This window comes from Aeromonas sobria, assembly GCF_000820145.1.
In the GTDB taxonomy this organism is placed as follows: Bacteria; Pseudomonadota; Gammaproteobacteria; order Enterobacterales; family Aeromonadaceae; genus Aeromonas; species Aeromonas sobria.
The window spans coordinates 1-56901 of record NZ_CDBW01000004.1; the positions used below are offsets into that span (position 1 = coordinate 1).

Consider the following 56901-nt stretch of genomic DNA (forward strand, 5'->3'; position numbering starts at 1 on the left):
GGTGCCGGATTTTTTAATGCCGATGGTGCCCGCCTGAAACGACACTATGAGCGCCACTGGTGCTCGATATGAGCCCCCTGCCACCTCGTTACCCCTGAATACCCTTCTCACCAAGTCATGAGGCTGACAAATCACCCGCCAGTTAACCAACGGCCCATAAAAAATGCCAGTCAGCGTTAACTGACTGGCATCAAGGCCGAAGCCTGTTTGAGGTGCGATACCTGATGGGTGCTTACAGCGCCTTGAGGATCGCCTCGACGCTGGCCTTGGCATCGCCAAACAGCATCTGGGTATTCTCTTTGAAGAACAGCGGGTTCTGGACACCGGCATAGCCAGTGTTCATGGAGCGCTTGAAGCCGATAACGTTCTGCGCTTTCCACACTTCCAGTACCGGCATACCGGCGATCGGGCTGCCCGGATCTTCCATCGCGGCCGGGTTAACGGTGTCGTTGGCACCGATCACCAGCACGGTATCGGTATCGGTGAAGTCGTCGTTGATCTCGTCCATTTCCAGCACGATGTCATACGGGACTTTCGCTTCCGCCAGCAGCACGTTCATGTGGCCTGGCAGACGACCGGCAACCGGATGGATACCGAAACGCACCTTGATGCCGCGATCACGCAGCTTCTGGGTGATTTCAGCCACCGGATACTGGGCCTGCGCCACCGCCATGCCGTAGCCCGGGGTGATGATGACAGAGCTGGAGTTCTTCAGCAGGTCAGCCACTTCCTCGGCGCTGGTTTCGCGGTATTCACCCATCTCCTGATCAGCCGTGGAGGCCACGCCATCGGAGCCGAAGCCACCGGCGATGACGGAGATAAAGGAGCGGTTCATCGCCTTACACATGATGTAAGAGAGGATCGCACCGGAAGAACCTACCAGCGCACCCACCACGATCAGCAGGTCGTTGGAGAGCATGAAGCCCGCCGCCGCCGCCGCCCAACCGGAGTAGGAGTTGAGCATGGAGACCACTACCGGCATGTCGGCACCACCGATGGAGGCAACCAGATGCCAGCCGAAGGCGAAGGCGATCAGGGTCATCACCAGCAGAGCGAAGGTAGAACCGCCCGCGTTGACGAAGTAGACCATCAGCGCCAGAGAGGCGACTACCGCCAGCAGGTTCAGCTTGTGGCGGTGCGGCAGCATCAGCGGCTTGGAGGAGATCAGACCGCGCAGTTTGCCGAAGGCAACCACTGAACCGGTGAAGGTCACGGCACCGATGAAGACGCCCAGGAAGATCTCGACCAGGTGGATGTTCAGCATGGCGCCGGTGAGGTGCTCGACCTGGGCGACGCTGGCCGCCTGTTCGAACGCCGCACGGGCGGCTGCCAGTGTCGCATCCAGATTGGAACCGACGGAAACCACCACTTCAGCAGGGGCAGAGGGGTGCAGATCGATGAAGCTGTTGACGCCCACCAGCACCGCGGCCATACCGACGAAGCTGTGCAGCACGGCCACCAGCTCGGGCATCTCGGTCATCTCGACCTTGAGTGCCAGCCGCACGCCGATGGCACCGCCGATCACCATGGCCAGGATGATCCAGTGCACGCCACTGGTCTCCGGGTTGAATACGGTGGCGAGCAGGGCGATAGCCATACCCGCGATACCGAACAAGTTGCCATGCTTGGCCGTTTCTTGCTTCGACAGTCCCGCGAGACTGAGGATGAAGAGCACGGCGGCAACGATATAGGATGCTGTTACCAGTCCTTGAGACACGTTAAACCCCCTTAATCCTTACGGAACATCTTCAGCATGCGCTGGGTGACGGTGAAGCCACCAAAGATGTTGATACTGGCAATCAGCACAGCGACAAACGAGAGCGCAGTGACGAGCGTAGAACCCTGACCAATTTGCAACAGGGCACCGACCACGATAATGCCGGAGATGGCATTGGTGACCGACATCAGCGGCGTATGCAGGGAGTGGGAGACGTTCCACACCACGTAGTAACCGACCACACAGGCCAGAATAAATACGGTGAAGTGAGAGAGGAACGCGGCAGGTGCCACCGAGGCGATCCAGCCAAAGGCCGCGATGCCGAGGGCGCCAAACACAAACTTCTTGTTGGAAGGTTGCTTTGCTTCGGCCTTCTTGATCGGGGCTGCCACAGGTTTCTGCGGTGCGGCAGAGACAGCGATGGCGGGCGGCGGGAAGGTCACTTCACCGGCCTGGATCACCGTCATGTTGCGCTGAACCACGTCTTCGAAGTTGATGGCTACGTTGCCGTCCTTCTCCTTGCACATCAGCTTCATCAGGTTGACCAGGTTGGTACCGTAGAGCTGGGAGGATTGGGCAGGCAGACGACCCGGCAGATCGGTGTAACCGATCACCTTGACGCCGTTGGGGGTGACGAACAGCTCGGTCGGCTTGGTGTATTCACAGTTGCCGCCGGTTGCTGCAGCCAGATCCACGATGACGGAACCCGGCTTCATGCTGTCGACCATCTCCTTGGTGATCAGCTTGGGAGCCGGACGACCAGGGATCAGGGCGGTGGTGATGATGATGTCCACCTCTTTGGCCTGCTGGGCAAACAGCGCCATCTCGGCGGCGATGAACTCATCGGACATGACCTTGGCATAACCATCGCTGGATGCGCCGTCTTCGCCACCGAAGTCCAGCTTGAGGAATTCCCCACCCATGGATTCGATCTGCTCGGCTACTTCCAGACGGGTATCGAACGCACGCACGATGGCACCGAGGGAACCGGCAGTACCGATGGCAGCCAGACCGGCTACGCCGGCACCGATCACCAGCACCTTGGCAGGTGGCACTTTACCGGCTGCGGTGATTTGACCGGTAAAGAAGCGACCGAACTGGTGCGCAGCTTCAACCACGGCGCGATAGCCACCGATGTTGGCCATGGAGGAGAGGGCATCGAGGGACTGGGCACGGGAGATCCGCGGCACCATGTCCATCGCCATCACATTGATGTTGCGCTCGGACAGCTTCTTGACCAGCTCAGGGTTCTGGGCAGGCCAGATGAAGCTCACCAGAGTGGCACCATCTTTAATTTGTGCGATCTCGGCATCGGTCGGTGCATTGACCTTGAAGATAAGGTCGGCTTGCCAGACGCTCGGCACCACGCTGGCACCGGCAGCCTCGAAGGCGGCATCATCGAAGCTGGCCAACTGGCCTGCGCCGGACTCGATGGCGACCTCGAAGCCGAGCTTTTTCAGCTGCTCGACGGTAGCCGGGGTCGCTGCGACCCGGGTCTCACCGGCGAGACTCTCTCTCGGTATTCCAATCTGCATGACTATTCCCTGATGGTTAATAAACAATCGCTGCCCAGTGTCTCACTTCTGATGAAACAAGACATGACCAAAGTGCAGGTCCAGGGCTCTTTGTTATGAAAATCAGTAGGCTTTACCTCAACCTCCTGTCATGGTCAGGCCCCCCGCTTTTCAGGCGCGAAGGTGATTAGTATCAAATTTTGGAGTTTTATTACAACCGCAGTCCCGACGGCACTCGTACAGAATTCAGCCCATCCCAGGCTACGATTAAAAAAAACAAACCAAATTAGAGGCTTATACCAGTAAAAACGGCTGAAAAAAGTGATCCAACCAGTCAAAAAAAATGTTTTACCGGCCCTCTATCTTAGCGTTTTTTGTTCTTACGAAATCCGCTTTCGTCTCACTAATCGTATCGAAATGCCCAGAAGTAACATTTTCTCAACAAAAACGGGGCCACCTCGCCGCCAGATGGCGGGAGACGGCCCCGACAATTCAATCGTTTCACCCCTGTGGCGCCGATTGACGGCCCTTACCAGGCAGCTTGATAAATATGCTGGCTCTGCACCAGATCGATATCTCCGTGCTCGCCCAGACGGGTCATGCCGTGTTCACCCAGCTTGCCGATCAGGGTATCGATACCCAGATCTTTCAGACCATAGTCACGCAGTCGGGTCTTGACCCCCATCCGCTCGAAGAAGTCACGGGTGGCGGCGATGGCATCGTCGATGCGCTCAGCTTCGCTGCCGCTGCGCAGACCCCACACCCGCTCTGCATATTGCAGCAGCTTGGCATGCTTCTGTTTGCGCTTGGCCTGCAACAGAGCGGGCAGTACCGCCGCCAGGGTCTGGGCATGGTCGAGACCATGCAGGGCGGTCAGCTCGTGACCCAGCATGTGGGTGGCCCAATCCTGCGGCACACCGGCACCGATCAGACCGTTCAGCGCCATGGTGGCGCTCCACATGATGTTGGCGCGCACCTCGTAGTTTTGCGGCTCGGCCAGCGCCTTGGGGCCCTCTTCGATCAGGGTCAGCAGCAAGCCTTCGGCGAAGCGATCCTGCACCTTGGCATTGACCGGATAGGTGAGGTACTGCTCCACGGTATGAACGAAGGCATCCACCACCCCATTGGCCACCTGACGCTCGGGCAGGGTGTAAGTGAGCACCGGATCCAGCACGGCGAAGCGCGGCATTACGAACGGCGAGAAGAAATGCACCTTGTCGCCACTGCTGCGACGGGTGATGACGGCGCCCATGTTCATTTCGGAACCGGTCGCCGGCAGGGTCAGCACTGAACCCAGCGCAATGGCGGAGCGCACTTCGCTGCCGACGGTCTCGAGAATGTGCCAGGGCTCTTTGGCCAGATCGTAGTGCGCGGCAGCGGCGATAAACTTGGTGCCATCGAGCACGGAACCGCCGCCAACGGCGAGCAGGAAGTCGACCCGCTCGGCACGGGCAAGCTCAACGGCACCCATCAGGGTCTCGTAGGCCGGGTTGGGTTCGATACCGCCAAATTCAAACAGGGTCATGCCAGCCAGTTCGCTGCGGATCTGCTCCAGCAGGCCGCTGCGCACCACACTGCCACCGCCATAGGTGATCATGACGCGGGCATCGCTGGGGAGCTGCTCGCGCAACTGGGCGATCTGCCCTTGGCCGAACAGGATTTTGGTCGGGGTATGGAGCGTAAAGTTGTTCATCGACATTGCCTTCTTCTGATAGTCAGGGCGGCCAGGCCGCGAAATCGTGATTGCATTTTTCTCCAGAACCACCCTACCATCAAGACAACATCCTGCTTGATTCTTGCCTATTTCTACAAAGCAGCGAAAACCGGAACAGTTGAGTCAAAGAGCGCCCATGCACAACCGTTACAGCGACCTCGCCGCCAGAGTGACCCGCCACGTCACCGCCCCCGGCATCACCCCCTCCCCGGTGGAGCAGGTGAATTTCATCTATACCACCGAGTACCACGGCCGCACCCCGGTGCTCTACCAGCCGCGGATGATCGTGATCCTGCAGGGGCACAAGGTGGGTTATCTGGCGGATCAGGTGTTTCGCTACGACCCCAACCACTACCTGCTGATGACCTTGCCGCTGCCCTGCGAGTGCGAGTGTTTCGCCTCCCCCGAGCAGCCGCTTATCGGTTTTACCATCGAGATCAACATGGTCACCCTGCAAGAACTGCTGCTGGAGCTGGGAGATGCCCTGCCCGCTCCCGCCCCGCAGAAGAGCGGCGTCCTCTCGGTGCCCCTGTCGGAAGCGATGTTCTGCGCCGCCGAGCGGCTGATCGATCTGATGGACAACCCGCTGCACGCCAAGGTGCTGGGACCGCAGACGGTGCGCGAGATGCTGTTTCACGCCCTCATTGAGGGGGGTGGCCCCGCCTTGCAGGCGCTCGCCAATCGCCACAACCATGTGGGCCAGATCGCCCGGGTGCTGCGTATGATAGAGTCCCGTTATGCCGACAACCTCACCATGGAGGAGCTGGCGCGGGAGGTGAATATGAGCGTCTCCGCCTTTCACCACCACTTCAAGGCGGTCACCGCCACCTCGCCGCTGCAGTACATCAAGTCGTTTCGGCTGCACAAGGCGCGCATCATGATGCTGCACGACGGCATCAAGGCGGGCACTGCGGCGGCCAGAGTCGGTTACGAGAGCAACTCCCAGTTCAGCCGGGAGTACAAGCGCTTCTTCGGCAGCACGCCGACAGATCAGGCCTCCCGCTTTCGGGATGGCCAGCTGCGCATCATCGAGGGATAACTAGAGAGGGATTACCTATGCGTTCACTACTTTGCCTGTTCACCGCTTTGCTACTGACGGCCTGTACCGGGATTGCCGACGGCATCCGCCCCGTCACCGGCTTTCAGCTCGATCGCTATCTCGGCACCTGGTACGAAATTGCCCGCCTCGACCACAGCTTCGAGCGGGGGCTGGAGCAGGTGAGCGCCACCTACAGCCTGCGGGATGATGGCGGCGTCAAGGTACTCAACCGCGGCAAACAGAACGATGGCAGCTGGCGCGAAGCCGAGGGCAAGGCCTACTTCGTCGGCGACCCGGACGAGGCGCGGCTCAAGGTGAGCTTCTTCGGCCCCTTCTACGGCGGCTACAACGTCATCGACCTTGACCCCGACTACCAGCTCTCGCTGGTGACCAGCTACAACCACGACTACCTCTGGATCCTCTCCCGCTCCCCCAATCCGCCCAAAGCGAAGGTGGACGCGCTGATCGCCAAAGCCAAGGGGCTGGGCTTTGCCACCGACCAGCTGATTTGGGTCAAGCAGACCCCTTGAGTCCGAACGGGGAGCCCTGCTGGCTCCCCGTTTTTTGCAACCCCCCCCCGCCTTTGCCCCCATCCTTGCTGCAAACCGCTCCGATTCACCCCCTGCCTGACTGCTGCGCACTGCCGGTTTTGGTGCGTTGAATTGCCCTCTTCGGTCAACCCAGATTCATGACGACAGTGCGCACCACCTCATCACCCTATTAACAGCCTGTATATGACAGCACACCAACATATCGTCAGATTATTAACAGATACCTATCGATGAAAATGAAAAGACAACACCAGATATCGGCATAACCACTATTTTCACGGCCAGCCGAAATATATTCCCCCACCGCCAAACGGTGTCGCAGAAAGGGACTGACATGAGCCTTTTATATTCTCCTTACGCTTTAAATCTGCACAACAAACCAGCAAACAGACTTCAGAAAACCCCAAACGACGCCGCTTTAACTGATTAATTGTTGCCATCATTTTTGTTCGGTGATAAACAGCTAATCATTTAAAAATTACTCATAAATATTCAAATAGAGAGAGGTGGTCAATTTGGAATGGATTAAACTGAGCGGCATACTCATTATCTTGCTGGGTTTTTACTTCAGGCTCGATACCCTGGCCGTCGTGCTGGTCGCCGCCGTCACTACCGCCCTGGTCTCCGGTCTCTCCTTTACTGAATGCCTCTCCCTGCTGGGTGAAGCCTTCGTCTCCAACCGCATGGTGACGCTGTTTTTGCTGACCCTGCCGATGATCGGCATCTGCGAACGCTACGGCCTCAAACAGCAGGCGGTCACCCTGATCGAGCGGATCAAAAAGCTCACCCCGGGCAAGTTCATGACCCTCTATATGTTTATCCGCGAGCTGGCCGGTCTCTTCTCGGTGCGGGTACAGGGCCATACCCAATTTATTCGTCCGCTGGTCAACCCGATGACGCAGGCTGCCGCCAGCAAGGTACACGGGAAATTAAGTGAAGAGGACGAGGAATATATCAAAGCGCGGGTGTCAGCCACCGAAAATTACGGCAACTTCTTTGCCCAAAATACCTTCGTCGCCTCCGCCGGGGTATTGCTGATTGTCGGCACTTTCGACTCGCTGGGATATAACGTCTCCGCCGTCGATATTGCCAAGGCATCCATGCCGATTGCCATCATAGCTCTGTTTATGGTCGCCGCCTCCAATATGTGGTACGACCGTCAGATGGCCAAAAAATATGCATCGAGCAATAGCAAGGGAGGTCAACAGTAATGGCTGCACTCATCCCCAATATGCTCGAATTCTTCTATGTGCTGATCGGCGTCATTCTCTTTAGCAGCGCCTGGCGCGTCCTGCGTGATGGCAACCACCCGGCACGAGTCGGCACCGCGCTGTTCTGGACCATCCTCGGGGTGCTGTTCGCCTTCGGCAGCTATATCCCCAGCATGATTAACGGGATACTGATCCTCGCCATGGGGGTCATCACCCTGCTAAAGCAGGTGAAGATCGGCAAGCTGGAGCAGGCGAGCGAAGAGGAGTCCCAGCGCCATGCCAACCGCATCGGCAACCGGATCTTCTTGCCCTGCGTATTGCTGGCCCTGCTGGCGGTGGTAATCGCCCAGTTCACCCCCCTCGGCGGTCAGGTCGGTATCGGTCTGGCGGCGGTGATCGCCTTCGTCATCACTGTGCTGCTGACCCGCGCCACACCTTCCACCGTGGTGGGAGACTCCGACCGGATGATCCAGCAGGTGGGAATCACCGGCATCCTGCCCCAGTTGCTGGCCGCCCTCGGGGTGATCTTCAACAAGTCCGGGGTCGGTGACGTCATCTCGCAGGGGATCTCCACCGTGGTCCCTATGGGCAGCCCCTTCATCGGGGTAGTGGCCTACTGCCTCGGGATGATGGTCTTCACCATGATCATGGGCAACGCCTACGCCGCCTTCACCGTCATCACCGCCGGGATCGGCATTCCCTTCGTGGTCGCGCAAGGAGGTGATCCGGTGATCGCCGGTGCGCTGGCCATGACTGCCGGTTTCTGCGGCACCCTGATGACTCCCATGGCCGCCAACTTCAACGCCCTGCCCGCTGCCTTGCTGGAGATGAAAGATCTCAACAAGGTGATCAAGGTGCAGGTGCCGATGGCACTGACCCTGGTGCTGATCCATATCGCCCTCATGTACTACTGGGCATTTTGAGAATTCGGGAGACGATGATGAAAGTTCTGATTACCGGTTTTGACCCCTTCGGCGGCGAGCCCATCAACCCGGCCTGGGAGGCAGTAAAGCGCCTGCCCGACACCATTCTGGATGCCACCGTGATCAAGGCCCAGATCCCCACCGTATTCGGCAAGTCGGCCACCCTGCTGGCGGAGCTGATGCACCAGCACCAGCCGGATGTGGTGATCAACGTCGGTCAGGCGGGTGGTCGCTTCGCCATTACCCCGGAGCGGGTCGCCATCAACCTCGACGACGCCCGCATCCCCGACAACGAGCAGCAGCAGCCCATCGATGAAGTGATTCAGACCGATGGCGCACCGGCCTACTTCTCCCGCCTGCCCATCAAGGGGATGGTGCAGCGCATCAAGGAGAACGGTATTCCGGCAGCGGTCTCCAACACCGCGGGCACCTTCGTCTGCAACCACATCATGTACCAGCTGCACTACCTGATCGAACAGCAGTTCCCGGCGGTGCGCGGCGGCTTTATCCACGTCCCCTACATCACCGAACAGGTGGCGGACAAGGTGAACCAGCCCTGCCTCGCCATGAGCGACATCACCCGTGCGCTGGCGCTGGCGATCGAGGCAGTGGTGCTGCAGCAGGATGGCGACCTCAAGGTCGTGGGTGGCGAGATTTCATGACGCTTTGCCAGCCACGCCCGCTGTTTGTCTACGGCAGTCTGATGGACGGGCTCTTCAACTACCGGCGCTATCTGGCTGGTCATGTTAGCCAGCCGCCACGGCGCGCCCGGGTGCGCGGCGCCCTCTATCACCTGCAGCACAAGGGCTATCCGGCCCTGTTGCAGGGGGAGGACTGGGTCTATGGCGAGCTGTTTATGCTGGACGACTTCCCCGCCGCCATCGCGGCGCTCGACGAGATGGAGAACTTCCACGGCGAGGATGATCCGCAGAGCGAATATCTGCGCCAGCTGGTCGAGGTAGAGATCTTCGACCCGCAGCAAGGGCGCTATGTCGGTCAGCAGCTGGCCTACCACTACCGCTACGTGGTGCAGCACGACCCCCAGTGGCAGCAGGGCAAACACTATCTGCCCGACGGCAACTGGCGCGCCTTCCATCTGGCGCAGCTGGAGAGCGCCGCCTGACGGCCACCGGCAATAAATAAACAAGGGGCAGCCCGCGGGCTGCCCTTTCTGTTGCTGAAGTGGCGGGATGATCAGAGCCGGAAGCGGCCAATCTCCTGCTCCAGTCGCTCGGTCAGTGACTTGAGTTCGGCTGCCTGCGCCGCCTCGTTGCCCGCCTGCTCGGCCAGCTCTTGCGAGACGTGGCGGATATTCTCGGTATTGCGGCTGATCTCGCCGGTCACCGAGGTCTGCTCCTCGGCCGCCGCCGCGATCTGGGTCGCCATATCGCTGATGGAACCGATCGCCTCGTTGATCCGGCCAAGGCTCTGGTTGGCCGCTTCCGCATCCTCCACGCTGGTGCCCGCCAGCTGGCGGCTGGTCTCCATGCCACCCACGGCGCGACGGGTCGTCTGCTGCAGGGTTTCGATCATCTGCTGGATCTCGTCGGTGGAGTCGTGGGTGCGACGCGACAGCACCCGCACCTCGTCCGCTACCACCGCAAAGCCACGGCCCTGCTCACCGGCCCGGGCCGCTTCGATGGCGGCGTTGAGCGCCAGCAGGTTGGTCTGCTCGGCGATGCCGCTGATGGTGGCCAGAATGCCGCTGATCTTCTGGGCATGGCTGTCGAGCTCGTTGATCACCTGACTGGCATCGGCCACTTCGTCCGCCAGACCGGTAATACTGCGCTGACTCTGACCAACCTGGGATTGGCCGGCGACCGCCAGTGCGACCGCATCGGTGGCGGTGGTGGCAGCAAACTCGGCGTTACCGGCGATCTCCTGGGTAGCGGAAGCCATCTCGGTCACCGCGGTCGCCACCATTACGATCTCGTCCTGCTGCTGGCGCACCCGCTGACTGCGAGCCTGCGCCCCGGCCGCCTGGACACGGGACTGTGCCGCCAGCTCGACGGTCACATCCCGCAGCCGGCTGACGATACCGTGCAGCCGCGCCACAAACTGGTTGAAGTTCTGGGCCAACTGACCCACCTCATCCTTGCTGTGGGTGTTGATGTGAACGGTGAGATCCCCCTCGCCGTGGGCAATGTCGTGCAGGGCGTGCGCGACCCGGCCGAGATCGGCGAACAGGTATTTGAAGGTAGCAGTGAGCAGGGCACTGAACACCAGCATCAGCACCAGCGTCAGCCCCACCAGCTGCCACAGCAGGTTGCTGAGCGGCGCCTCCAGCACATCGCGATACATCACCATGGCCAGCAGCCAGTCGGTGCCCGCTACCGGTTGTACCGCCAGCAGCACATCCCGCCCGTCGAGGGTGGCGGCGTGCAGCTCGCTGTTCTCGCGACCCCACTGCTGGAAGGTGGCGGCAGAGAGTCCCGGCGCCAGCTCGGCGATGGGCTTGAGCGCCAGATCCTTCTGTGGATGGCCGACGATGAGGCCGCTGCTGTCGAGCAGCATGGCGTAGCCCTCACCCTGCACCTTCATCGCCAACACTTCATCGATCAACTTGTCGAGCGCCAGATTGGCCCCCACGGCACCGACCAGCTCGCCCTGATGGCGCACTGGTTCGGAGAGGGTGACCACCAGCTTCTGCATGGTGACGCTGACATAGGGGGCGGTGACGATCAGCTGCCCCGCCTTCACCGCATCCTGATACCAGGGGCGCTCGCGCGGGTCATAGTTGCCGGTGTTGAGGGAGGGGTCCTGCCGGGTCATCACCCCCTGCGCGGAACCGAAATAGGTAAGACCAAAGCTGCCGGAGGTATAGGCCTGCTTCAGGTGTGGCACCAGCTCGGCTTGGGGGTTGTCGCTGATCAGGTTCACCAGCGCATGGACCGTGTTCTTGCGATCCGCCATCCAGTCGCCGATCGCCACCGAGTAAGCGTGACCATAGTTGACCGCCTCGCTCTGAATGGCGCTCATGGTGCGGGATTTGAGGGTGTGAAAGGCAACGATGCCGAGCAGTGATGCCATCAGCAGCACCACGCCAAGACTGGTGGCCAGCAGCTTGCCGCGCAAAGAGAGGGTCATGACGACGAATCCTTGTTGTTGTGTCAGGCAGGGAAAACCCCGTGAGATCTGGGCTATCGGCCGCAATATGAACAGACTTTAGTGAATCTGTATATTTTTACATCTATCAACAACAGGAACCGCTGCAAGCTGTAGGGAGATCACTATTCCATGCTATTCAGTGCCGAATAAGTGCCGAAGTAATTAGATCGAAGGGCAAAGGCCATACCCCGCGAACCACTGGGGCCAGGGAAAATGATGGATAACAAAGAGGGGCAACAGCACAGGAGGGAAATACCAGAAATGCGAAAGGCCAGCTCAATGAGCTGGCCTTTCTGAAAATGGCAGGGGCGGCAGGACTCGAACCCGCAACCATCGGTTTTGGAGACCGCTGTTCTACCAATTGGAACTACGCCCCTGCAACAAACGAGGCGAATTATACAAAGTGAGGGTCAAAGGTAAAGGCTTTTTTTACTCTTTTAGTGTGATTGAACAATTCCCGAACAGGCTGCGGCTATTTGTGCAGCAAACCAGGATAACTTGCTGTATTTGCAGCCCTGCCGGGGTAGGAATGGGACATAAATGGGGGTAGGGTGAAATCAGGTACCGGGAGGCCACTTATGCTCAATTACCGATTGCTCCAACAACTGGCGCCCCTCAACTTCAGGGATGAGCGCAAGACAGAGTCCCTGCCCGCCTATCTTGAACGGGTCGCGCCGCTGGTGCCCTTTATTCCTGAAAATGTGCTCTCCCAGTGGATTTACCGTCATTGGCGCGGTTTTGAGTCCAACTGGAGCTTTATCGATCTCGCCAGCCATCAGTTCAGCTGCGAAAGCTGGCCCACCGCGCAACTGGTGGATCAGGTGGGCTCCCGCCATATGGAGGTGATCGAGCGCTGGGGCGAGATGCTGCGCAGCAACCGCTATGTGCGCCGCTCCTGGCTCGGCGAGAAGATGCTGAGCGAAGGCAGCTGGCCCGAACCTGTCATCGTGCTGGCGCCAGCAGAGGGGAGCAGTTACCCGAACGGGCAACCGCTGCCGCAACCCTACTGCCTGCTGGAAGGGCACCACAGACTCGGTTATTTGCGCGCCATGGCCCGCGATGGGGAATCGCTGCAAGAGACGCACAGGGTGTGGATTTGTCGTCCTGTTCCCGCCACTTAAACGTTTTTCATGCTGAAATTGGCATCAGAAATAAAATTTTGACAATTAAAAAAGCGGCCCTATAATCTGTCCGGTTTAAAAAAGGTCGGGACGAGACGATGCAGTTTTTGATTCAGAAAACAGCCTTGCAGACGGGTGGTGCGCACCAGAGCGGCCCCGTTGTTTTCGGTTCCCACCCCAAGGATCCCCAGTTATTTTTAAAAAAAGCCCCTGTTTCAGGGGCTTTTTTTTGTGCCCGAAAAACCTCCAATGATGTCAAAGGGAATGCAGACGATGACCAATCCACTCTATAAGAAACATGTCATCTCCATTTCGGACCTGACCCGGTCAGAAATGGAACTGGTAGTCTCAACCGCACAACGGTTGAAGGCTGAACCTGACACCAGCCTGTTGAAAGACAAGCTGGTTGCCAGCTGCTTCTTCGAAGCCTCCACCCGCACCCGCCTCTCGTTCGAGACCGCGGTACAGCGCCTCGGCGGCAACATCATCGGCTTCGCCGACGGTGGCAACACCAGTGCCAAGAAAGGCGAGACGCTGGCTGACTCCATCAAGATCATCGGCTCCTACTCGGATGCGGTGGTGATGCGCCATCCGCAAGAGGGCGCAGCCCGTCTGGCCTCCGAGTTCTCCCGGGTGCCGGTGATCAACGGCGGCGACGGCTCCAACCAGCATCCGAGCCAGACCCTGCTCGACCTGTTCACTATCCATGAGACCCAGGGTCGTCTGGACAACCTCAACGTCGCCTTCGTCGGTGACCTGAAATATGGCCGCACCGTGCACTCGCTGGCTCAGGCCCTCAGCCTGTTCAACTGCCGCTTCTTCTTCATCTCCCCGGAAGCGCTGGCGATGCCGGACTACATCTGCGAAGAGCTGGAAGAGAAAGGCATCCAGTTCAGCGTCCACCAGACCATGGAAGAGGTGATGCCGGAGCTGGACATCCTCTACATGACCCGCGTCCAGAAAGAGCGCTTCGACGAGACCGAATACAAGCACATGGCTGCCAAGTTCATTCTGGAGCTGGCGACTCTGGAAGGAGCCAAGCCCACCATGAAGATCCTGCATCCCCTGCCCCGCGTCGACGAGATCGATGTGGCGGTCGACAAGACCCCCCACGCTTGCTACTTCCAGCAGGCAGAGAACGGGGTCTATGCACGCCAGGCGCTGCTGGCACTGGTACTGAACGAAACTGTCTGAGCTTAGGGGAATATCATGTCTGACAAGAACCAACTGCAAGTCGAAGCCATCCGTCACGGCTCCGTCATCGATCACATCCCCGCTGGCCAGGGCATCAAGATCCTCAAGCTGTTCCAGCTGGTCGAAACCCAGGAGCGGATCACCGTCGGCTTCAACCTGAAATCCGGCGCGCTCGGCAAGAAGGATCTCATCAAGATCGAGAATACCCGCCTGACCGAGCAACAGGCCAACCAACTGGCGCTGTTCGCCCCGAAAGCGACCGTCAACATCATCGAAGAGTTCAATGTGGTGAAGAAGCACCAGCTGGAGCTGCCGGAGTTCATCACCGGGGTGTTCCACTGCCCCAACTCCAACTGCATCTCCCACAACGAGCCGGTGGACAGCTACTTCCGGGTGCGCGAAGTGAAAGGCGTGGTGCGGATGAAGTGCAAATATTGCGAGAAGTCCTTCACTCAGGACATCGTCAGCGAGCGTTACTGATATCTGATTGGGCCCTGCGGGGCCCATCTTTGAACCCTGTCACATCACCGAATTTCCAGTCAGCTATAATTTGCCATCCCAAGATGGTAATGCCCGCTCATTCCCTGCATATAGATGGATTATCAGTGTTTTTGGCTGATAACTGACAGCTATGACAGATATCGCGCGTTTACCTCCGGTCATCATCAAAGGAATTCGCCGTGGTCAAAACTCTCAGTCGTCCCGTTGCCCAAGAGCCCGATCTGGCCCAGCTGGATGCCTGTCGCCAGATCATCGGTCAGCACTGCTACAGCACTCAGGAAGAGATCCGCCACCAGCTGTCAGAGCGCGGTTTTGCCGACATCAGCCAGTCCACCATCTCCCGCCTGCTACGCCGCCTCGGCGTCGCCAAGGCCCAAAATGCCAATGGCAAGAAGGTCTACACCCTGGTGGACGATCAACTGGAGCCCGCTGGCAGTACCCGCTCGATCCACGACATGGTGCGCGACGTGGTACACAACCAGCAGATGGTGCTGATCCTCACCACCCCGGGCGCCGCCACCGTAGTGGCCCGTCTGCTGGATCGCAACGCCAATCCCGAGATCATGGGGGCCGTCGCCGGCAACGACGTGGTGCTGGTCGCACCGCGCCATATCAGCCGCACCCGTCAGGCCCACGCCGCCGTGGTACGTACCCTGGCGCAAGCACGCTAAACCAGTCATCCGGTCAGGCGACCCGCTTTCACCTTGTCATTCAAACATGCAACGCCATCTTGATACCCTGGTGGCGGCTCGCATCCCCCATCAACAGGGATACAAAATTGCACCGTAGCCTGAAGCCAATCCTGCGGAGTAATGGCGCTAGCGGCCCATAAAAACAATGCCAGTCAGCGTCACTGACTGGCATTACACCCTCTGGCGTGGGCCTGTTGCATGGCACAACACCTGCGACTACTCGTCCTTCTTGTCTCGCGACAACAGGGCGATGGCCGCCTCTTTCGGGTTCTTACCTTCGTAGAGCACCTTGAAGATCTGCTCGCAAATGGGCATCTCCACACCGTAGCGGGCCGCCAACAGATGGACCTCCTTGGTGTTGCGATACCCTTCGACGACCTGACCGATCTCGGTCATGGCGGTATCCACATCCTTGCCAGCCCCGAGAGCCAGCCCGAAGCGGCGGTTGCGCGACTGGTTGTCGGTACAGGTGAGCACCAGATCCCCGAGCCCCGCCATCCCCATAAAGGTTTTGGCATCAGCACCGAGGGCGGCCCCCAGACGCTGCATCTCTACCAGCCCCCGGGTGATCAGCGCGGTTCTGGCATTGGCGCCAAAACCGAGCCCGTCGGAGAGACCGGCACCGATGGCGATGACGTTCTTCACCGCACCACCCAGTTGCAAACCGACGAAGTCCGGGCTGGTATAAACCCGGAACGAACGGCCACAGTGCAGCAGTCGGGAGAGATCGTCGGCGAAATCGTCATGGGTCGAGGCAACCGAGATAGCCGTCGGCAGACCGGCAGCCAGCTCCTTGGCGAAGGTGGGACCGGAGATCGCCGCCAGCGGCATCTCGTCTCCCAGCACCTCACGCGCCACATCCTGCAGCAGGCGGCCACTGTCCGGCTCCAACCCCTTGGTGGCCCAGGCGATACGGGTATCGGGGCGCAAGAAAGGTTTGATCTGAGCCAATACCTGACCAAACACGTGGCTCGGTACGACCAGTAGCAGCACAGGGGCGGCTTGCACTGCATATTGCAGATCCGCAGTCAGCTGCAGATCGGCGGGAAAAGGGACATCAGGCAAAAATGCCTTGTTGCAGCGGTCTTGTTCCAGCACGGCGACATGAGCAGGATCGTGACCCCACAGCAGGGTCGGATGGCCGTTGCGCGCCAAAGAAATGGCAAGGGCGGAGCCATAAGACCCCGCCCCCAAGACCGAGATAGCGATCTGGTCAGCCATTATCAGGCTTCCGCAGTCGCCTGCTGGGCCTGTGCTTGCGCCATGTGCTGGGCAAACAGAGCATCGAAGTTAACCGGTGCCAGGTTCAGCTGCGGGAAGGAACCTTTGCTCACCATGTTGGCCACGGCTTCGCGGGCGTACGGGAACAGGATATTCGGGCAGAAAGCGGCCAGGCAGTGAGCCAGCTGCGGCTCTGGCAGGTTACCGATGGTGAAGATACCGGCCTGCTGAACTTCGCACAGGAAGGCGGTTTCGGTTTCCAGTTTGCAGGTCACGGTCAGGGTCAGGACAACCTCGTACACGTTGTCAGCCAGGATATTGGTCTTGGTATCCATGTCCAGCTTGACGTCCGGCTGCCACTCTTTCTGGAAGATGTGCGGGGTGTTCGGCGCTTCGAAAGAGACATCCTTGGTGTAGACACGCTGGATGTTGAATTCCGGTTGTACTTCCTGGTTGTTGATCTCGTCAGCCATTTCGTTTGATTCCTTTATATAGGGATAAGTGGGCACAGGCCCTTAAATCAATCAGCGCTTTTTGGTTACCGGCAGATTGTCTGCACGCCATTGAGCCATACCACCGCTGAGCACATATACCTGCTTGAAACCGGCCTTGCTCAGCTGACGACCCGCGCCGCCCGCAGTCATGCCCGACTCGCACACCACTATGATGGGGGCATCTTTATGCTTTTCAACCGGGCCCAGATTATTGCTCTGGATCTGGGTCAGCGGCAGATGCTGGGCACCGGCCAGATGGCCCTTGGCGTACTCTTCCTGACTGCGAATATCCACTACAGTGGCATTCTCACGGTTGATCAGCAGAGTGGCTGTGTGGTTATTGACGGTTTTTACCGGAGAAAAACGGGCACGCACAGTGGTGTAAACCAGGGTGCCAGCCAGACCCAACCAGGCTGCGGTCAGCAGCGGGTTACGGGTCGCAAAATCCAAATACTCTTGCATCTTCTACTATCCAGGGACCAAGACAAGGGCCCGAGTATACATGGGGGTATTGATAAGATCAGCCATCTTGGCGGCAAAGCGCGAGCAGGCTCCCATCATCAGCAGACAGTGAGCATGGCAGGAAGGGCGTGGCTTGCGGGGGCTCGGGAGCCCCCCTTGGCTATCAGGTGACTATTTCGGCAGATGTAGTAATATTACGCTAGTTTCATTTCCCGCATTTTTTCCAATCCGAGAGGACATAGTCTTATGTCAACAGCTAAGAAACCTTTGGTTCTGGTCATCATGGACGGTTGGGGCTATAGCACCAAGCAAGAGCACAACGCCGTCGCTGCCGCCAAGACTCCCAACCTCGATCGTCTGGCCCGTGACTACACCAGCACCCTGATCTCCGGCTCCGGCTTGGATGTCGGTCTGCCAGATGGCCAGATGGGTAACTCCGAAGTGGGCCACGTCAACATCGGCGCCGGTCGCATCGTCTATCAGGAGCTGACCCGCATCTCCAAAGACATTAAAGATGGCGACTTCTTCCAGAACGTCGAGCTGGCCAAGGCTGTTGATGCTGCCGTGACCAACGGCAAAGCCGTCCACATCATGGGCCTGATGTCTCCGGGTGGCGTACACAGCCACGAAGAGCACATCATGGGCATGATCGAAATGGCCGCCAAGCGTGGCGCCGAGAAGATCTACCTGCACGCCTTCCTGGATGGCCGTGACGTTCCGCCGCGCTCCGCCCAGTCCTCCATCGAGCTGTTCGACGCCCTGTTCGCCAAGCTGGGCAAGGGTCGTTTCGCCTCCATGATCGGCCGTTACTTCGCCATGGACCGTGACAACCGCTGGGATCGCGTGCAGCAAGCCTATGACCTGATGACTCAGGGTAAAGGCGAGTTCACCGCCAACAGCGCCACTGAAGCGCTGGCTGCCGGCTATGCCCGTGACGAGAACGACGAATTCGTCAAGGCCACCCGTATCGGCGAAGCTGCACCGATGGAAGACGGCGATGCGCTGATTTTCATGAACTTCCGTGCCGACCGCGCCCGTGAAATCACCCGCGCCTTCGTGGATGCCGACTTCACCGGTTTCGCCCGTGCCGTTGAGCCAAAGCTGAACTTCGTGATGCTGACCGAATATGCGGCCGACATCAAAACTGCCTGTGCCTATCCGCCGACTGCCCTGGTCAACACCCTGGGTGAGTGGCTGGCCAAGCAGGGCAAGACCCAGCTGCGCATCTCCGAAACCGAGAAGTACGCGCACGTCACCTTCTTCTTCAACGGTGGCGAAGAGTCCTGCTTCACCGGCGAAGATCGCGAGATCGTAGCCAGCCCGAAAGTGGCTACCTACGACCTGCAGCCGGAAATGAGCTCCGAAGAGCTGACCGACAAGCTGGTTGCAGCCATCAAGAGCGGCAAGTACGACGTCATCATCTGTAACTACCCCAATGGCGACATGGTCGGCCACACCGGTGTGTTCGATGCCGCCGTCAAAGCCTGTGAAGCCGTTGACCACTGTGTTGGCCGCGTCACCGAAGCCCTGCGCGAAGTGGGTGGCGAGTGCCTGATCACCGCCGACCACGGCAACGCCGAGAAGATGCAGGATGAAGAGACCGGTCAGGCCCACACCGCCCACACCAGTCTGCCAGTGCCGCTTATCTATGTCGGTCGCAAAGCCGAGGTCGCTGAAGGCGGCAAACTGTCCGATCTGGCCCCCACCATGCTGACCCTGATGGGTCTGCCGGTGCCGCCGGAAATGACTGGTAAGCCCCTGATGATTCTGAAATAATCCGTCCCCATGCGGGGATGCGAAGTTATTTCACAGAAAACCAGTCGCGTCGGCCTGTTGGCCGGCGCGCTGTTTTTTTGTCTGTCGTTTGGCGCCAGTCAGGCTGTTGCCGCCAATCAGCAGCTGGGCGCCATGCAGTCCCAGATCAAAGAGCAACAGAAGACCATCAAGCTCAGCAAAGAGGAGCTTGCCAAGCTCAATACCCAACTCAAAGCTGACGAGCAGGCTATCTCGACGGCCGCCGCCAAGCTCAACCAGACCAAGCAGCAACTGCAGCAGAACCAGCAGAAGCTGGCGACCCTGCAAAAAGACAAGCTGGGGCTGGAACAACAAGCCAAACATCAAAAGCAATTGCTGGCCAAACAGGCGGAAAGCGCCTTTCTGGCGGGCAACCACGACTACCTCAAACTGCTGCTCAACCAGCAGGACCCGGCCAAACTGAGCCGCTCCCTCGACTACTACGACTACCTCAACAAGGCACGCATCGAGGCCATTGACGCCCTGCGCGCCACCCACGACAAGCTGGCGAAAAACCAGCGGGCCACCAAAGAGACCGAAACCAGACTGCAATCTCTGCTCGGCGAGCAGCAAGAGCACCACCAGACCCTGCTGGCCAGCCAGCAGAGCCGGGCCAAGGTGCGTAACCAGCTGCAGCAATCGGTACAGGATGATGAACAGAAGCTCACCAAGCTGGTCAAGGCGGAGAAAGCGCTGAAAGCCCGACTGGAAGAGCTGCGCCGCAAGCGCGAAGAACAGGAGCGCCGTGAACGGGCCGAGCGGGAACGCCTTGCCAAGTTGAAAGCAGAGCAAGAACGCCAGCGCCGTCTCGAGGCGCAACGTCTGGCCGCCGAACAGAAGCGAATTGCCGAACAACAGCGGATCGCGGCGCAACAGCAGAAGATCGGCGAACAGCAACGGCTCGCCGCCGAGCAGCAGAAAGTCGCCAAGCAACAGAACCGGGTAGCGGAACAGCAAGCAGCCGCGCGTAACAGCGCCAAGGCCAGTACTGGCGGCTACGGTGGCCTTAGCACCCATGGCAGCCTGCGCTGGCCGGTACAGGGGCCGATCCTTATCTCCTACGGTTCACCACGCACCGCCCAGCTCAAGTGGAAGGGCACTTTGATCGGTGCCAGTGAAGGGACCCAGGTCAAGGCGGTGGCAGCCGGTCAGGTGGTGTACGCCGATTGGCTGGATGGCTTCGGTATGCTGCTGGTGATCGACCACGGTAAGGGCTACATGAGCCTCTATGGTCACAATCAGTCGCTGCTGCGCCAAGTGGGTCAGAATGTGGAACAGGGTGAACCGGTGGCACTGGTGGGTGACAGTGGTGGCCAGGACAGACCGGGCCTCTACTTCGAGATTCGCCATCAAGGCGAAGCCATCAACCCGACCAAGTGGCTGGCCAAGGGTTGAGTTAACCAGACCGACAAGCGCGTCATACGCTCACTACAAAAAGCCTGCATCACGCAGGCTTTGTCGTTTCAGGAGCGCCGCCACTCACTGTCGGTCCCATTTGATGAAAAATTACCTATTTTTCGGTCCACTCAGGGGAAGACGACCAGACCGATCTGCTCCAGCAACATCTGCTGCTGATCCTCGTTGATCTGCACTCCCTGCAGGTCGACCCGGCGCAGATCCAGCCCCGGCAGATCGCACTGGCGCAGATCGCAGCCCTGCAATTTGAAGCTGGTCCACTCGATCTGGCCAAACTCGGAACCGCTAAGGTCTGAGCCCACCAGCGAGGCGCCGAACAGGTTGGCCCCCTGCCAGCGGTTGCCGGTCAGCTCGCACTTTTCCAGCAGGCAGCCCTCGAAGCTGGCGTAGCTGAAGTTGTTGTCGGTCAGATGGGCCTCGCAGAAGTAGCTTTTGGCGGTGATCTGGTTGGCAAAGCTGGCGTGGCCGAAGTTGATGCCGACCGCCTGACAATCGCGCATCTCCAACCCCAGACACTGGCTGCGGCTGCAATCGGCCATGGTGAGATCGCAACGAAGAAAGCTGGTCTCCCGCAGGTCGCAGCCCTGTAACAAACAGCCCCGCTCGCTCTCCCGATCGTAGAAGCTGCAATCGATGAAACGGCTATCGCTCAGATCCAGCCAAGAGAAGTTGCAGCCGATAAAGCGGCACTCCGAGAACTGCTCCCCCTCCACATCCTGCTGCTCGAACCGGACATCCACAAACTGCTTGCCTCTGATCATCGAAAACTCCTCTTACTACGGTTTCATATGCTGACTTTGTCGGCCGAAAACGGTAATGTTACATGTAACATCCATGCTGGACACCCCGATGAACACCACCCGCAAGCGCCGCCCCACCCTGCAAGATATCGCCGACCAGACTGGCGTGACCAAGATGACTGTCAGCCGCTATCTGCGCGACCCGCAAACAGTGGCGGAAGGTACCCGCGAGCGGATCGCAGCGGTGGTGGAAGAGCTGGGCTATATCCCCAACCGGGCGCCGGACATTCTCTCCAACGCCACCAGCAAGGCGATCGGTATCCTGATCCCCTCCCTCTCCAATCAGGTCTTCTCGGCGGTGATCCACGGCATCGAATCGGTCACCCGCCCTGCCGGGTATCAAACCCTGCTAGCGCACTACAGTTACAGTCCGGAACGAGAGGAGGAACAGATCGCGTCGCTGCTCTCCTATCATGTTGATGGCCTGATCCTCTCAGACAGCCAACACACCGAGCGCACCCGCAAGATGATCGCCACCGCTGGCATTCCGGTGGTCGAAACCATGGATCTGCCACCCAATCCCATCGACATGGTGGTCGGCATGGATCACCGGGCCGCGGCCCGGGCCATGGTATCAGAGATGCTGCGCCGGGGCAGGCGTCAGGTGGTCTATCTGGGGGCCCGGCTCGACGTGCGAACCCAGCTGCGGATGGAGGGCTATTATCAGGCGATGGCTGACTTCGGCCTCACTGGTCAGCATCTGCTGACCGAACAGTCCTCCACCTTTACCCTCGGCGGCGAGCTGCTGGATCAGGCGTTGGTGCGCTATCCCGACCTCGACGGCCTGTTCTGCACCAACGATGATCTGGCGGTCGGCGCCCTGCTGCAGTGCCAGGCAAAGTGGATCCCGGTGCCACAACAGATCGCCATCGCCGGTAGCAATGCCCTCGATATCGGCCACGCCATGACCCCCAAACTGGCCAGTATTGCCACCCCGCGGGAAGCGATCGGCATGGAGGCAGCCACCATGCTGCTGGCCCGTCTCAGCGGCCAGCCACAGACCGAGACACGCAAAGATATCGGCTTCTCCCTCTATCTGGGAGAAAGCTTGGGCTAATCCCTTCCTGCACCGGTTGGTGTCACGGCGCACTCCCCCCGCATGACCGCCATTAGCCGATAACAGAACAGGCCACCCGAGGGTGGCCTGTTTGATTTTTCTGAATGGCTAGCGCTTAGCGTTTAACCATTTCAACCGCAGCGCGGGAGAGGCGAGTCACCTCTTCCCAGTTGCCGCTCTTGACCGCATCGGCCGGCAACATCCAGGAGCCGCCAACGGTGGCGACGCACTTGAGCGCCAGATAGTCGGCCACGTTGTGTGGGCCGATACCGCCGGTGGGGCAGAACTTCACCTGGGGCAGCGGCGCAGCAATGGCGGAGAGCGCCTTGGTGCCGCCGTTTGCTTCGGCCGGGAAGAACTTCAGGTGGTCGTAGCCCGCTTCCAGCGCCTGCATCACTTCAGACGGTGTCGCAACGCCCGGGATCAGCGGCGCTGTGCTGTTGGCCGCGTGGGCCAGCAGGGCCGGAGTCATCCCCGGGGAGATGACGAAGCGGGCACCGGCGGCAACGGCAGCGTCAAACTGCGCGCAGTTGAGCACGGTACCGGCACCGACCATGGCATCCGGCATCGCCTTGGCGATGAGGGCGATGGCGTCGAGGGCTACCGGAGTGCGCAGGGTGATTTCGAAGACGGAGATGCCGCCGTCGAGCAGCGCCTTGGCCATCGGCAGGGCCTGATCCAGCTCGTTGATAACCATCACGGGCACCAGCGGAGAGGCGGCAAACACTTCGGCAGGGGTCACTTTCCAGTTCTGCATAGCTCTTCCTTAGTCAGCTCTTAATCAAAAATGGTGGCGCCACACTCGGCGCTCGATACTGCGCGACGCATCACGCTAAACAGTTCACGACCCCACCCCTCTTGTTCCAGAGTGAGGTCAATCTCGGCCTGGGTGCGGCCACTCAAATCAGTCAGGCAGTCGAGGCGACCACTCACTGCATCCACCCGCAGCAGATCGCCATCTTGCAGCAGACCGATGGCCCCGCCGTGCAGCGCTTCTGGTGTGATGTGAATGGCAGCCGGGATCTTGCCGGAGGCACCGGAGAGACGGCCATCGGTGACCAGCGCCACCTTGTGACCCGCCTTCTGCAGGTTGCCGAGCACCGGCATCAGCTTGTGCAGCTCCGGCATGCCGTTGGCGGCCGGGCCGTTGTGGCGCACCACGATAACGGCGTCCTGATTGAGCTCGCCCGCCTGATAGGCGGCTTCCACCGCATGCTGGGAGGAGAAGACCCGAGCCGGGGCTTCAATCACCCGATATTCGGGGGCGACAGCAGAGACCTTGACCACGGCGCGGCCCAGATTGCCCGCCAGCAGCTTGGTGCCACCGGTGGCCTGGAACACGCAGCCAGAGAGAGAGAGCACGCTCGCGTCGCTACTTTCGCCAACCGGCTGCCACAGCAGCTTGCCATCGACCAGCGCCGGGCGGCTGAGGTAATCCTGCATCTCGCCAAACACCGGGGTGGCATCCATGTGGATCAGCCCATCTTCAGCCAGACGGCGCATCATCCCGGGCACACCGCCCGCCTGCTCGAAGGCGTTGACGTCGGCCGGGCCGTTCGGGTACATGCGCACCAGCAGCGGCACCACGTCGGAGAGATCGCTGATGTCATCCCAGGTCAGTACCAGACCGGCCGCGCGGGCCAGCGCCACCATGTGAATGCTGTGGTTGGTGCTGCCGCCGGAAGCGAGCAGGGCCACCAGACCGTTGACCAGCGAGCGCTCGTCCAGCACTGTGCTGAGCGGGCGATACGCCGGGGATCCCGGGATCATGGCGCTGATGCGGCGGGCAGCCTCATCGGTGAGGGCACGGCGCAGTTCGCTGTGCGGGTGCACGAAGGCGGAGCCCGGCAGCATCAGGCCCATGGCCTCGAACACCAGCTGGTTGGTGTTGGCAGTGCCGTAGAAGGTACAGGTGCCTGCCGCATGGTAGGCGCCGCACTCCATCTCCAGCAGGGCATCGCGACCCACTTCACCGGCCGCGTACTGCTGACGCACCTTCACCTTCTCATCGTTGCTGATACCGCTCGCCATCGGGCCGGCAGGAACAAATGCCGTCGGCAGGTGCGCGTGGGAGAGCGCCCCCATGATCTGGCCCGGCGCAATCTTGTCGCAGATGCCGAGCAGCAGGGTGGCGTCGAAGGTGTTGTGAGAGAGCGATAGCGCGGTCGCCTGCGCGATCAGATCGCGGGAGAAGAGGGACATGTCCATCCCCGGCTGACCCTGAGTCACCCCATCGCACATGGCGGGCACGCCACCGGCGACCTGGGCGCTGTGGCCCAGCTCGGCCAGCGCGGCCTTGATCTGGTCCGGATAGCCCTGATAGGGCTGATGGGCACTCAGCATGTCGTTGTAGGCGGTGACGATGCCGACGTTGGCACGGGTCATGTCGAGAATGCGACCCTTCTCGTCACTGCTGCAGGCAGCCACGGCGTGCGCCAGGTTGCCACAGGCCAGCGCGGCGCGGGTCTTGCCCTGCTCGGCCTGACGCTGGATACGGGCCAGAAAAGCCTGACGACGGGCGGCACTGCGCTCGCGGATGCGGGCGGTGACGTCGGAAATTACCTGATGAATCATTGGGCTTGCTCCAATGCAGTGACGGCACGATCAACCACCTGTTCGAAGGTGCCGTCAATATCAATGTGGAATACACCGGCTTCGCCCTCGGGGCGCTCCAGAGTATCGAACTGACTTTGTACCATGGTTTCCCGCATGAAATGGCCTTTGCGGGCGCGCATCCGCTCGAGGATCAGCGGCTGGCTGCCATCGAGGAAGATAAAGCTGACCGACTCGTTACCTTCGCGGATCTGGTCACGGTACTGCTTTTTGAGGGCGGAACAGACAATGATGCCGGTCTCGTTCTTCTGTTCGAGACTGTAGGCGGCATCGCGGATCCGCTCCAGCCAGGGGGCACGATCCTCATCGTTGAGGGGATTGCCGCCAGCCATCTTCTGGATGTTGGCCTTGGGGTGCAGATCATCGCCATCAATGAACTTGGCATTTAGCGCCTCGGCTACTTTCAGGCCAACGCTTGATTTGCCGCTGCCACATACACCCATCACGATAATGCACTTACCCGCCATAATTTGACCTCTGTCCCACTTTTCAAAAAACCAGCTGTTGATGGGTTCTAATCTATCACGTTACCGGTAACATGTTACCGGTAACGCCTGAAAATGTGAAGTCGGCCACAGACTGAAACTAACACTCGCCGGCCCCGTGCCTGATGCTGCAGACTAGCCATATATACAAATAAATCATAATGTTATGGTTAGTAATGAGTCCTGCGGCATTGCCACTGAACAACTAACAAGGAACAGAGAACAATGTCGGATATCTCTTTGATCATGACGGCCGCCGGCTCGATCGTGCTGCTGCTCTTTCTGGTAATGAAGGCCCGGCTCCACGCCGTGGTCGCCCTGATCCTGGTCTCCATGGTGGCGGGTCTCGCAGCTGGCATGAACCCGGCCGATATTGCCGCCACCATCCAGAAAGGGATGGGTGGCACCCTCGGCTTCGTCGCCGTGGTGGTGGCGCTGGGCGCCATGTTCGGCAAGGTGATGGAAGTGACCGGCGCCCTCGACCGGGTGGCGCACACCCTGCTCGGCAAGTTCGGCGTCCAGCGTGCCAACTGGGCCATGGCCCTGACCGGCTTTGTCTGCGCCCTGCCGCTGTTCTTCGACGTGGCCGTGGTGCTGCTGATTGGCGTCGCCTTCGCCATCGTCCGTCGTGGCGGCGGCAGCGTGGTGAAGATCGGTATCGCCCTGCTGGCGGGTATCGCCACCTGTCAGGCGTTCCTTATTCCGGCGCCGGGCCCGATCCTGGTGGCGTCCCAGCTGGGTGCCGACTTTGGCTACATGATCCTGTTCGGCCTGATCGCCGCCGTACCGGCGCTGATCCTGGCAGGCCCGCTGTTCGGTGACTTCATCAGCAAGATCGTCGATGTGCCGCTGCCTGCCGATGCCCAGAACAGCATCCACGATGACAGCAAATCCCTGCCCTCCTTCGGGCTGGCGATGGGTCTGATCGGTCTGCCGCTGCTGCTGATCGGCCTCAAGACTATCGTGGGTCGCTTCGTCGAGACCGGCTCCACCCTGCATAACTGGCTGGAGTTCATCGGTCACCCCTTCACCGCCATCATGGTCGCCTGTCTGGCCGCCTTCTATCTGTTGGGCATTCGCCGCGGCATGTCCCGTGACGAAGTAATGAGCGTCTGCAACAGCGCCATCCAGCCAGCCGGTGTCATCATCCTGGTGACCGGTGCCGGTGGCGTGTTCAAGCAGGTACTGGTGGATTCCGGCGTGGGCGCTGCCCTTGGCAACATGCTGGCTGACTCTGGTCTGCCCATAGTCGCGCTGGCCTTCATTCTGGCGGCCGCGGTGCGGGTGATTCAGGGCTCCGCCACCGTCGCCATGCTGACTGCCTGTGGCTTGGTGCTGCCGATGCTGGAACCCCTTGGCCTGAACGGTGCCCAGCTGGCGGCTGTCACCATCGCCATCGGCGGCGGCTCCATCGTGCTCTCCCACGTCAACGACTCCGGTTTCTGGCTGGCCAACCGCTACCTTGGCCTCACCGAAAAGCAGACCCTGCAAACCTGGACCGTGATGGAAACCATCATCGGCACCACCGGTGGTGTGATGGCGATGATCATCTACAGCTTCCTCTGATAAGAGGTAAAAGCTGACAAAAAGGCCTCACTTGTGAGGCCTTTTTCATCTTTCTGACGATTCTTGCTTTGGCCCAGAGGGCGAGATTGCTAGAATCGCCTATTCATCGCTCCGAGCGGAACGCTTAATCCCGTGATTTCAGGTTTATCTATGCATTCATCGGCCCATTATCGACAACTGCTGGCACGGCTGCCCCAGATCGCCGTGGTGGCGGATCAGTTTGAGGTGCTCTATAGCACCGAGGATTTCAAACGCCGCATTCTTGCGCTGATCGCCAGTGCCACCCGACGCATCTATCTGGTCGCACTCTATCTGCAGGATGACGACGCAGGCCGGGAGATCCTCTCCGCCCTCTACGCCGCCAAGCAGCGCAATCCGGCTCTCGACATCAAGCTGTGCGTCGACTTCCACCGAGCCCAGCGCGGCCTGATCGGCAAGGGCAAGCAGGGTGGCAACCATCTGATGTATCAGGAGATGGCCGCCAGCCACCAGCACCAGATCGAAATTTACGGCGTGCCGGTCAAGGGGCGCGAGCTGCTCGGCGTGCTCCACCTCAAGGGCTTCATCTTCGATGACGTGGTGCTCTACTCCGGCGCCAGCCTCAACGACATCTACCTGCACCAGCAGGAGCGCTACCGCTTCGACCGCTATCACCAGATCACCAGCCCGGAGCTGGCCCGCAGCATGGTCAACTATGTGGATGACCTGTTCGTGAAGAGCGACGCGGTGCAGCGGCTGGATCACAGCGACATCCCCAGCGCCAAGCAGCTGAAGGGGCCGATCCGCCGCTTCAAGCAGAGCCTGCGCCAGAGCCAGTATCGTTTCAGCGCCATGCCGGTCAACACTCAGGAAGTGGCCGTCACTCCCATGGTGGGTCTGGGCAAGCGCAACAACCAACTCAACCTGATGATCCGCAATCTGGTGCGCTCCACCGAGCGGGAGATCTTCATCTGCACTCCTTACTTCAATCCGCCCAAGGAGTTGAGCAAGGATATCGAAGATCTGCTGCAGCGCGGCTGCAAGGTGACGATCGTGGTGGGCGACAAGACCGCCAACGACTTCTTCATCCCGCCAGAGGAAAAATTCTCCACCATCGGCGGTCTGCCCTATCTCTACGAGACCAACCTGCGCAAGTTTGCCGAGCACAACCAGCGTCACATCGACGACGGTCGCCTCAACCTGATGCTCTGGTGTTGCGAGCGCAACTCCTACCATCTCAAGGGGATCTTCGTGGACGATGAGTGGGCCCTGCTCACCGGCAATAATCTCAATCCCCGCGCCTGGACGCTGGATCTGGAAAACGGCCTGCTGGTACACGATCGCCGCCACCTGCTGCGTCCCCAGTTCAACGCCGAGCGGGAGAACATTCTGGCCAACACCAAGCGGATCAGCCACTTCGATCAGGTAGAGCAAATTCAGGACTACCCGGAACAGGTGCGCAAGCTGTTGGGACGGATCCACAGAGTGAAGGCGCATTTGCTGCTCAAACGCATCATCTGACGCCGGGGTGCATCGCACTCACCGGCAGCTACCCAAAGGCCTCCCGTTTTCGGCAGGCCTTTGTTATATCCGCCGTTTCCCCCGCAGCGGCGGCCCTGCCAGCAGCAACTCGGCTTGCATCGGGCCAGCAACAACCCCTATCATCTGGACATATTTACAGTGCTTTTGGGCATCTAATTGATGAAATTGGATAAAATCTCCCTCGACAGCCTCAAGGGCGTCGGCAGCAAGATGCAGGAAAAACTCGAGCGACTGGGGCTGGCCACTGTGCAGGATCTGCTGTTCCACCTCCCCCTGCGCTACGAGGATCGCACCCAGGTGTGGCCCATCGGCGATCTGCCGCCCGGACTGCACGGCGCTGTCGAGGGCGAAATCCAGGACACTCAGCTAGTGATGGGGCGCCGTCGCATGCTGGTCTGTCGCATCAGCGATGGCACCGGCACCCTCACCCTGCGCTTCTTCAACTTCACCGCCGCCCAGAAAAACAGTCTGGCGGCGGGCCGCCTGATCCGCTGCTTTGGCGAGGTGCGCCCCGGCAAATACGGGCTGGAGATGGCCCACCCCGAGTACAAGCTGCTCGGCGAGGAGCAAGCGGGCCAGACCGAAGAGGCGCTCACCCCCGTCTACCCGACCACCGAAGGGCTACGCCAGCTTACCCTGCGCAACCTCACCGATCAGGCGCTGGCCCAGCTCGACCTCTACGGGGTCGAGGAGCTGCTGCCCGCCGGACTCTATCCCCACCAGATTGAGCTGGCCGCCGCCCTGAAGCTGCTGCACCGCCCGCCCCCCTCGGTCGCGCTACCGCTGCTGGAAAGCGGCCAACATCCGGCCCAGCAGCGATTGGTGCTGGAAGAGCTGCTGGCTCACAACCTCTCGGTACTCAAGGTGCGTGCTCAGGCGCAAACCCAGCTGGCCCGCGCCCTTAAACCGGCGCCCGCGCTGGTTGAACAACTGCTCGGCGCCCTGCCGTTCAAGCCAACCGGTGCCCAGAGCCGGGTGGTGGCCGAAATAGCTAAGGATCTGCAACAGAGCCACCCCATGATGCGGCTGGTGCAGGGGGATGTGGGCTCCGGCAAGACCCTGGTCGCGGCGCTCGCCGCCCTGCAAGCCATCGGCAACGGTTGTCAGGTGGGGCTGATGGCGCCGACCGAGCTGCTGGCAGAACAGCACGCCATCAACTTCGCCAAGTGGCTGGAGCCGCTCGGCATCGGAGTCGGCTGGCTGGCGGGCAAACAGAAAGGCAAGGCGCGGGAAGAGGCGCTGGCGGCCATCGCCGATGGCAGCGTCAAGATGGTGGTGGGCACCCACGCCATCTTTCAGGAGCAGGTGGTGTTCCAGCGTCTGGCGCTGGTCATCATCGATGAACAGCACAGATTCGGGGTGCATCAGCGGCTCGCCCTGCGCGAGAAAGGGGAGCGGGAAGGGGTGCACCCCCATCAGCTGATCATGACCGCCACCCCCATCCCCCGCACCCTGGCGATGACCGCCTATGCCGACCTCGATACCTCGGTCATCGACGAGCTGCCGCCGGGCCGTACCCCCATCACCACGGTGGCGCTGCCCGACAGCCGTCGCGGCGATGTGATCGAACGGGTCAAGCTCGCCTGCACCGAGGGCAAGCAGGCCTACTGGGTCTGCACCCTGATCGAGGAGTCGGAGGTGCTGGAGTGTCAGGCCGCCGAAGATACCGCCATCGAACTGCAAGCCCAGCTGCCCGGCCTGCATATCGGGCTGGTGCATGGCCGGATGCGGCCGGTAGAGAAACAGCGGGTGATGGAGGAGTTCAAGGCGGGCATACTGCAACTGCTGGTCGCCACCACCGTCATCGAGGTGGGGGTGGACGTGCCCAACGCCAGCCTGATGATCATCGAAAACCCGGAGCGACTGGGGCTGGCGCAGCTGCACCAGCTGCGCGGCCGGGTTGGCCGGGGATCGGTGGCCTCCCACTGCGTGCTGCTCTATCATGCTCCCTTGTCCAAAACGGCCCAGAGCCGGCTCGGGGTGCTGCGGGAGACCAACGACGGCTTCCTGATCGCCCAGCGCGACCTGGAACTGCGCGGCCCGGGGGAACTGCTCGGCACCCGCCAGACCGGTCTTGCCGACCTCAAGATCGCCGATCTGGTGCGCGACCAGCCGCTTATTCCGCAGGTACAAAAGATGGCGAGATTCCTGATGGATCGTCATCCCCACCATGTCGAACCCTTGATCCGCCGCTGGCTCGGTCTGCGGGACCACTACTCAAACGCCTGACAACAAACCCCAAAACAGGAGGAAAGCATCCATGAATTCCTGGCTACGCGGCCTGCTCTACACCTTCGCCTTCCTGCTGCTGTTGGTCTGGGTTGCCCTCGGCCTGTTCGACGCCGAGCGCGCCAAAGGCCCCATCGCCAGCTGGATCAGCCAGCAGACCGGCGTGCCGGTCACCATAGGGCGGCTGGTGTTCAACCCGCTTCACCCCTACACCCTGCTGGCGGAGCAGGTGCGCTACGGCGATGCGGTCTCCCTCGACAAGATCTATCTGGAAATCGAGAGCATCGACTGGCTGAGCCGCGATGTGCGCATCGCCCATCTCGATCTCATTCGCCCGGCCATCAAGCTGCCGCTGCCCAACCAGCTGCCGAGCCTGCCGGTGCACTCCCTCACCATCAGCGACAGCACCATAGACCGGCTCAGTCTGGAGAGCAGCGAGCTGACCCTGCGCGGCCTCAATGCCACCCTGAGTGACTGGGAGCTGATCGACCCGAAACGGCAGCCACAGGCCAACCTGAGCCTCAACATCGGCCAGCTGGAGACACCGCAATTCACCTTCGCCCGCCTCAACATGCAAGGACGGCTGGAGGGGGAAGTGCTGCGCACCGACAAGCTGGTGACCAACCTGTTCGACGGTCTGCTGGAGACCGGCATGGTGCTGGACTGGCCCGCCCGCACCCTGCAACTGCACGATCTCAAGGCCCGCGGCATGCGGGTGGAGCTGGGTGATCTGACACAGCAAGGCTTCCCGCAGCGCTTCCCGTTGCAAAGCGTGTCGCTGGATCGCGGCCAGCTGGACGGCGTCAGCCTCAACGACATCAATCAGGAGCTCTCCTTCAACAACTTCAGCGGCCAGCTCACCGCCTTCAACTGGCAGGCGGGCAGCCAGCCCACCGGCTATCTGGCTGGCACCCTGGGCGATATGGGGCGTGGCCTGTTCCAGCTGGAGGAGATCAAGGGCAAGCTCGCTTTCGCCTCCCAGCAGATCGATGCCGAGCTGCAGGGCCAGGCCTATGAAGGGGAGTTCAATGTCGAGCTATCCCTCGATAGCCAGCAGCAGAAACTGACCCTGAAAGACGTGGCGCTGAGCGGCATGGATATCAGCCTGCCGCAGGGGTGGTGGCAGGATTGGCAGAGCTGGCGCCCGCAGCAGGTGGACATCCGCAAGCTGGCGTTCGACAAGCTCAAGGTGCTCTCCTTCGACGATACTCTGCCCCTGTCGCTGACTGGCTGGCAGCTCTACCTGAGCGATCTCGCCCTGCGCGATAACCAGCCCGGCCCGCTGCTCGGCCGTGCCCGCATCGAGAGCAAGTGGTTCGAGCTGGTGTGGGATGGCCTCAGCGCCCGCAACGGCGAGCTGGATGGGGAGCTGACCCCCAGCTCATGGCAGCTGGGCAAACTCACCAGCTCGCTGCCGGATGAGGGCAGCCTCAGCCTGAGTGGCCAGTGGGGCCGCGAGCCGGGCCAGAGCAGCCGCCTGCAACTGCAGGCAACCAAGCTGGATCTGGTGCAGTGGGGCAAGATATTCCACGCCCCTCTCTCCTTCGCCGGCAAGGCAGATCTGAGCGCCGACCTGCAAGCCGAACACGGCAAGGCGGCGGGCGAGTGGCGCCAGACCCTGCAGGGCAGCTTTGCCCTCGATGCCGACGAGCCATTCTGGGACAAGGTGAAGATCGACCCGCTGCTCGATGAGTGGTTCAAGGGGGCGACCCCACCCACCCTGACACCGGATCAGCTGTGGCAAGGGATGCAGGGGGGTGACACCCCCTTCTACCGCATCAAGCTGCAGGGCAAGATCGACAAGGGGCAACTGCAGATCGAGCAGGCTGGCGCCTCCACCATCACCCATCTGCTGGCGCTGCAAGGGGGGATCGATCTGGTCAACGAACAGTGGCAGCTCGATCTGGGGACGCTCAACGGCAACCGCTGTGCCGAGCTGCTCGGCCAGTGGCGCGGACCGCTGACGGCCCCCACGCTGGCCTGGAGCTTCCCGCAGCAGCAGGATGCCTGCGGCTGGGAAGTGGGGGTGCGCTATCCGCCACAAGGCAACAGCGCCCCGCTCTGGCGACCGGCTCCCGCGCCGAAAGCCCAAGCCGGGCAGACAACCGATAGCCCGCAAGGGTAAAAACAGACAAGGCCTCATGATGAGGCCTTGTTGTTTGATGGGGAAACGACGCAGTTACTGGCCCGGACGGCGGGGCGGCTGCACCACGTAGTGGCCGCAGAACTCAGCTGCCAACTTGCTGCCGCTGAACAGCTGGATCTTGAGGCTGAAGGAAACCGGCTCGCCCCGCTTGAGCGGCTGCAGTACGGCGGGCATCCCCTCGCGGGCAACCCGTGCCTCCGGCTCCTCATCGACCGGGCCATGATATTTGATGGTGCTCTCGGCCAGCACCGGCTCGCCCACCAGCCCCTCTTCTTTAAGTTGCAGCCAGATCAGCCCCCAACCCGCCAGCACGCACTGGCTGTAAACACTGCCGGCAAACATGCTGCCGTGCACGTTGAAGTTGGCTGTCAAATTGGCCTTGAGGTGGAAGGTCTGGCCGTCGTAGTGGCTGATGTGCATCCCCATCTTCTCGCTGATGGGCACCCCGCGCGACCAGCGGGTGGTGAGATCCTGACACCACTCAGGGCGGTACTGGATGGTCTGCAACGGGCTCAGGGATTTGATCATCTGGCGATGGGGAATGCGACCAAAGGAGACGGGGCCGCCCCCCACTTCGAGAAAACCGCACTTGCGATAGAACTCCACCGCCTCCTGACGGGCGTTCATCACCAGCCGTTTCACCTTCTCGCTACGGGCCAGCTGCTCGAGATCCTCCACCATCAGGGCCCCCAGCCCCTGCCCGCGATATTCGGGACGCAGCGCCATAAAGCGGATCTGCGCCTCGTCGCCGCCGATAAAGAGGCGGCCCACCGCGATGGGGGTACCATCGGGTGCCAGCATCAGCCGGTGAATGGCAACCGTGTCGTATTCGTCCCGCTCGGAACCGACCGGCAGATTGAAGGGCTTACGCAGAAGTTCCCAGCGCAACTGGTAGTAGGCATCCAGCTCGGCTGCCGTTTGGGGGGTAACTACCCTGTACATAAAGCGATCCTTGAGCTTGCGCCGACTGGCAGATTGAAGGGCTTACGCAGAGGTTCCCAGCGCAGCCTGCAGTAAGTACCCAGCTCGGCTGCAGTCTGAGGGGTGACTACCCGATACATAGTTTCATCCTTGAGTGTGCGCCGACGGGCAGATTGAAGGGCTTACGCAGAGGTTCCCAGCGTAGCCTGCAGTAAGTACCCAGCTCGGCTGCAGTCTGAGGGGTGACTACCCGATACATAGTTTCATCCTTGAGTTTGCGCCGACTGGCAGATTGAAGGGCTTACGCAGAGGTTCCCAGCGCAGCCTGCAGTAAGTACCCAGCTCCGCTGCCGTTTGGGGCGTGACTACCCGGTACATAGTTTCATCCTTGAGTTACACTGGCCGGAAACCATCTTGCCGTGCAAATTCATGGACTTCAATCTGCAAGCGTACCAAGCCGATCACTTGTTGCACCTGAGCGTCAAACCCCAGCGCCGCCTCACGGTACAGGAAAATAGCCAGCATCGCTGGCTGGAGATAGACGGCGTGGTGCAATCCGCCATGTTGCTCGCCGACCCGGCCGTCCTCTGTCTGCCCCATCAGCGGGTCATCGCCTGCCTGCTGCCAGAACAGGCCACCCGGATCCTCGAACTGGGGCTGGGGGGCGGCGATCTCACCCGCCATCTACACCAGCGCTGGCCCGATGCCCACCACGAGTGTGTCGACCTCGACGAAGAGGTGCTGACCGTTTATCAGCAGTTTTTCCAGCATCAGGAGCGCGATGAGCAAGCCGCTCCGGCACTCCATCAGGCCGATGCTCTCGCCTTTCTCGAGCAGAGCGAGCAGCAGTACGACCTCATCCTGCTCGATCTCTTCAGTCAGGATGGCAACCCGCTGCTGCTGTTTCAGGAGCGGCTCTACCGGGCGCTGGCTCCCCGCCTCTGCGGTACTCTGGTGATCAACCTGTTGCCACGCACCGAACTGGAGCTAACCCACGCCCTGACGCTGATCGAACAGTGGATTGGCCCCGCAACCCCCTATCCGGTCGCGGGGCTCATCAACGTGATCGTCCATGTCACGCCACGGGATGAAACATCCTCAGACCTGTAGCCAGAAGGTGACCGGGCCGTCGTTGACCAGCGCCACCTTCATGTCGGCGGCAAAACGGCCGGTGGCGGTCGGGATGCCGCTGGCAGCAGACTTGGCCACAAAGTAGTCATAGAGCCGCTCGGCCTCGCTCGGATGAGCGCCGCAGGAGAAGCTGGGGCGCATCCCGCTCTTGGTGTCAGCCGCCAGGGTAAACTGGGAGACTACCAGCAGGCTGCCGCCCACTTGGCTGACATTGAGGTTCATCTTGCCATTCTCGTCACTGAAGACCCGGTAGCCGCTCACCTTGTGCAGCAGCTTGTCGGCCTTGGCCTCATCATCCCCCTGCTCCACCCCGAGCAGCACCAGCAGCCCCTGACCGATGGCACCGGTCACTTCGCCCTCGACGGTCACGCTGGCCTCGCTGACCCGCTGAATCAATGCAATCACATCCCTCTCCTCTGAAAACAGAACGACCGCCCCCTCACAGGGGCGGTCGTCGATGCTACCAATAAACCGGTGGCCAAGGCGATGGCTTAGCCCAGCTCTTCACTGGCCGGTTTCTCGTACTCGCCGAGGCAGGCGGTGGCTTCTGCGCCAAACAACACCACCAGCCAGCTGAGGTAAACCCAGACAAACAGGATCGGGATGATGCCGCTCAGCCCAGCTCTTCGCTGGCCGGTTTCTCGTATTCGCCGAGGCAGGCGGTGGCTTCTGCGCCGAACAACACCACCAGCCAGCTGAGATAAACCCAGACAAACAGGATTGGAATGGTCGCCAGCGCGCCATAGATGGCCTGATAGGAGGGGAAGTTGGTGATGTAGATGGCAAAGCCACGCTTGGCCAGCTCGAACAGGGTGGCCGCCAGCAACGCGCCGATAAAGGCGTGGATCAGCCGCACCTTGCAGTTAGGTACCACGGTATAGACCAGCAGGAAGGTGAGCACCGAGAAGAGGAACGGCAAGCCCCGCAGCAGCAGATAACCGATGCCGAACAGGCTCTCGGCGCCAAACAGCCGCAACGAGAAGATGTAGGAGGAGATAGCGATGCTGGCGCCAATCAATACCGGCCCCAGGGTCAGGATCATCCAGTACATGGCGAACGCCTGCGCCAGCGGGCGGCTCTGGGTCGAGCGCCAGATGTAGTTGAGGTTCTTGTCGATGGCGGAGATCAGCATCAGCGCCACCACCACCAGCGCCCCGATCCCCACCGCCGTGGTGTTGGTGGCGTTGGCGACGAAGCCGTCGATGTACTCCTTGAGCATGTCCCCGGCGGTCGGCACGAAGTTGTGGTAGACGAACTGCTCCATCTCCTGCTTGAGGCTCTGGAACACCGGAAAGGCGGACATCATGCCAAATACCACGGCGATCATCGGCACCAGCGAGAGCAGGGTGACATAGGCCAGATAACCGGCGGTGACCGTCAATCTGTCCTGTTGGAAACGGCCCCAAACAAACTGGGCGAAGTGGCGACCATCATGGCGCACAAAGGAGAGGGCGTGGGCCAAACGGCCGCTGATTTGCTGCTGCATCTTGATTCTCGTAAGCATCGTCATGCAGACATTGTGTCAGAGGGGAGCGCTGTTTGACCACCTTTGAACCGGGATTGCCGCCATATCCGCCCATTTGCTGCACAGGCTGCGCCTTGGGTTGTCACGGGATGCCGCAACAAAAACGGCCCCGATAAAGGGGCCGTTCGCAACGCCGGATTACAGCATGTAGTCCGCGGGCAGCTCGGTGCGAGCAACGCCGGAGGCGACCGCCGCCAGCGCCACGGCGCGGGCAACCCGTGGCAGCAGACGGGCATCCATCGGCTTGGGAATGACGTAATCCTTGCCGAAGGTGAGCGTACTCACCCCGGCGGCGGTCAGCACCTCGGCTGGCACCGGCTCCTTCACCAGACCACGGATCGCCTCGACCGCGGCGATCTTCATGGCATCGTTGATGCGGCTGGCGCGGGCATCGAGTGCACCACGGAAGATGAAGGGGAAGCAGAGCACGTTGTTGATCTGGTTCGGGTAGTCGGAGCGACCGGTCCCCATGATGAGGTCACTGCGTACGGCGTGGGCCAGCGCCGGTTTGATCTCCGGGTCCGGGTTGGAGCAGGCGAAGATCACCGGGTTGGGTGCCATCAGCGCGACCGCTTCGGCGGGCAGCACATCGGGGCCGGATACGCCGACAAACACATCCGCCCCTGCAATGACATCCATCAGGGTACGCAGCGGGGTCTCGTTGGCGAAACGCTGCTTGTACTTGTTGAGATCGGTGCGGCCGGTGTGGATGACACCCTGACGATCCAGCATGAAGATGTTGTGCGGCTTGGCGCCACACTTGATCAGCAGATCCATACAGGCGGTGGCGGCAGCCCCCGCCCCCATGCAGACGATGCGGCTGTCACTGATGAGCTTGCCCTGCACTTCCAGCGCGTTGAGCAGACCGGCGGCGGTGACGATGGCGGTACCGTGCTGGTCATCGTGGAACACCGGAATGTCGCAGCGCGCGATCAGCGCCTCTTCAATCTCGAAGCACTCCGGCGCCTTGATATCTTCCAGATTGATGCCACCGAAGGTATCGGCGATGGCCGCCACCGTGTCGATGAACTGCTGGCTGGTCTCGTGCTTCACCTCGATGTCGATAGCGTCGATACCGGCAAAGCGCTTGAACAGCAGGGCCTTGCCCTCCATCACCGGCTTGGAGGCCAGCGGCCCCAGATTGCCCAGACCCAGAATGGCGGTGCCGTTGGAGATGACGGCCACCAGATTGCCCTTGCCGGTATAGCGGTAGGCATCGGCCGGATTGGCGGCGATCTCGCGCACCGGCTCGGCGACACCCGGGCTGTAGGCCAGCGCCAGATCATGGGCGGTTTCGGCGGGTTTGGTCAGGGCAATGGCAATTTTGCCGGGTACGGGCTGGGCGTGGTAATCGAGAGCTTGTTGACGCAGATCGGACATGGGGGACCCCGATGTGGTTGGTGCAAATGAGGTGCCGACAGGGGACACGCAGAAGGGCGGGGATCATAAAAGAAAGCAGTGGGCATGCCCAGCAGATCATGCTGCTGCCAACCAGATCAGACCAGTTATTTCAGTAACTTACCCCGCCCACACCTACCACTTTAGTTATAGATGCTGCTATATGAGGCAAAAAGTTGGGCAAAAAAAGGGCGGCAAGTTGGCCTTGTCGCCCTTTCTGTCAGTTCTGTAGACCTGACTCAGTTGCCCAGATAGACCGGCAGCAGATTCGCCATCGATAGGAAGTGGAACAACGCGGTCGCCAACCCGAACAGGATCAGCAGCCAGGCCATCAGCTTGCCGCCGGGGGTGACGAAGTGGGGGGTCACTTCACCGCGCTCGGCCCGCGCCCGGGTACGCAACACCAGCAGCGCCGGGATGATGCAGGTCCAGATGGTGGCGGCGGCACCGGCATAGCCGATGGCCAGCAGGAAACCGAACGGGAAGAGCAGCGAAAGCACCAGCGGCGGCAGGAAGGTAACCGCCCAGGTCTTGCTGCGACCGGCGCGACTGCTGTCGAACTTGAACAGATCAGCAAGATAGTCAAATACCCCGAGCCCCACCCCGATAAAGGAGGAGAGAATGGCCGCCATGGAGAAGCCGTTGATGGCGCTGGCCACCTTCTCCGATTCGATCACCCCGGAGAGCGCGGAGAGCAGCACACTCACATCACCCCCCTTGGCAATCACGGGGGCAAAATCCTGACGGGGCAGGTTGCCGAAGATCCCCAGCAGCCAGAGCACGTAGAGCGCCAGCGCGATCAGGGTTCCCCCCAGAATGGCCCATCGGGCCTGCTGCTCGTTCTGGTAGTAGGCGCGCAGGGAGGCGACCGAGTGGTGATAACCAAACGAGGTGAGCGCCACCGGCAGCATCGCCATGGCATAAGGGGCGTAGCGGCTCTCGCTGCCCGCCAGATCGAGCAGGGTCGGCAGCTTGATACTGCCGAGCAGACCGGCTACACCGAGGGCGAAGCTGAGGATCATGAAGGCGATCAGCACCACAGAGATGCGGTCAACGGCGCGGGTCGAGTGCCACACCACCAGCGAGAAGATCGCCACGAACAGCACTGAAGCGAGCTTGCTGTCGATCCCCAGAATCCCCTGCAAGATGGCGCCGGAGGAGGTGATGTAGGCGTAAATCAGAATACCGCCAACAAAGTAGACCGAGAGGTTGTTGAGAAGATTAAGCTTCTCCCCCAGCAGCTCGCGGGTCACGGTATTGAAGGAAACCCGCATATCGTAGTGCTGGAACGACTCCAGCAGCATCCAGCCAGACAGCGTCATCATCACCATGGTGACGGTCAGTGCCAGCACCGACCAGAGAGTCCAGGCGCCAGCCCCCGAACTCGGCAGACCGAGCATGCCGGCTCCCACGCAGACGCTGGCAATGATGCAGGCGCCCCCCAGAATTGACGGTTTTTTCTTCATAATCCCTTCTTTATTAATTAGTTACACACCTGAATTGCATAAATACCGGGGCATGATGCCAGTCTTTGTCGAAAGACGCACATCTATATCGGGCTGCAAGGCAGCAGGAGCGAGTCTTCCAGGCAGCAATGACAATATAAAAGAGGCATAAGAGAAGGAGCCGAAAGGCGTTTCAGCCCCGGCTCCTGTCTAGCATGGGTAAGGTTCGGCGATAGGACGAGGGCGCGGCCCGCCCTCAATCCATCACGGGAATGCCGGCTTTCGCCTCCGCCTGTCTGGCGATGGCCTCGGTCATCCCCTGAAAGATGAAGAGGTGGAACGGCAGCATGGCCAGCCAGTAAGCCAGCCCCCAGGCCCCTTGCGGATGCCAGTGGGCCGTCACCTTGAGCCGGGTCAGGCCAGACTCCTCCGGCACAATAATGAACTCCAGCCGACCCACGCCGGGGGCTTTCATGTTGAACAGCAGATCGAGCCTGCGCCCCTCATCCACCCCGAGGATCTGCCAGGAGTCGAGCATATCCCCTTTGACAAACTGATCCGGGTTGCTGCGGCCACGGGTGCGGGCCGGACCACCGATCAGGTGATCCATCCACTCGCGCACCACCCACAGCTCATTCATGTAGAAGTAACGCTGCTCACCCCCCAGTTGCTGCAACACCTCCCACACTACCTTGGGCGAGGCGAGACAGATGGCATCGCCACTGGCGGTACGGTCGTAGAACCCATATTCGGGATGGCGCCAGCGCAGGCCGAGGGGCGTCTGCTGGCCTTGTTGTTCGGCACCGAGTCGTTGCTCCAGCGCCAGACTCTCCGCCAGCGCCTCATCGAAGCTGAGCAGGGTTTGCGGCAGCAGGGATCGCAATGGGCCATCGTCGGCCGGAATATCGTGCTTGAGCCCCCCCACCAGCGCCTTGGCCACCGGCTGCGGCACCGAGGTGACAAACTGCAGCCACCAGGCGGAGAGACGCGGGCTCAGAAACGGAATGGGAATGATGGGGCCGCGCTTGCCGATATGGGCGGCGAACTTCTGCAACTGCTGCTGGTAGCTGAGCAGCTCCGGGCCGACTGCGTTGAAGATGCGGCCATCCACCTCGTCGACCTCCACCAGCCCGCCCAGATAGTGCAGCAGGTTGGAGAGGGCGATGGGGGGCGTGCGCGAGCGCACCCACTTCGGTGTCACCATCAGCGGCAGGTTGAACACCAGATCCCGCATCACCTCGAACGCCGCCGAGCCGGGCCCGATAATGATGCCAGAGCGCAGCTCAACCGTCGGCACGCCGGAGTCACGAAACAGCTCGCCACAGTGGCGGCGGGAGTTGAGATGACGGCTGTTGCACTGCTCGGGCTGGATCGCCCCCAGATAGATGATGCGACGCACCCCGGCGGCACGGGCAGCGGCGGCAAAATTCTTCACTCCCTGCTGCTCCAGCCGGTGAAAATCGGCCCCCGCCCCCATGGCATGCACCAGATAGAAGACGGTATCGATGCCCGCCAGCGCAGGCAGCAGGGTGATGGGCTTGAGGCTGTCGGCGAGGCGAAACTCCACCCCCTCCGGCAGGCGGCAAGGGCGTCGTGCCCCGGCAATCACCCTGTAGCCCAGGGTTTGCAGGTGGGGCACCAGATAGGAACCGATATATCCTGCCGCCCCCATCACCAGACAGTTACGCATTCACGCGCTCCTCATGTTCGCAGCTAATCACCAGCGCACCATCAGCAATGCCAGGGGCACCAGACAGGAATCCACCATAGTCCGCCGCGTCCATCACCAGACAATTTCTCATCCTATCTTCCTCTTCACATGTTGCGCCCTGCGATTGGGCAAACGGGCTACCACCCGCATGACCATCATCCTGCCACGCCGCCACCTTGTGACATAGTACTAACCACTTCCGTGATTAGTCCGATTTGGTGTTAAGCCTTGCTCATTGGCTGGTCGATAACTGACCAGATGTATAGCGCCGAGGGCGAATGTATGCGCATCGATCACTACGACCTCCAGGGGGAGGTGCAATACCGGCAACAACAGGCCCAGAGCCGCAAGGTGCGCAACCTCGGGCCCGTGCCCCCCGCCATCAACCCGCCAGATAACCGCACACGCGCCACCTCATCTGACGAGCCGCGAACCAATCTCACCCTGATGCAGGCCAGCGCCCTGACGCTGCAAGCCACCAACCGCGCTGCCACCAGCCCGCAGGCTGGCGCGATGCCAGCCCCGCCCCCGGCAACCGATGTCAAACAGGATGATAACGGCATTCCCGATGACGGGCTGGATAACCGCCAGCGGCTGATCAAGCTGATGATTGAAGCGATGCTGGGTCACGAAATCGAGCTGCCCAAGCCGATCAAACCCGCCGCAGAGGAAGGCGAAGGGGTAATGCAAGGAGCCGCCGCCGCTCAGGCCGCCGAGCCGGATCAACTGGTGGAGGTGACAGACACCCTGCTGCAACAGGAGCAGCTCAAGGTGGTGGCGTCAGCCAACGTAGCGACTCAGGATGGCCAGACCCTGCAGCTGGATCTCGGCTTTGTGATCGACTGGCGTCAGCTGGAGGTGAGTCAGCGGCGCACCACCCTTAATGCCCTCAAGGATCCGCTGGTGCTCAGTCTGGATGGCAAGATCGCCGACTTGACCGAGGCGCGGGTCAATTTCGATATCGATCAGGATGGCAAAGAGGACAACCTGCCAGGCCTGCGTGAAGGGAGCGGCTTCGTGGCGCTGGATCGCAATGGCAACGGCACCATAGACGATGGCGGCGAGCTGTTTGGCGCCCGCTCCGGCAATGGCTTTGGCGAGCTGGCAACCCTGGATGAGGATGGCAACGGGGTACTGGACGAGGGGGACAGCCAGTTTTCAGCGCTGCAGTTCTGGCACCCGGAGCACGCCCCCATCGCGCTGGTCGAGCTGGGGATCGGCGCCATCCTGCTGCGCCCCCTCGACACCCCCTTCACCCATCTGGGGGAGAGCGGCAATCAGGGGGTGCTGCGCCAATCCGGCCTCTACCTCACCGAGCAGGGCAAGGGTGGCTGGGTGCAGCAGATCGATCTGCGGGTCTGAACCTTGTAACCGAATAATCCGCTCGGTCGCTGGCGAAAACTGCCAGTGACCGGCTCCGGCACCATCAACTCAGCTCGGTGGGGTCGATATCCAGACTCCAGCGCACCTTTTTGGTCTCCGGCCAGCCCTCCAGCTCCTTCACCGCCCAATCCAGCAACTGGGCCAGCGGTGCCCGGTTCGGCCCCTGCACCAGCAACTGCATGCGGAACTTGCCCGCCTTGCGCTCCATAAAGCCACTGATGGGCCCCAGCACCTGCAGATGGGGATAGCGGGCGCTGCGCAGGGTATCGGCGAGGCGGGTAAGGAACAACTGCACCTCGTCACGGCCCGTGGCCTCAGCCCGGAACAAGCTTTGATAGCTAAATGGCGGCAGCCCCAGCAGACGACGCTCTTTCAGCGCCGTATCGGCAAAGTGGCCGTAACCGTTCTGGGTCAGATCCTGCAGGAGAGCATGCTCCGGATGGTGGCTCTGCAGCACCACCAGCCCGGGTTTGCTGGCGCGACCGGCACGACCCGCCACCTGGGTGTAGAGCTGGGCCAGCTTCTCGGCAGCGCGAAAATCGGCGCTGAACAGGGCGCCATCTACATCCAGCAGCCCCACCAAGGTTACATCCGGGAAGTGGTGGCCTTTAGCCAGCATCTGGGTGCCGATCAGGATCTTGTACTTGCCCGCCTTGATGTCGCCGAGATGGGTCTCCAGCTCTCCCTTGCGGCGAGTGTTGTCCCGATCGATACGCACCACCGGGTATTGGGGGAAAACCGTGGTGAGCAGCTGCTCCAGCTGTTCGGTGCCCACTCCCGAGCCAATCAGCTCGTTGCTGCCGCACTCGGGGCAACTGTGGGGCAGCGGGCGCACGCTGTCGCAGTGATGGCAGTGCAATCGTCGCCCAGCCTGATGCCAGGTGTACCAAGCATCACAGCGCTCGCAGGCAGCGCTCCAGCCACACTGGTGGCAGATAAGCGACGGGGCATAGCCACGGCGATTGAGGAACAGCATCACCTGATTGCCCGCCGCCAGATGCGACCCCATCAACTGCTCCAGCTGGGGGGATAACCCTGCTTGCAATCGCACGTTCTTGATATCCAGGATCACCTGACGGGCGGTCTGGGCATTGCCGGCGCGCCGGGTCAGGCTGAGGTGGTGGTACTTGCCGGTTTTGGCATTGTGCAGGGTCTCCAGCGAGGGGGTGGCCGAGCCGAGCAGGATCGGGATGCCAGCGCGATGGGCGCGCATCACCGCCAGATCCCTGGCGTGGTAGCGAAAGCCGTCCTGCTGCTTGAAAGAGCCGTCATGTTCCTCGTCGATGATGATGATGCCGAGGTTGTGAAACGGGGTGAACACCGCAGAACGGGTGCCGATCAGGATGGCGGCGCCGCCATCGCGGCAGGCGAGCCAGGCGTCGAGCCGCTCCCGATCGTTCATGGCGGAGTTCATCGCCACCACCGGCACCTTGAAGCGGCGGCGGAAGCGGTTGATGGTCTGCGGGGTGAGGCCGATCTCCGGCACCATCACCAGCGCCTGCTTGCCAGCCCGAAGCAGCGGCTCGAGGATGCTTAAGTAGACCTCGGTTTTGCCGGAGCCGGTGATGCCATCGAGCAAGAAGGCGCCGAACAGATCGCTCTGGCTGATGACCGTCGCCACCGCCAACGCCTGTTCGCTGTTGAGGCGCAGCCCCTCCCCCGCATCAAAGCGGGTTGCCCAGTCACTATCGTGGCTGGGCTCCAGGCTGCGCTTCTCCAGCAACCCCTTTTTCTCCAGCGCAGTGAGGGCGGCACTCTGGATCTCCTCCTGCTTGAGCGCGGATGGCGTCTGTGGCCCCTTGCGCAGCAGGGCGAGGGCCTGCTGCTGTTTGGCCGCCCGCTTGAGCTCGTTGAGGTCGATCGCCATCCCCGCCTCGGTGGCAAACCAGAACTCCAGCTCCCGATAGGCGGCAGGTTCCCCCTTGCGTACCAGCACTGGCAGGGCGTGAGGCAACACTTCTCCCAGCGGATGCTGGTAGTAGTTGGCGCTCCAGTTCATCAGCGCGAGGATGTCGGCCCCCAACACAGGGGTCGTGTCGAGCACCCTGTTCAAGGGTTTTAATTTGTTGCGGGGCACCTGACTCTCGGTTGGGTGATCCACCACCAAACCCACAAGAGTCTGCGGACCGAAGGGGATCTCGACCCGACAACCGGGCGCCGGTAATGGCAGAGGGGACAGATAGTCGAAGTGACGGCGTAACGGTACCGGGACAGCGACACGAACCAGATCCAGCATTTGGGAACAATTCACCAGGGGTTGCCTATTTTTTCTGCGAAGCCACTTGCCTGATCTCAGGCATTTCCTATATTATTCGCAGCCTTTGAAACTGTGTTCAACAATCGTGTGGTGTCCGACAAGAGATCGGATGGCGACACGGCCTATTAATTGAGGTTGTCCATGAAAGCTAATATTCATCCTGAGTACGTCGCCATCACCTGCAAATGCTCCTGCGGTAATGTCATCAACACTTTCTCTACCCTGGGTAAAGATCTGAACCTGGACGTGTGCTCTGCATGCCACCCGTTCTACACCGGTAAGCAGAAAGAAGTTTCTAGCGGCGGCCGCGTAGACAAGTTCAACAAGCGTTTTGGTGGCCTGACTGCCAAGAAGTAATCTTACTTCTGAAAAATTCTGAAAAAGGCGCCTATCGGCGCCTTTTTTATGCCCGCAATTTTCGTATCCCAGCCGATGGGATACCCGGTGCTAATGTCCGCGTTCGCTGCTTTTGCGTAAATAGACATAGCCTTCCCCCGGACTGCCCCAGCGAGACCCTCCCTGATTGTCATAGGCGCGGTCCAGCAGTCGAATGCTATTCGGCCCAATCCAGATATGCTGCACTAGCGTGCTGGCGCCGCCAAAGTCGGTGGCACAGTGCCCCACCCGGGTATGACCAGCGTATTCACCGGATGCCGTCCGGCTCAGCCAAATCTCGCAACCGTGACGCAGTGAGAGTTGTTGCGGGGTCAAACTGTCGAGCAAAGCGGGTTGACGCCAGGCACCAGCAAAGTCGATAGCCCTGGGCATGGTCAGTTCGGCCATCAGGATCCGCCCGTCAGGGGCGGGTGAGAAGCGGTAGATGCGCTGGCGGAAGGGACGGATGGAACGCAGGGTCAGGTATTGTTCGGCATAGACCCAGCGATACCCCTGATAGCCGGGCCAGATCTCCCTCAGCCGCAGTTCGGCGCTGGTAAAGCGGCTATCATAGCCAGCCTGCTCCTTGCTCGAAAAGTCGCCGCTTAACCAACTGAGCAGCGGCTCCATGCCGGGCTTGAGTGGAGTAGCCTGGGGCGCCGAACCTGTCAACACCAGACAAGAACAGAGCAGCCCAAATGCAGCCACCAGCAACTTTGCCATCGAATCCTTCCGAATCATCATAATGGCGGCGATTATATGAGCGAATGCCCCCAATAACAGCCATCAGGATCAAATCATTGCCACTCAGGGACAAAAACCTCGCAAGGATACCTATCCGATCACTAAACCCGGTATTTCGCCACTGCCTTGTTCAATAGCTGAGCTTGCTCGTTAAGGCCCTGGCTGGATCTGGCGTTCTCCTCCGCCATGGTGCTCGACTCCTGGGCGATGTCGCGGATGTTGTTGACGTTGCGGTTCACCTCGTTGGCCACCAGACTCTGCTGTTCGATGGCTGCCGCTATCTGGGTGCTCATGTCCATGATCAGGGTGACATCCTGGGTGATCTGCCCCAGCAGCGCCCCTGCGGTGCTGGCCTGCTCCGCGCTGCGGCTGCCCTGCTCACGACAAGTCGCCATTACCTCGACGATACTGCCGGTCTGTTTTTGCAGGGAACTGATGATACCGGCAATCTCCTGAGTCGATTTCTGGGTACGAATCGCCAGGCTGCGCACCTCGTCCGCCACCACCGCAAAGCCGCGCCCCTGATCCCCCGCCCGTGCGGCCTCGATGGCGGCATTGAGCGCCAGCAAGTTGGTCTGCTCGGCAATACCGCGGATCACATCAAGCACAGAGCCGATGGTCTCGCTCTCTTTTTGTAGCTGTCCCACCTCTCGAGACGAGATCTCCAGATTGCCCGCCAGCGAGCGGATCTGACTGACGGTGCTCTCAACCGCAGTGCGTCCCTCCTGCGCCTTGTTGTTGGTGGCCTGGGCATTGTTGGCCGCCTGTTCGGTGTTGCGGGCGATCTCCTCGATGGTGGATCCCATCTCGGTGGAAGCGGTCGCCACCATGTCGGTCTCCTGCAACTGGCGCGCCGCCCCCTCGCTGGTGCGTTTGACGTTGGCCGAGAGGTGGTCCGCCGCTTCCGTCAGGGTGTGCACGCTCTGTTTCACATCGCCGATCAGGTTGCGGAACCCGCCCAGCATCACGTCAAGATTGCCCGCCAGTTGCGCCATCTCGTCGGTTCCCTGCAGCTCGATCTTGAGACACAAATCATTATCCTGGCGGATGCGGTTGACCGTATCGTTCACCCGGGTAATGGGGCGGTCGATGCTGCGACCCAGCAATACGCTCATGGTGCCGATCAGCACTATGATGATGCCGCCGCAGACCAGCATCAGCAGATTCAGACGCGCGGTCTGTTGCTCCAGCTGGTCGGCGATATGCCGGTCGACCGCAACAAATCCCTGTTCGGTCTGATGTACCAGTTCGCGCATCTGGTTGCGCAGCCCTTCATCGTCTTTCAGGCCCAACACCTGCATCCCCTGCACCAGGGCAACAAAATCCTGCCGGTACTGCTTGCTGGCCTGCTCCAGCTTGCCGCGATCCGCCTCCGGTAGGGCTGTAAGGCTATCCTGAAAGCCCTTGTGCAACGTCTCGAAGCGATCCAGATACTGGATGTCGGAGCGCAGCATGAAATCTTTCTCCGCCCGTCTCAGCTGCAGCATGGTGATGAGCAGCCCCTGCTGATCCAGTTGCTTGAGCCCATTTTCTACCTCGTGCACTGCTGCCCGCAGCTTGCCATAGAGGCCATCTTCCGGCCCCAGCCCAATCTTTTGCTGCTGTGCCACCAAGTCGTTGAAGGCCTTGCCATAAGCCGTCATCTGCTGATCCAGCCGAACCAGCTCCACCTGCGCAGCTGCAAGGCTGTCATCGCTGCTCATGTTCTGATCCAGCTGATGAAAATCGGCCAGCCCCTGATTGAAACGTTCGGCAAAATCCATCTCCTTGCGGATCAGGAAATCCTTCTCGGCTCGCCGCAAATTGAGCATGGCGATCTCCAGCTGGTCCACATGGCGCTGGGCATCAGTCAGATGGCGCTTAACCTGACTGGAGTAAAGAAACAGGCCGCTCAGCACCATCATGGCGACAGCAACCAGCACGGTATTCAGGATCAACTTATGACGGATCAGCACGGTGGACCTCACACAGACAAAGGATGAACTGCATTGAGCTTAAGCAGAAAAGCCGCGGCGGGTTGCCTGTACAAGGAATATTCATTGAAATGCCCCCCCCACTCCTTATACTGGTTGCACCTGTTTCCAGCCGTGGATTTGACACTATGGAATACAATACTTCTGAACTGTGCGACATCTATCAGGACATGGTGGATGTGCTTGAGCCCATGCTCTGCTCCTTCGGTGGCCGCTCCTCTTTCGGCGGCGTCATCACCACCGTCAAATGCTTCGAATCAAATGGCCTGATCCGTGAACTCGTTAAAGAGAACGGGGTCGGTCGCATATTACTGATCGACGGCGGTGGCTCCATGCGCCGCGCCTTGATCGACAGCGACATCGCCACCACAGCAGCGGAGAACGATTGGGAAGGGATCGTCTGCTACGGCTGCGTCCGCGAAGTCGATATTCTGGAAGATCTGGATATCGGCATTCAGGCACTGGCAGCCATTCCGGTCGGAGCCGACAGCAAGGATGTGGGGGAGACCGATCTGCCGGTCAACTTCGGTGGCGTGACCTTCCTGCCCGATGACCACCTCTATGCCGATACCACAGGGGTGATCCTCTCCCCCGAGGCACTCGATATCGAGTAAGCCACAGACAGAGTGACGACGGGAGCCTTGGCTCCCGTTTTTTATACCTGTAACTTGCTGAAAAATGACAAAAAAAGAGGGCCAGATAAACTGGCCCTTAACTGGAAGCAATGTGAGCAATGTCGTGCCTTCACAAGAAGTCCATCACGTTGGAACGAATGAAGTCTTTCCCGGAAAACAAGTTAACAATAATCATTCTCATTTAAATGAGCAAGCGCTATTTGCAGAAAGTGCAAAAAAATTGACCACCGTGAAGGGTGGTCAATCTCATCAGGCTTGTCGGGTGGCCGTTTGCAGGCTGGATAATCCGGCCTCGCCCACCAATTTCCGGCTGAGGTAACGCAGCAAGACGCCGTAGAGCGGCACGAACAAACCAAGGCTGATCAGCAACTTGAATACGTAATCGACGGTTGCGATCTCGACCCAGTGCTCTGCCATGAAAGGATCTGTGGTGCGCCAGAAGGCCACGCTGAAGAAGGCGATGGTATCGACCAGATTACCGAACAGGGTGGAAGCCGCTGGGGCAACCCACCAGGCTTTCATCAGTCGCAGTCGGTTGAACACCACCACGTCCATAAACTGACCCACCAGATAGGCCATAAAGCTGGCCAGCGCGATACGCGCCACAAACAGGTTGAACTCGGCCAGATTACCCATGCCCTGATAACTGCCCTCGAAGAACAGCACGGAGAGTCCATAGGAGACCACCAGCGCCGGCAGCATCACGGTCTGGATAATCTTGCGCGCCAGACCGGCACCGAAGATCCGCACCGTCAGGTCAGTGGCCAGGAAGATAAACGGGAAGCTGAATGCACCCCAGGTGGTATGGAAGCCAAATACGGTGATCGGCAGCTGCACCAGATAGTTGCTGCTGGCAATGATCAGGATGTGGAACAACGACAGGCGAACAAGCGCCGTTTGGTACTGCGCAGGGGTCAGATTCATCTTGTGACCTTTTTGGTTAATGGGGTTAGGGAACCCATACCGCCACCATTGGCGATAATCGAGGGGCGAGATTATACGCCCCAAAACCGATAGTTCAATCTTTATGCGATTGCGCTCGCCCGGATTGGCCAGTAGCAGAGCAGGCCTTGCGGGCGATAATTAGCCCTTGTGTTGCCTGGCGAGCCAGAGCAGCACCTCCCGATCCGCCGGGCGCACCGCCTCCAGCCAGCAACCGCTATAATGTTCATACTCCAGCCTGAACTGACTCCCTTCAAACTCCAGCAGCCAGCTGTGGCGGTCCGCCCCCACATCCTGTTCGAGCGGCTGTAGCTCCCACTCTCGCAGCAAGGCCTGCGCCAACACCGGAAACGTGTCCCAGTCAAGCGCCGGGCAATCCAGCGTCACCACGCCAGCTTCGCTATCTATCTGTTTGATCTGCCAACTCATTCCCAGTCTCTCAGCTGCTGCAGGAGAGCTCACCACCGCAATACCATGCCGGAGCCGGGGTGGCGAGATCCTCATATTCGGATTGTTCATCATAGGGACGCTGCAGGGCGGTGAACAGCCGCTCGAACGGCTGCATATCCCCGGCGTCGGCGGCATCGATCACCTGCTGGGCCAGCGCATTGCGCAGCACATACTTGGGATTGATGGCATCCATCTGCACCTTGCGCACGGCATCTTCGCTTCCTTCGCGCGCCAGCCGCGCCCGATAGCATTCCAGCCACTCCTGCCAAACGCGCGGATCAGGCAACAGGGCCAGCAGAGACGCGGGCCAGGCCCCCTCTTGCGCTACCTCACCGAGACGGCGCAGGAACAGGTGGTAATCCACCTTGTGAGCAGCAAGCAGCCGGAACAGCTCGCGGAACATCGCCGGGTCATCCTCCTGCCACACCGCCAGCCCGAGTTTGGCCCGCATCAGTTCGGAGTAGTGCAGCATCAGTTGCTGCTCGTACTGGGCCAGCGCTTCAGCCAGCGCGTCACCATCCACATGCCCTGCCAGTGCCTGCGCCAGCTTTTGCAGATTCCAGTAACCGACCGCTGGCTGCTGATCTAGCGCGTAGCGCCCTGCCGGATCCGAGTGGTTGCAGACAAAATCAGGCTCGTAGGCATCGATAAAGCCGTAGGGGCCGTAATCCAGGGTCAAGCCGAGCAGCGACATGTTGTCGGTGTTCATCACCCCGTGACAGAAGCCCGCCGCCTGCCATTTGGCAATCAGCCGTGCGGTGCGGCGCACCACCTCGGCAAACAGCTCGGCGCCATTCTCCAGCTCGGTGAAGTGGTGGCGCAGCAGATAGTCGATGAGCGGCGGGATCTTCTCCCCCTGCCCGCTCCAGGCGAAGTACTCGATATGGCCGAAGCGCAGATGGCTGGGGGCGGTACGCAGCACGGTCGCGCCCATCTCGAGCTGTTCGCGGTAGACAGGCTCACTGCTGCCCACCAGCACCAACGCCCGGGTGGTGGAGATGCCGAGGGCATGGAGCGCTTCGGAGGCGAGATACTCACGAATACTGGAGCGCAGCACGGCACGGCCGTCGCCAAAACGGGAGAACGGTGTTTTACCCGCCCCCTTCAGATGCAGATCCCAGCGCTGGCCATCCGGCGCCAGCTGCTCCCCCAACAACAGCGCCCGACCATCCCCGAGCCGGGGGCTGTAACCCCCGAACTGATGGCCGGCATAGACCTGCGCCACCGGCTGCATGCCGGGCAGTAATTTTCCCTCGCCACAACAGGCGATCCAGTCAGCCTCGCTGACGCCTCCCAGCCCCAACTCATCCAGCAAAGCCCGGTTGAGATGAAGCAACCGGGGTTGCTGCAGCGGCTGGGGGGCCACGGACTCACAGGCCCAGGGCAACTCGGTCGCAAAAGTGTTGATCAGCTTCATGGTTGTGCCATTCGTCCCTGCGTATGCTCGTGTCACTCTTTATACTGCCGTCAGCCATGCTTGCGCTAACTGGCAACCATCATTTTTCAATTCAAGGAGAAGAAGATGCAAAAATGGGTATATGCCCTGCCCTTGCTGGCACTGGCGTGGGGTCATCAGGCCAAGGCTGCGGATATCGAGGCCGGCAAAGCCAAGGCAGCGGTCTGTGCCGCCTGTCACGGCGTGGAAGGCAAGGCGATGATCCCCAACTATCCCCATCTGGCGGGTCAGAATGCCGCCTATCTGGTGAAACAGTTGAAAGCCTTCAAGGATGGCACCCGCAAAGAGCCCTTGATGGACCCCTTCATGGCACCGCTCACCGATGCGGATATCGACAATCTGGCGGCCTTCTACGCCAGCCTGAAATAACCTCGCGTCTGACCCTCAGTTCTTCCGAGCCGCGCTTATCAGTGGTCGATTAGGCTACCTAATCGACCCTAGCGCCGACAGTAGTCGATGATAAGGTCCATAAAGGCTTCGCCGAAGCGCTCCAGTTTACGGTGACCGACGCCGTTGATAGCCAGCATCTCGTCTTCGGTCATCGGCATCAGCTGAGCCATCTCCACCAGGGTCGCATCGTTGAATACCACGTAGGGCGGCACCTCTTCGTCTTCGGCAATCTGCTTGCGCAGGCCGCGCAGCTCCTTGAACAACCGCTTGTCGTAGTTGGCATTGTCGAGCAGGCCGTTGCGCTTCTCCTTGCGGCTGGAGATGGGCTGCAAGCGGGGCACCGCCAACTCCAGCTTAACCTCGCCACGCAGCACGGGGCGGGCCGCTTCGGTCAGCTGCAGCACCAGATTGCGGGTGATGTTCTGGGTCAGCAGCCCCTTGTGGATCAGCTGGCGGATCACGCTCATCCAGTATTCGTGGCTCTGATCCTTGCCGATGCCATAGGTCGAGAGCTTGTCGTGGCCGTGATCCTTGATGCGCTGGTTGAGCGAGCCGCGCAGCACCTCCACCACATAGCCCACTCCGAAATTCTGCCCCACCCGCCAGACGCAGGAGAGCGCCTTCTGGGCATCTTCAGTGCCGTCATAGCTCTTGGGCGGATCGAGACAGATATCACAGTTGCCACACGGCTTGTCGTTGTACTCACCGAAGTAGTTGAGCAGCACCTGACGGCGGCAGGTCTGCGCCTCGGCAAAGGCCGCCATCACGTTGAGCTTGTACTGCTCCACCTGCAACTGCTGGGGATTCTCGATGTTGTCGAGCAAACGGCGTACCCGGCCGATGTCGGCAGGATCGTAGAGCAGCAGCGCCTCGGCGGGGGTGCCATCGCGCCCAGCACGACCGGTCTCCTGATAGTAGGATTCGATGTTCTTGGGGATGTCGTAGTGCACCACGAAGCGCACGTTGGGCTTGTCGATGCCCATGCCGAACGCCACCGTCGCCACCACGATCTCGACATCATCCTTGAGGAAGGCATCCTGGGTCTGCTGGCGCTGCTCGAGCGGCAGCCCTGCATGATAGGGCGCCGCCTTGCAGCCGTGGCGGGATAACCGCTCGGCTACCTCCTCCACCCGATTGCGACTGGAGCAGTAAACGATGCCGCAGTTGCCCTTCTGGCTCTGCACGTAACGCAACAGCTGCTCGGCCGCCTTGAACTTCTCCACCAGGCTGTAGCGGATATTGGGGCGATCGAAGCTGGCGGTGTGGATGAAGGGATCGTTCAGCTCGAGGCGGTGCAGCATGTCGCTGCGGGTCGCCTCGTCGGCGGTGGCGGTGAGCGCTACCACCGGCACCTGCGGGAACCACTGCTTGAGCCGCCCCAGCGCCGCATACTCAGGCCGGAAATCGTGGCCCCACTGGGAGACGCAATGCGCCTCGTCGATGGCGAACAGCCCGAGCGGCAGCTCGGCCAGCCGGTCCATAAACTCGTGCTGCAACAGTCGCTCGGGGGAGACATAAACCAGCTTGATCTCGCCGCGGCGCATGGCGGCGAAGTTCTGGATCATCTCCTCCCGGCTCAGGGCCGAGTTGATGTAAACCGCCGCCACACCGTTGGCGCGCAGGCTATCGACCTGATCCTTCATCAGGGAGATCAGCGGAGAGACCACCACCCCGAGCCCGGGCCGCAGCAGCGCCGGGATCTGGAAGCAGAGCGACTTGCCACCACCGGTCGGCTTGAGCACCATGGCATCACGCCCCGCAACTATCTGCTCGATGATCTCCAGCTGGCCCGGCCGAAATTGCTGGTAGCCGAATACCGCCTGCAGCAGGGCAAGCGGGCTCTCTGGCTGAGAATCTTGCAGGATTTCGGCAATCGCGGTCATGGGCTCTCCTTTGGGGTCGTCATTCTAAAGCAGCAGCCGCCCACAATAAACCTGCCATTGCGACTGTTAAGGAACTGTTGCAGACTGGCTGGAGTTTTTACTCGGCTTTGATGACAAGGATTGGGATCAGAGAATGAAACAGATGCTCAAGAAGATGGCGCTCAGTGGCATTGCCAATCTGTTCGCAGAACGGATGCCGTTCAACAAACTGATTGGCATGCAGGTGACCCACTACGACTTCGACAAGGTGGAACTGCGCATCAAGATGGATGACAAACTGATCGGCAACCCTTTCCACAACATCCTGCACGGCGGCGTCACCGCCACGCTGCTGGATGTGGCGGGCGGCATGATAGTCGCCGCCTCCTGCATCGACGAGCTGGAGGAGTTCTCCCCCAGCTATCTCAAGGAGCGCTTCGCCCGCCTGGGCACCATAGATCTGCGAGTTGACTACCTACGCCCGGGGCGTGGCAACGAGTTTATCGCCACCGCCCACATCATCCGGGCTGGCAGCAAGGTCGCCGTCGCCCGGATGGAGCTGCACAACGAAGAGGGCACCCACATCGCCTTTGGTACCGGCACCTATCTGGTGGGTTGAGCCAAGTTAGTGCATAAAAACCACGCTGCTAATCCACTTTTAATCATTAGATTCCTTACCCCCCTGGCCGAACAAGGTCCATACTCATAGTCGGGATTGTGTGCAGAGGGAGGATTGCAGGCGATGAGTGCGAAACTGGCGATCAAACCATCCAGAACCTTGTTGACACAGCTCGAGTACATGCTCAACGAGGTGCAGACACCCGAGTGTCGCCACTGGTTGGAACAGGAGCTTGAGGGGTATTCTCTCTCCTCACCCCTGCCTTGGTATCGCATCGTCCCCTGTCGGCAACGCGGACATTTTTTGGATCTGAAAACGGGAAAATATTTGACCTGTCATATCAACAGTCAAACGCTATGCCAACGCGATATGGCCCAAATTCAGTTCATTTATGCCCGGGAACCCGCCGCCCACTATTTACTGCAACGCAATTCCGGCGTTGAACCCTGGCCAGAGCAACTGCTGGAAGATTATCAGGAGCAGTTGATCCCCGGCCATTTATGCCTGCAAGCCTGGCATGAGCCAGTGAGTTCATTACGTGCACAACTGATGGAGGGAATAGAACATTTCATTAGTGAGTACCCCAAGCACGCGGCCTTGCTGCCTCAACACAGTTTCAAGGCATTGCGGCATCAGCACTGGCATATTTGAGTAAGCGCCTGGCGCGCAAGGAGGGCACCATAGACAAGACCCATAGCGAGATTGCCACAATCTAGAGTGCCGGAGTCAGGATCAGACTCCACCGATGGGCCACCGAGCGGTGGCCCTTTTAATGTCCGCAGCAGCCCCACTACCGACAGCTCCATGCACAATAAGTCCCCTCTGCTTATACCCAACCTTTACCCATCCTTTCCATATCTCACTGGCTTACCGCTTCTCTACCCCGCACTACCCAGAAAGAGTGGGCTGCCATCGCAAGCTGAAACGGATAGCGGATAGCGGATAGCGGATAGCGGATAGCGGATAGCGGATAGCGGATAGCGGATAGCGGATAGGCAAAGTGTGGCGCTGCGCGCCATGAACCCACAACACTAACGGACAATCATAACTCGTAGAGTCTTGGGCTATCGGCAGGTCAGCAGGTCAGCAGGTCAGCAGGTCAGCAGGTCAGCAGGTCAGCAGGGGAAATGGTAAAAAACGGTAAAAATCAAATGCAAAAAGGCCGCTCTATTGAGCGGCCTTTTCAAATTTGGTCGGTGTGAGAGGATTCGAACCTCCGACCCCTTCGTCCCGAACGAAGTGCGCTACCAAGCTGCGCTACACACCGATGTCTGCGGGACGGGAATTTACCGAAAGGACCGTGCTGACACAAGTCTTTTCTGCATTTAGCTCAGAAAAAAGCGACCAGATGCTCACCAACCACGCGCCGGATCAGCCTGTTTACCCTGCTGTATCCTGACGGTGACATACTGGCATCCAGGACTCAACCTAACCGCATCGACTCCGGCCCCAGCAAGCGACGCTGCCAGTCCGCCACAGTGCCATGCTCCAGCCAGTCGGCTGCATGTTGACGCCAGTTGGGGGAGAGGGCCGGATTCTCCAGCAGCAACAGCAGGTCGGCTTCGTTGCGCACCTGATTGAACAGGATATCCGCCGTGCGCTTCACCGTCAGTTCGGGATAGGGTCTATCCACCAGCTCCATGGGCGCGTCGGGCGCGATCATGCCCTCCTCCAATACCCGCAGTAGCCAGCCACAACGGCCACCCAGCTGCATCACCTGCGACAGCTGGCCATAGCCAAAGCGCTGGTTGAGCTTGAAGCAGGGGGATCTCGGCTGGCTGATCTGGATCAGCGCCTCACCGAGTCGATAGACATCGCCAATGCATGCCTGTGCCTCGGTCAGCCCAAGGCCAGAGAGATTCTCGCCAAAGGCGGCAGGTTGCCAGGGGGTACGTGGCGCAGGCAAGCCCAGCGCGGTTTGCCAGGTCTGCCACCAGAGATAGTGATCAGCAGGATAGTAGTGGAGCGCCCGATCCGGGCCACCGTGGTGGCGCGGGTCACACTGTTCATCCCCTTCCAGACCGGCAAAGGTACAGCGAACTGGCGCAGAAATCGGTTGCTTGTGAATGGCACTGATGAGGCCTGGCACCAACTCGGTGCCGCGACCGCTAAAAAGGGAGATCCGCATACTCATCCTCCAGGTTGACGAGAGTAGGCGGATCTTATCATGACGTCAGACCACGGCCTGCATCTGGATAGTCATGGCAATCTCGGCGCGACGACGCTTCTCCGACCGAGCCATCAGATACCAGCTACCAAAGGTAAACAGCGATACCGACAGCAGGATCAGACTGGCCACCGCATTGATCTCCGGTTTCACCCCGAGCCGCACCGCCGAGAAGACCTCCATCGGCAGCGTGGTGGAGCCCGGGCCGGAGACGAAGCTCGCCAGCACCAGGTCATCCAGCGACAGGGCGAACGACATCATGCCGCCTGCCGCCAGCGAGGGGGCGATCATCGGGATGGTGATCAGGAAGAACACCTTCCACGGCTTGGCGCCAAGATCCATCGCCGCCTCCTCGATGGAGAGATCCAGCTCCCGCAACCGCGCCGACACCACGATCGCCACATAGGCGGTACAGAAGGTGGTGTGCG

51 protein-coding genes, 2 tRNA genes and 1 pseudogene (1 of these 54 only partly in view) are annotated in these 56901 nt (G+C 60.4%); 25 read left to right on the top strand and 29 right to left on the bottom strand.

The genetic code is table 11. The features are described from left to right. Window positions 1–232: 232 nt before the first annotated feature. From pntB to yqhD, 3 genes are all read right to left on the bottom strand, one after another. The gene (gene pntB / locus BN1135_RS01415; protein WP_042018262.1) at window positions 233–1717 is read right to left on the bottom strand and encodes a Re/Si-specific NAD(P)(+) transhydrogenase subunit beta; all 1485 of its coding nucleotides are present in this window, start codon (window positions 1715–1717) and stop codon (window positions 233–235) included. 11 nt (window positions 1718–1728) lie between these two features. After that, complete coding sequence (locus BN1135_RS01420; RefSeq protein WP_042018264.1) at window positions 1729–3252, bottom strand: Re/Si-specific NAD(P)(+) transhydrogenase subunit alpha; 1524 nt, start codon at window positions 3250–3252, stop codon at window positions 1729–1731. 508 nt (window positions 3253–3760) lie between these two features. Next, window positions 3761–4924 (bottom strand): alcohol dehydrogenase, encoded by a 1164-nt coding sequence (gene yqhD, locus BN1135_RS01425; RefSeq protein WP_042018266.1) that lies wholly within the window; start codon window positions 4922–4924, stop codon window positions 3761–3763. Window positions 4925–5081: 157 nt separating this feature from the next. On the opposite strand from yqhD, the gene BN1135_RS01430 reads away from it, so the two are divergent. The 6 genes from BN1135_RS01430 (at window position 5082) to BN1135_RS01455 (ending at window position 9792) form a co-directional block, all read left to right on the top strand. Further along, window positions 5082–5984 carry an AraC family transcriptional regulator gene (locus BN1135_RS01430; protein ID WP_042018267.1) on the top strand — a complete coding sequence of 301 codons (903 nt, stop codon included), beginning with the start codon at window positions 5082–5084 and terminating at the stop codon, window positions 5982–5984. Between the two features lie 17 nt (window positions 5985–6001). Further along, the gene (locus tag BN1135_RS01435) at window positions 6002–6514 is read left to right on the top strand and encodes a lipocalin family protein (protein WP_042018268.1); all 513 of its coding nucleotides are present in this window, start codon (window positions 6002–6004) and stop codon (window positions 6512–6514) included. Between the two features lie 527 nt (window positions 6515–7041). Next, complete coding sequence (locus tag BN1135_RS01440) at window positions 7042–7746, top strand: DUF969 domain-containing protein (protein ID WP_223290085.1); 705 nt, start codon at window positions 7042–7044, stop codon at window positions 7744–7746. Then, on the top strand, window positions 7746–8669 hold the full coding sequence (locus BN1135_RS01445) for a DUF979 domain-containing protein (RefSeq protein WP_042018269.1): 924 nt from the start codon (window positions 7746–7748) through the stop codon (window positions 8667–8669). Before BN1135_RS01440 ends, BN1135_RS01445 begins: the two co-directional genes overlap by 1 nt. Before the next feature lie 17 nt (window positions 8670–8686). Continuing rightward, window positions 8687–9331: a pyroglutamyl-peptidase I gene (pcp, locus tag BN1135_RS01450; protein WP_042018270.1), complete on the top strand. Its 645-nt coding sequence runs from the start codon at window positions 8687–8689 to the stop codon at window positions 9329–9331. Continuing rightward, the gene (locus BN1135_RS01455) at window positions 9328–9792 is read left to right on the top strand and encodes a gamma-glutamylcyclotransferase family protein (RefSeq protein WP_042018272.1); all 465 of its coding nucleotides are present in this window, start codon (window positions 9328–9330) and stop codon (window positions 9790–9792) included. Before pcp ends, BN1135_RS01455 begins: the two co-directional genes overlap by 4 nt. 71 nt (window positions 9793–9863) lie before the next feature. Here BN1135_RS01455 and BN1135_RS01460 read toward each other — a convergent pair whose 3' ends face one another. Beyond that, entirely contained in the window at window positions 9864–11756 is a 1893-nt protein-coding gene (locus tag BN1135_RS01460) for a methyl-accepting chemotaxis protein (protein WP_042018275.1), read from the bottom strand. Between the two features lie 321 nt (window positions 11757–12077). Then, window positions 12078–12154, bottom strand: a tRNA-Trp gene (locus BN1135_RS01465). Between the two features lie 201 nt (window positions 12155–12355). Here BN1135_RS01465 and BN1135_RS01470 point away from each other — a divergent pair. The 5 genes from BN1135_RS01470 (at window position 12356) to BN1135_RS01485 (ending at window position 15264) form a co-directional block, all read left to right on the top strand. Next, window positions 12356–12898 (top strand): hypothetical protein, encoded by a 543-nt coding sequence (locus tag BN1135_RS01470; RefSeq protein ID WP_042018276.1) that lies wholly within the window; start codon window positions 12356–12358, stop codon window positions 12896–12898. A 98-nt stretch (window positions 12899–12996) separates the two neighbouring features. Then, window positions 12997–13191, top strand: coding sequence for a hypothetical protein (locus tag BN1135_RS21935; RefSeq protein WP_148140577.1), 195 nt, complete (start codon window positions 12997–12999; stop codon window positions 13189–13191). Further along, window positions 13172–14092: an aspartate carbamoyltransferase gene (gene pyrB / locus BN1135_RS01475; RefSeq protein WP_042018461.1), complete on the top strand. Its 921-nt coding sequence runs from the start codon at window positions 13172–13174 to the stop codon at window positions 14090–14092. The genes BN1135_RS21935 and pyrB overlap by 20 nt, the downstream gene beginning before the upstream one ends. A 15-nt stretch (window positions 14093–14107) precedes the next feature. Continuing rightward, window positions 14108–14572, top strand: a complete 465-nt coding sequence (gene pyrI / locus BN1135_RS01480) for an aspartate carbamoyltransferase regulatory subunit (RefSeq protein WP_042018277.1) — start codon at window positions 14108–14110, stop codon at window positions 14570–14572. 200 nt (window positions 14573–14772) lie between these two features. Then, window positions 14773–15264, top strand: coding sequence for an arginine repressor (locus BN1135_RS01485; protein ID WP_042018278.1), 492 nt, complete (start codon window positions 14773–14775; stop codon window positions 15262–15264). A 237-nt stretch (window positions 15265–15501) separates the two neighbouring features. Here BN1135_RS01485 and gpsA read toward each other — a convergent pair whose 3' ends face one another. The 3 genes from gpsA to BN1135_RS01500 are packed head-to-tail and all read right to left on the bottom strand — an operon-like array spanning window position 15502 to window position 17462. After that, a complete protein-coding gene (gene gpsA / locus BN1135_RS01490; RefSeq protein ID WP_042018280.1) occupies window positions 15502–16506 on the bottom strand; it encodes an NAD(P)H-dependent glycerol-3-phosphate dehydrogenase in 1005 nt (334 codons plus the stop codon). 2 nt (window positions 16507–16508) lie between these two features. Beyond that, window positions 16509–16979, bottom strand: coding sequence for a protein-export chaperone SecB (gene secB, locus BN1135_RS01495; RefSeq protein ID WP_042018281.1), 471 nt, complete (start codon window positions 16977–16979; stop codon window positions 16509–16511). Window positions 16980–17030: 51 nt separating this feature from the next. Next, window positions 17031–17462, bottom strand: a complete 432-nt coding sequence (locus BN1135_RS01500) for a rhodanese-like domain-containing protein (RefSeq protein ID WP_042018282.1) — start codon at window positions 17460–17462, stop codon at window positions 17031–17033. A 246-nt stretch (window positions 17463–17708) separates the two neighbouring features. On the opposite strand from BN1135_RS01500, the gene gpmM reads away from it, so the two are divergent. Both gpmM and BN1135_RS01510 read left to right on the top strand, forming a co-directional pair. After that, window positions 17709–19238 carry a 2,3-bisphosphoglycerate-independent phosphoglycerate mutase gene (gene gpmM, locus BN1135_RS01505; RefSeq protein WP_042018284.1) on the top strand — a complete coding sequence of 510 codons (1530 nt, stop codon included), beginning with the start codon at window positions 17709–17711 and terminating at the stop codon, window positions 19236–19238. A 9-nt stretch (window positions 19239–19247) separates the two neighbouring features. Next, on the top strand, window positions 19248–20651 hold the full coding sequence (locus BN1135_RS01510) for a peptidoglycan DD-metalloendopeptidase family protein (RefSeq protein ID WP_042018285.1): 1404 nt from the start codon (window positions 19248–19250) through the stop codon (window positions 20649–20651). A 131-nt stretch (window positions 20652–20782) separates the two neighbouring features. Here the strand turns inward: BN1135_RS01510 and BN1135_RS01515 are convergent, their stop codons facing one another. Then, on the bottom strand, window positions 20783–21433 hold the full coding sequence (locus BN1135_RS01515) for a Qnr family pentapeptide repeat protein (protein WP_042018287.1): 651 nt from the start codon (window positions 21431–21433) through the stop codon (window positions 20783–20785). A gap of 88 nt (window positions 21434–21521) precedes the next feature. Here BN1135_RS01515 and BN1135_RS01520 point away from each other — a divergent pair, with 88 nt between their 5' ends. Then, window positions 21522–22529, top strand: a complete 1008-nt coding sequence (locus tag BN1135_RS01520) for a substrate-binding domain-containing protein (protein ID WP_042018463.1) — start codon at window positions 21522–21524, stop codon at window positions 22527–22529. Between the two features lie 115 nt (window positions 22530–22644). On the opposite strand, the gene BN1135_RS01525 is transcribed toward BN1135_RS01520, so the two are convergent. The 3 genes from BN1135_RS01525 to BN1135_RS01535 are packed head-to-tail and all read right to left on the bottom strand — an operon-like array spanning window position 22645 to window position 25609. Beyond that, window positions 22645–23286 carry a bifunctional 4-hydroxy-2-oxoglutarate aldolase/2-dehydro-3-deoxy-phosphogluconate aldolase gene (locus BN1135_RS01525; protein ID WP_042018289.1) on the bottom strand — a complete coding sequence of 214 codons (642 nt, stop codon included), beginning with the start codon at window positions 23284–23286 and terminating at the stop codon, window positions 22645–22647. A gap of 20 nt (window positions 23287–23306) precedes the next feature. Further along, window positions 23307–25103, bottom strand: a complete 1797-nt coding sequence (edd, locus tag BN1135_RS01530; protein ID WP_042018290.1) for a phosphogluconate dehydratase — start codon at window positions 25101–25103, stop codon at window positions 23307–23309. Next, window positions 25100–25609, bottom strand: coding sequence for a gluconokinase (locus BN1135_RS01535; protein ID WP_042018291.1), 510 nt, complete (start codon window positions 25607–25609; stop codon window positions 25100–25102). The genes edd and BN1135_RS01535 overlap by 4 nt, the downstream gene beginning before the upstream one ends. Before the next feature lie 243 nt (window positions 25610–25852). On the opposite strand from BN1135_RS01535, the gene gntU reads away from it, so the two are divergent. From gntU to BN1135_RS01555, 4 genes are all read left to right on the top strand, one after another. After that, window positions 25853–27193: a gluconate transporter gene (gene gntU, locus BN1135_RS01540; protein WP_042018292.1), complete on the top strand. Its 1341-nt coding sequence runs from the start codon at window positions 25853–25855 to the stop codon at window positions 27191–27193. A gap of 150 nt (window positions 27194–27343) precedes the next feature. Continuing rightward, window positions 27344–28693 (top strand): CDP-diacylglycerol--serine O-phosphatidyltransferase, encoded by a 1350-nt coding sequence (gene pssA / locus BN1135_RS01545; protein ID WP_042018293.1) that lies wholly within the window; start codon window positions 27344–27346, stop codon window positions 28691–28693. 180 nt (window positions 28694–28873) lie between these two features. After that, window positions 28874–30943 carry an ATP-dependent DNA helicase RecG gene (gene recG, locus BN1135_RS01550; RefSeq protein ID WP_042018294.1) on the top strand — a complete coding sequence of 690 codons (2070 nt, stop codon included), beginning with the start codon at window positions 28874–28876 and terminating at the stop codon, window positions 30941–30943. Between the two features lie 31 nt (window positions 30944–30974). Continuing rightward, a complete protein-coding gene (locus tag BN1135_RS01555) occupies window positions 30975–33068 on the top strand; it encodes an AsmA family protein (protein WP_042018295.1) in 2094 nt (697 codons plus the stop codon). Window positions 33069–33122: 54 nt separating this feature from the next. Here the strand turns inward: BN1135_RS01555 and BN1135_RS01560 are convergent, their stop codons facing one another. Together BN1135_RS01560 and BN1135_RS22695 are read right to left on the bottom strand one after the other, a co-directional pair. After that, a complete protein-coding gene (locus tag BN1135_RS01560; protein ID WP_042018296.1) occupies window positions 33123–34031 on the bottom strand; it encodes a bifunctional GNAT family N-acetyltransferase/hotdog fold thioesterase in 909 nt (302 codons plus the stop codon). A 255-nt stretch (window positions 34032–34286) separates the two neighbouring features. Continuing rightward, window positions 34287–34388 (bottom strand): annotated as a pseudogene (locus BN1135_RS22695) (GNAT family N-acetyltransferase); the annotation flags it as partial. Window positions 34389–34439: 51 nt separating this feature from the next. Between BN1135_RS22695 and BN1135_RS01565 the strand changes: the two are divergent. After that, window positions 34440–35120: a spermidine synthase gene (locus BN1135_RS01565; RefSeq protein ID WP_042018297.1), complete on the top strand. Its 681-nt coding sequence runs from the start codon at window positions 34440–34442 to the stop codon at window positions 35118–35120. Here BN1135_RS01565 and dtd read toward each other — a convergent pair. The 5 genes from dtd to BN1135_RS01590 form a co-directional block, all read right to left on the bottom strand. Beyond that, window positions 35109–35546 (bottom strand): D-aminoacyl-tRNA deacylase, encoded by a 438-nt coding sequence (dtd, locus tag BN1135_RS01570; protein ID WP_042018298.1) that lies wholly within the window; start codon window positions 35544–35546, stop codon window positions 35109–35111. The genes BN1135_RS01565 and dtd overlap by 12 nt on opposite strands. A 208-nt stretch (window positions 35547–35754) precedes the next feature. Continuing rightward, window positions 35755–36627 (bottom strand): virulence factor BrkB family protein, encoded by an 873-nt coding sequence (locus BN1135_RS01575; protein ID WP_042018299.1) that lies wholly within the window; start codon window positions 36625–36627, stop codon window positions 35755–35757. A gap of 177 nt (window positions 36628–36804) precedes the next feature. Then, on the bottom strand, window positions 36805–38046 hold the full coding sequence (locus tag BN1135_RS01580) for a malic enzyme-like NAD(P)-binding protein (RefSeq protein ID WP_042018301.1): 1242 nt from the start codon (window positions 38044–38046) through the stop codon (window positions 36805–36807). A 257-nt stretch (window positions 38047–38303) separates the two neighbouring features. Next, window positions 38304–39530, bottom strand: a complete 1227-nt coding sequence (locus BN1135_RS01585) for an aromatic amino acid transporter (RefSeq protein WP_042018302.1) — start codon at window positions 39528–39530, stop codon at window positions 38304–38306. Window positions 39531–39765: 235 nt separating this feature from the next. Beyond that, the gene (locus BN1135_RS01590) at window positions 39766–41199 is read right to left on the bottom strand and encodes a DUF2867 domain-containing protein (protein ID WP_042018304.1); all 1434 of its coding nucleotides are present in this window, start codon (window positions 41197–41199) and stop codon (window positions 39766–39768) included. 279 nt (window positions 41200–41478) lie between these two features. On the opposite strand from BN1135_RS01590, the gene BN1135_RS01595 reads away from it, so the two are divergent. Further along, window positions 41479–42582, top strand: a complete 1104-nt coding sequence (locus BN1135_RS01595) for a hypothetical protein (RefSeq protein ID WP_042018307.1) — start codon at window positions 41479–41481, stop codon at window positions 42580–42582. A gap of 64 nt (window positions 42583–42646) precedes the next feature. Here BN1135_RS01595 and priA read toward each other — a convergent pair whose 3' ends face one another. Beyond that, window positions 42647–44854, bottom strand: a complete 2208-nt coding sequence (gene priA, locus BN1135_RS01600; protein WP_139245174.1) for a primosomal protein N' — start codon at window positions 44852–44854, stop codon at window positions 42647–42649. 147 nt (window positions 44855–45001) lie between these two features. On the opposite strand from priA, the gene rpmE reads away from it, so the two are divergent. Then, entirely contained in the window at window positions 45002–45217 is a 216-nt protein-coding gene (gene rpmE, locus BN1135_RS01605) for a 50S ribosomal protein L31 (protein ID WP_033129027.1), read from the top strand. A 90-nt stretch (window positions 45218–45307) separates the two neighbouring features. Here the strand turns inward: rpmE and BN1135_RS01610 are convergent, their stop codons facing one another. Further along, a complete protein-coding gene (locus BN1135_RS01610; protein WP_042018312.1) occupies window positions 45308–45958 on the bottom strand; it encodes a chromophore lyase CpcT/CpeT in 651 nt (216 codons plus the stop codon). Between the two features lie 122 nt (window positions 45959–46080). Beyond that, window positions 46081–47934, bottom strand: coding sequence for a methyl-accepting chemotaxis protein (locus BN1135_RS01615; protein WP_042018313.1), 1854 nt, complete (start codon window positions 47932–47934; stop codon window positions 46081–46083). Window positions 47935–48080: 146 nt separating this feature from the next. On the opposite strand from BN1135_RS01615, the gene rraA reads away from it, so the two are divergent. Continuing rightward, on the top strand, window positions 48081–48566 hold the full coding sequence (rraA, locus tag BN1135_RS01620; RefSeq protein WP_042018316.1) for a ribonuclease E activity regulator RraA: 486 nt from the start codon (window positions 48081–48083) through the stop codon (window positions 48564–48566). A gap of 270 nt (window positions 48567–48836) precedes the next feature. On the opposite strand, the gene BN1135_RS01625 is transcribed toward rraA, so the two are convergent. The 3 genes from BN1135_RS01625 to BN1135_RS01635 all read right to left on the bottom strand — a co-directional run bounded on the left by BN1135_RS01625 (window position 48837) and on the right by BN1135_RS01635 (window position 51396). Further along, window positions 48837–49511, bottom strand: a complete 675-nt coding sequence (locus BN1135_RS01625; protein WP_042018319.1) for a 7-cyano-7-deazaguanine/7-aminomethyl-7-deazaguanine transporter — start codon at window positions 49509–49511, stop codon at window positions 48837–48839. A 159-nt stretch (window positions 49512–49670) separates the two neighbouring features. Further along, the gene (locus BN1135_RS01630) at window positions 49671–49958 is read right to left on the bottom strand and encodes a DUF3630 family protein (protein WP_042018320.1); all 288 of its coding nucleotides are present in this window, start codon (window positions 49956–49958) and stop codon (window positions 49671–49673) included. A 10-nt stretch (window positions 49959–49968) separates the two neighbouring features. After that, window positions 49969–51396 carry a protein adenylyltransferase SelO gene (locus tag BN1135_RS01635; protein WP_042018322.1) on the bottom strand — a complete coding sequence of 476 codons (1428 nt, stop codon included), beginning with the start codon at window positions 51394–51396 and terminating at the stop codon, window positions 49969–49971. 105 nt (window positions 51397–51501) lie between these two features. Between BN1135_RS01635 and BN1135_RS01640 the strand changes: the two genes are divergently transcribed. After that, window positions 51502–51804 carry a c-type cytochrome gene (locus BN1135_RS01640; protein WP_005340687.1) on the top strand — a complete coding sequence of 101 codons (303 nt, stop codon included), beginning with the start codon at window positions 51502–51504 and terminating at the stop codon, window positions 51802–51804. 68 nt (window positions 51805–51872) lie between these two features. Here BN1135_RS01640 and recQ read toward each other — a convergent pair whose 3' ends face one another. Continuing rightward, window positions 51873–53708, bottom strand: a complete 1836-nt coding sequence (gene recQ / locus BN1135_RS01645) for an ATP-dependent DNA helicase RecQ (protein WP_042018324.1) — start codon at window positions 53706–53708, stop codon at window positions 51873–51875. Window positions 53709–53841: 133 nt separating this feature from the next. Here recQ and BN1135_RS01650 point away from each other — a divergent pair, with 133 nt between their 5' ends. Both BN1135_RS01650 and BN1135_RS01655 read left to right on the top strand, forming a co-directional pair. Beyond that, window positions 53842–54306, top strand: a complete 465-nt coding sequence (locus BN1135_RS01650; protein ID WP_042018325.1) for a thioesterase family protein — start codon at window positions 53842–53844, stop codon at window positions 54304–54306. A gap of 123 nt (window positions 54307–54429) precedes the next feature. Then, the gene (locus tag BN1135_RS01655; protein ID WP_042018327.1) at window positions 54430–54957 is read left to right on the top strand and encodes an AbiTii domain-containing protein; all 528 of its coding nucleotides are present in this window, start codon (window positions 54430–54432) and stop codon (window positions 54955–54957) included. 539 nt (window positions 54958–55496) lie between these two features. Here the strand turns inward: BN1135_RS01655 and BN1135_RS01660 are convergent. The 3 genes from BN1135_RS01660 to BN1135_RS01670 form a co-directional block, all read right to left on the bottom strand. After that, window positions 55497–55573 (bottom strand) — tRNA-Pro (locus BN1135_RS01660). Between the two features lie 156 nt (window positions 55574–55729). Continuing rightward, complete coding sequence (locus tag BN1135_RS01665; protein ID WP_042018329.1) at window positions 55730–56434, bottom strand: MOSC domain-containing protein; 705 nt, start codon at window positions 56432–56434, stop codon at window positions 55730–55732. A 45-nt stretch (window positions 56435–56479) separates the two neighbouring features. Further along, on the bottom strand, window positions 56480–56901 hold the 3' end of the coding sequence (locus tag BN1135_RS01670; protein ID WP_392390301.1) for an ABC transporter permease subunit. The gene runs 424 nt beyond the window's last position; only the last 422 of its 846 coding nucleotides appear in the window; its start codon lies beyond the right edge, outside the window; the stop codon is at window positions 56480–56482.

Coding starts and splice junctions, on each gene's coding strand:
- BN1135_RS01585 (WP_042018302.1), bottom strand. CDS start 39,530: ATGAAGAAAAAACCGTCAATTCTGGGGGGCGCCTGCATCATTGCCAGC.
- BN1135_RS01420 (WP_042018264.1), bottom strand. CDS start 3,252: ATGCAGATTGGAATACCGAGAGAGAGTCTCGCCGGTGAGACCCGGGTC.
- BN1135_RS01650 (WP_042018325.1), top strand. CDS start 53,842: ATGAAACAGATGCTCAAGAAGATGGCGCTCAGTGGCATTGCCAATCTG.
- BN1135_RS01555 (WP_042018295.1), top strand. CDS start 30,975: ATGAATTCCTGGCTACGCGGCCTGCTCTACACCTTCGCCTTCCTGCTG.
- BN1135_RS01535 (WP_042018291.1), bottom strand. CDS start 25,609: ATGGCGGGTAAGTGCATTATCGTGATGGGTGTATGTGGCAGCGGCAAA.
- BN1135_RS01510 (WP_042018285.1), top strand. CDS start 19,248: ATGCGGGGATGCGAAGTTATTTCACAGAAAACCAGTCGCGTCGGCCTG.
- pcp (WP_042018270.1), top strand. CDS start 8,687: ATGAAAGTTCTGATTACCGGTTTTGACCCCTTCGGCGGCGAGCCCATC.
- BN1135_RS01595 (WP_042018307.1), top strand. CDS start 41,479: ATGTATAGCGCCGAGGGCGAATGTATGCGCATCGATCACTACGACCTC.
- edd (WP_042018290.1), bottom strand. CDS start 25,103: ATGATTCATCAGGTAATTTCCGACGTCACCGCCCGCATCCGCGAGCGC.
- BN1135_RS01515 (WP_042018287.1), bottom strand. CDS start 21,433: ATGATCAGAGGCAAGCAGTTTGTGGATGTCCGGTTCGAGCAGCAGGAT.
- BN1135_RS01655 (WP_042018327.1), top strand. CDS start 54,430: ATGAGTGCGAAACTGGCGATCAAACCATCCAGAACCTTGTTGACACAG.
- BN1135_RS01565 (WP_042018297.1), top strand. CDS start 34,440: ATGGACTTCAATCTGCAAGCGTACCAAGCCGATCACTTGTTGCACCTG.
- BN1135_RS21935 (WP_148140577.1), top strand. CDS start 12,997: ATGCAGTTTTTGATTCAGAAAACAGCCTTGCAGACGGGTGGTGCGCAC.
- BN1135_RS01590 (WP_042018304.1), bottom strand. CDS start 41,199: ATGCGTAACTGTCTGGTGATGGGGGCGGCAGGATATATCGGTTCCTAT.
- pyrB (WP_042018461.1), top strand. CDS start 13,172: ATGACCAATCCACTCTATAAGAAACATGTCATCTCCATTTCGGACCTG.
- BN1135_RS01580 (WP_042018301.1), bottom strand. CDS start 38,046: ATGTCCGATCTGCGTCAACAAGCTCTCGATTACCACGCCCAGCCCGTA.
- BN1135_RS01610 (WP_042018312.1), bottom strand. CDS start 45,958: ATGGCAAAGTTGCTGGTGGCTGCATTTGGGCTGCTCTGTTCTTGTCTG.
- rpmE (WP_033129027.1), top strand. CDS start 45,002: ATGAAAGCTAATATTCATCCTGAGTACGTCGCCATCACCTGCAAATGC.
- gpmM (WP_042018284.1), top strand. CDS start 17,709: ATGTCAACAGCTAAGAAACCTTTGGTTCTGGTCATCATGGACGGTTGG.
- rraA (WP_042018316.1), top strand. CDS start 48,081: ATGGAATACAATACTTCTGAACTGTGCGACATCTATCAGGACATGGTG.
- secB (WP_042018281.1), bottom strand. CDS start 16,979: ATGGCTGACGAGATCAACAACCAGGAAGTACAACCGGAATTCAACATC.
- pssA (WP_042018293.1), top strand. CDS start 27,344: ATGCATTCATCGGCCCATTATCGACAACTGCTGGCACGGCTGCCCCAG.
- BN1135_RS01520 (WP_042018463.1), top strand. CDS start 21,522: ATGAACACCACCCGCAAGCGCCGCCCCACCCTGCAAGATATCGCCGAC.
- BN1135_RS01560 (WP_042018296.1), bottom strand. CDS start 34,031: ATGTACAGGGTAGTTACCCCCCAAACGGCAGCCGAGCTGGATGCCTAC.
- yqhD (WP_042018266.1), bottom strand. CDS start 4,924: ATGAACAACTTTACGCTCCATACCCCGACCAAAATCCTGTTCGGCCAA.
- BN1135_RS01575 (WP_042018299.1), bottom strand. CDS start 36,627: ATGCAGCAGCAAATCAGCGGCCGTTTGGCCCACGCCCTCTCCTTTGTG.
- BN1135_RS01445 (WP_042018269.1), top strand. CDS start 7,746: ATGGCTGCACTCATCCCCAATATGCTCGAATTCTTCTATGTGCTGATC.
- gntU (WP_042018292.1), top strand. CDS start 25,853: ATGTCGGATATCTCTTTGATCATGACGGCCGCCGGCTCGATCGTGCTG.
- BN1135_RS01640 (WP_005340687.1), top strand. CDS start 51,502: ATGCAAAAATGGGTATATGCCCTGCCCTTGCTGGCACTGGCGTGGGGT.
- BN1135_RS01625 (WP_042018319.1), bottom strand. CDS start 49,511: ATGAATCTGACCCCTGCGCAGTACCAAACGGCGCTTGTTCGCCTGTCG.
- BN1135_RS01435 (WP_042018268.1), top strand. CDS start 6,002: ATGCGTTCACTACTTTGCCTGTTCACCGCTTTGCTACTGACGGCCTGT.
- gpsA (WP_042018280.1), bottom strand. CDS start 16,506: ATGGCTGACCAGATCGCTATCTCGGTCTTGGGGGCGGGGTCTTATGGC.
- BN1135_RS01630 (WP_042018320.1), bottom strand. CDS start 49,958: ATGAGTTGGCAGATCAAACAGATAGATAGCGAAGCTGGCGTGGTGACG.
- BN1135_RS01525 (WP_042018289.1), bottom strand. CDS start 23,286: ATGCAGAACTGGAAAGTGACCCCTGCCGAAGTGTTTGCCGCCTCTCCG.
- pyrI (WP_042018277.1), top strand. CDS start 14,108: ATGTCTGACAAGAACCAACTGCAAGTCGAAGCCATCCGTCACGGCTCC.
- BN1135_RS01635 (WP_042018322.1), bottom strand. CDS start 51,396: ATGAAGCTGATCAACACTTTTGCGACCGAGTTGCCCTGGGCCTGTGAG.
- recG (WP_042018294.1), top strand. CDS start 28,874: ATGAAATTGGATAAAATCTCCCTCGACAGCCTCAAGGGCGTCGGCAGC.
- BN1135_RS01665 (WP_042018329.1), bottom strand. CDS start 56,434: ATGCGGATCTCCCTTTTTAGCGGTCGCGGCACCGAGTTGGTGCCAGGC.
- BN1135_RS01470 (WP_042018276.1), top strand. CDS start 12,356: ATGCTCAATTACCGATTGCTCCAACAACTGGCGCCCCTCAACTTCAGG.
- BN1135_RS01430 (WP_042018267.1), top strand. CDS start 5,082: ATGCACAACCGTTACAGCGACCTCGCCGCCAGAGTGACCCGCCACGTC.
- BN1135_RS01455 (WP_042018272.1), top strand. CDS start 9,328: ATGACGCTTTGCCAGCCACGCCCGCTGTTTGTCTACGGCAGTCTGATG.
- BN1135_RS01500 (WP_042018282.1), bottom strand. CDS start 17,462: ATGCAAGAGTATTTGGATTTTGCGACCCGTAACCCGCTGCTGACCGCA.
- BN1135_RS01460 (WP_042018275.1), bottom strand. CDS start 11,756: ATGACCCTCTCTTTGCGCGGCAAGCTGCTGGCCACCAGTCTTGGCGTG.
- recQ (WP_042018324.1), bottom strand. CDS start 53,708: ATGACCGCGATTGCCGAAATCCTGCAAGATTCTCAGCCAGAGAGCCCG.